The sequence below is a fragment of the Xanthomarina gelatinilytica genome (assembly GCF_000348685.1).
In the GTDB taxonomy this organism is placed as follows: Bacteria; Bacteroidota; Bacteroidia; order Flavobacteriales; family Flavobacteriaceae; genus Xanthomarina; species Xanthomarina gelatinilytica.
In genome coordinates this window covers 57,672-115,342 of sequence record NZ_ANLA01000013.1, presented here as the reverse complement: position 1 = coordinate 115,342, position 57,671 = coordinate 57,672, and the positions used below count along the sequence as shown (strand labels likewise).

Sequence of the window (57,671 nt, the reverse complement as noted above, 5' to 3'; positions counted from 1 at the left end):
TGCCTTGGCAGCAGGCTGTCCAGTTTTAGTTAAATCACACCCCATGCATGCTGGAACAGGGGAATTGGTAGCTTCGGCCATCATTAAAGCAGCCGAAAAAACGGGTATGCCAAACGGCGTTTTTTCAAATTTAAACAGTAGTGGCATAGAGGTGGGCATGCAATTGGTGTCCCATCCAGAAGTTAAGGCTGTTGGATTTACAGGCAGTATTCGTGGAGGACGCGCTTTATATGATTTAGCTGCAAAACGTGAAGAACCCATTCCAGTTTTTGCTGAGATGGGAAGCATCAATCCTGTGGTAATGCTTCCAAAAGCTTTAAGACATAGAGGCGAAGCGCTGGCTAAAACTTATGCAGGATCCATTACATTGGGAACGGGTCAGTTTTGTACCAATCCAGGGTTGTTGTTAGGTATTCAAGGCGATGAACTAACACAATTCATCCAGGATTTATCTGATGAAATTGTGAAGATAGAGCCATCTTGCATGTTGCACCCAAACATTATAGGGGCTTATGAAAACAACAGGCAAAAAGCCTTGTCACAACCAGAGTTAACTGTTGTGGCAGAATATGACTCAGAAGTACAATCAAATTATGCCAGACAAACCGTTACCACAGTTGAAGGAGCTACATTTTTAAAAAACACGACCTTGCATCAAGAGGTGTTTGGGCCCTATTCCATGGTGGTTCAATGTGAAAATGCCGAACAATTGGAGCAAATTATTTCGAAATTGGAAGGTCAATTAACAGGAACATTAATTGCAGAAAGCGACGAAGCTTCGCAGTATCCTGACGTCATAGAGGCCCTTAAAAATCGTGTAGGACGCATTATATATAATGGTGTGCCTACAGGAGTAGAGGTTTGTCCGTCCATGGTTCATGGAGGTCCTTATCCAGCATCTACCGATAGCCGTTTTACAGCCGTTGGTATACATTCCATTAAACGATGGGTAAGACCGTTTAGTTATCAAGATTGGCCCAATGATTTGTTGCCAGCTGCTTTAAAGAACGAAAATCCTTTAAAAATTTCCCGTTTGGTCAATAACAAACAAACCACAGACAGCATATAAAATGAGTAGAAGCACTTTTGTTTGCATAGACGCGCATACCTGTGGCAATCCGGTAAGAGTTGTTAAAGAAGGAGGCCCAGACTTGGTTGGAAAGACCATGAGCGAAAAGCGTCAGCATTTTTTAAAAGAATATGATTGGATTAGGAAAGGACTTATGTTTGAGCCTCGTGGTCACGACATGATGAGTGGAAGTATTCTATATCCTCCGCACGATCCAGAAAACGATTTTGCCATTTTGTTTATAGAAACCTCTGGTTGTTTGCCCATGTGTGGTCATGGTACCATAGGTACTATTACCATTGCTATAGAGGAGGGGTTGGTAATCCCAAAAATTCCTGGAAAAATTAGAATGGAAGCTCCAGCTGGTTTGGTTGAAATTGAATATCAGCAAACAGGAACCAAGGTGGATTGGGTAAAGCTAACCAATGTAAAAAGTTATTTGGCAGCCGAAGGCTTGACCATTGATTGTCCGGAATTGGGAGAAATTACTTTTGATGTGGCATATGGTGGAAATTTCTATGCCATAGTAGATCCACAAAAGAATTTTTCGGGAGTGCAGGATTTTTCTGCTTCAAAAATCATACAATACTCACAAGTGGTCAGACAAGGTATCAATGAAAGTTATCCCAACCGTTTTGTTCATCCAGAAAATGAAACCATTAAAGATGTGACGCATATGTTGTGGACAGGTACACCAATTGACCCAAGGTCTTCTGGAAGAAATGCCGTGTTTTATGGAGATAAAGCCATCGATAGGAGTCCGTGTGGCACAGGTACTTCAGCAAGATTGGCCCAATTATATGCTAAAGGACATTTGCAGATTGGAGAAGATTTTGTTCACGAGAGTTTTATAGGAAGCAAGTTTGTTGGACGTGTGGAAAAAGAAACCATTTTAGATGGGACCTTGGCCATTATTCCTAGCATACAGGGTTGGGCTAAGATTTATGGGCATAATACCATTAGCATAGATCCAGAAGATGATCCTTATGCGTATGGTTTTCAGGTGATTTAAAATGTCAATGATTTAATGAATTGTTAAAATCATTTAAAGATGCTTAAGTCAGAATTTGTTGAAAAGTTAAAGTATAGAACAAAAAATAGGCTGTAGATGTTGTGTTATTTATGATAGCATAAAAATTGAGGCAACCAAAGTGATAGCATATCAAATTATTAAATCAATTCCCTTGACAGTATCACATGATAGCGATGCTTGTTTGGTTCGCTTAAAAAAAGCATCTTTTGCTAAAATTTCAATAGTTTTTTAAAGAAGCTGTTAAGCCATTTTCCCCATAGAAATTTTAAACGATACAAAATAGATTTCAGAAGAAGATTTAATACCTTTAATAAGTGAATCTTTGGAATATTTAAAAATAAAAAAAATATTCAATTATTAAACTAAATAAGTAAGAAACGGAATAATTACATAATACATCAAGTCAATAACTCAATGTCAAAACAAGTAATCATTATCGGAGGAGGCATCATCGGGTTGTGTTCTGCCTATTATCTTCAAAAGGAAGGCCATCAGGTGACCATCATCGATCAATCGAATATGGATGCTGGGGCTTCTTATGTAAATGCAGGTTATTTGTCACCTAGTCATTTGGTGCCACTATCTGCTCCAGGAGTCATGAAAAAAGGCTTAAAATGGATGCTTAACCCAGCAAGTCCTTTATATATAAAACCTCGTTTGGACCCAGACTTCATTAAATGGACCCTTGCTTTTAATAAATCTTGTCATATCAATCATGTCAATAAAGCCATTCCGGCCATTAAGGCCATTACTTTGTTAAGTCAGGATTTGTATGATGACATTAAACAAGAGGAACATTTTACGTTTCATTACGAAAAAAAGGGTTTGCTCATGTTGTGTCAAACCGACAAGATGTTGGAGGAAGAAATTGAAACAGCTCATTTGGCTAAGCGCGAAGGTTTGGACGTCCGGGAAATGAGCCAAGAAGATTTAAAAACTATAGAGCCACATGCCAGGTTAAACGTTAAAGGTGCAACCTATTATAAATGTGATTCCCACACGACTCCCCATGAGTTTATGACAGAGATGAAAGGACATTTAAAGGCCGTAGGAGTCACTTTCTTTTCAAATGAAAAGGTTGAGGACCTTGTTATCAAGAACGGAAAAATTGAAGCTGTTCAAACTCAGAATCAAAGCTTAAAAGCTGATGAATTTGTTTTGTCTGCAGGTTCTTGGAGTGCCACATTAAGCAAAAAATTAGGATTAAAATTATTGCTTCAAGCAGGAAAGGGCTATCGCATCAATACCCATCAAGATACAGGTATTAGCATTCCTTCCATTTTAGCGGAAGCCAAAGTGGCTGTAACACCCATGAATGGGTTTACACGTTTTGCAGGCACTATGGAGATAGCTGGAATAAACGACAGTATCAATCAGGTGAGGGTGGAAGCCATAGCCAAGGCAGCCCATTCCTATTATCCAGAAGTCACTTTGTCCCAGGCAGAAAAAAAGGATGCCGCTTCAGGCTTACGTCCAGTTAGCCCTGATGGTTTGCCATATATAGGTAAATCTTCAAAATGCCATAACTTAACCATAGCCACAGGGCATGCCATGATGGGTTGGAGTATGGGAACAGCCACCGGGAAGTTGGTTTCTGAGGTTATTTCAGATAAAAAAACCATTTTAGATTTAAATCCGTTTCATCCAGATAGAACTTTTTAAACATGAGATATCATCCTATTTCAAATAGCTTATTCATAACCAATAGAAAGCGCTTTGTTTCCAAAATGAAGTCAAACACCTTAGCAATTTTAACTTCCAATGATGTGAAGCACAACAATGCAGACGATGTGATGGGTTTTACCCAAAACAACGATTTGTTTTATTTGTGTGGTATTGACCAGGAGGAAACCATTTTGCTTATGTATCCAGATGCGTATAAAAAGGAGCATCGTGAAATTTTGTTTATAAAGGAGACCAATGAGCACATTAAGATTTGGGATGGCGATAAATTAACCAAGGAGCAAGCCACAGATATTTCAGGAATCAACCGTGTGGAATGGTTACAGGATTTCGAGAAAATCCTTCAGCTTATGGCTTTTGAAGCCGATGGGATTTATTTGGGGCATAACGAGCACATTAAGCGTGTGACATACAACCAGCAAACCCAGCAAGACCGAATGATTGCTTGGTGCAAGGAAAAATACCCTTTACATGAGTACCATCGGGCAGCCAAAATTACACGAGAGTTAAGGCTTATAAAATCGGAAGAGGAAATCGCTTTAATGCAAGAAGCTGCCAACATTAGTGTGGCATCTTTTAAACGTGTGTTGAAAGCATGCAAGCCCCTTATGAAAGAATACGAGTTGGAAGCCGAATTAGCATACAATTTAATTAAATCTGGTGCCACGCGTCATGCTTTTAAGCCCATAGTGGCTTCTGGTAAAAATGCATGTGCCTTACATTACAACACCAACGATGCTGTTTGTAAAGATGGTGAGATGATTCTTTTGGATTTTGGTGTTTGCTATGCCAATTACAACAGCGATACCACCAGATGTTTTCCAGTAAATGGGAGCTTTTCCAAAAGGCAAAAAGAGGTTTACAGTTCTGTTTTGCATTGTTTAAAAGAGGGCAGTAAATTATTGAAACCTGGCGTTTTACCTTCTGATTATGAAACACAGATGGCAACATTGGTTGAAACCGAACTCATAAAATTGGGATTGTTAGACGCCAAGGATGTTGCTAATCAGAATCCTGAAAAACCTTTATATAAAAAATATTTTATGCATGGAACAGCACATCATATAGGCTTGGATGTGCATGATGTGGGATTGTATTCCAAACCCTTGGAGCCTGGCATGGTTTTAACCTGCGAACCAGGGATTTATATTCCTGAAGAAGGGCTTGGTTGCCGTTTGGAAAACGATTATTTAATCACCAAAGAAGGAAACATCAACTTAACAGAAGCCATGCCGATAGAAATTGATGAGATTGAAACCCTTATGACTTCTTTATCTTAATATAAAGCCATTTTTCATTGGGTCGTTTGGGTCTATAACAAAGGTGTGTATGCCTGTTATGTGGGCTGTCCCTTCAACTTGAGGGATAACGGCTTTAAACGGGCCATAATTTTCTTCAGATATTATGGAGCCTTTAAATACAGAGTCCGTTATGCTTTCAATGGTCATGACTTCACCATAGGTGATTTCATTTCTGGCTTTGTGAATAGCCATTCTTCCTGACACACCGGAGCCTGTTGGACATCTGTCTACCTCACCTTCGGCAAAAATACAGACATTACGGCTATCAGCACCAGATGCTTGTTGGTTGTTGTCTATAAAAATTGTACCATAAAGAAAGCTTAAATCTTCCTCAAAGGGATGTGCAATTCTTTTGTTGTTTTCCATGACTGCCTGTTTAATATCCATGCCTTTTGAAATCAAGGAACGATAGGATTCAGGTTTTAAATTAAAATCGAAATTATTTTTAGCCATATCCACATAGGCATAAAAAGCACCTCCATACGCTAGGTCGTAAGTCACTTCGCCCAGCCCATTAACCTGTACTTTATTATCTAAGCCAACCACAAAGCTTGGTACACAATGAAACCTGACACCAGTTACTTTTCCCTCTTTAACATGTGCATAGGAAGTGATCCGACCACAAGGTGCATCAATTTTTAAGATATTATCACCTTCTTTAACGTCTATCCAATTCATTTCAACAGCTAACGTTGAAATGGCAATAATGGCATGGCCACACATGGTAGAATAGCCTTCGTTGTGTAAAAAGATGATTCCAAAATCGCCATCATCATCGTTTGGGGGTGTTAAAATACAGCCGTACATATCTGCATGTCCACGAGGTTCAAACATTAAGCCTGTACGTAGGTGGTCGAAATTTTGTTGACAGTACCTGCGATACTCCAATACGGAATTGCCTTTTAATTCGGGAAACCCATCGATAATAACCCGAAGGGGTTCACCACCCGTATGCATGTCTATGGTTTTTATTTCAAGCCAATTAGGATGAGGCTTAAATTGGGTTTTGTTGCGCATGTTTAAATAAGTATCACTCATTTTTAAATTTATTATAATAATAGGTTGCGGCTGTTAAATCTTCCAGGGAATGACCCACAGACTTAAATAGAGTTATTTCTTCAATATTCTTTCTTCCCGATTTTTGATTTGAGCAAAGCTCAAACAAATCTGCTTTAATGTCTTTTTCTTTTAGAACACCACTTTGTAATGGAATAAAAATATCACCACTTTCTTTTAATCCACCTTGATAGGTATCGATGAATACAGATGCTTTTTTTATGGTGTCATCGTCTGCTTCCCTCATATCTGGTTTATAGGCACCAACCAAATCTATATGTTGTCCCGGTTTTAAATATTTGCCTAAAACCAGAGGGGTTTTAGATAGGGTGGCGGAGGATATTATATCAACCTTTGAAATTTTCTCTTCAAGGGTTGGAATGGGATGCACAGCGAATGTTTCATTTTTAAGTTGGGAGGCTATGGCTTGTGCTTTTTTAAACTGTCTTCCCCAGATGTAAACAGTCTCAATGGGTCTTACAGCAGCATGGGCCTTTATGAGGTTTATGGATAAAGCACCAGTGCCTATCATCAGTAATGCGTTAGAGTCTTCTCTGGAGAGAAAGGACGATGCCAAAGCGGAGGCTGCAGCCGTACGTTTTACAGTTAAAGCCTTGGCTTCAATGATGGCTTTAATGGTTCCTTTTAAAGCATCAAAATAAATATAGGTTCCTTGAATGGCAGGTAGGTGATACCTGCTGTTTTCCGGACTTACCGTTACTATTTTAACACCTGCAATATCACTGGGTTTCCATGCAGGCATCAATAACAGTGTGGAGTCTGAATTCACTTCCGGATTGGGAAAATCGTGATGATGACGTAAAGGTACCAAAACCTCATTGTTGGAAAAGCTTTGTTTCAATTCTGAAATCAATTCAGGGAACAGGGTGTTTTCCTCAATAAATGTATCTGTAATCTGTAATATGTTATCCATACTTTAAAAGTAGCCAAAATTTAAATTATATATACATTTTTACTTTAAACTGATGAAAATACTATCAGTATTGGATAATATACTACCTATTTAACAAGAATTACAAAAGCGGTTACTCTTTTAACCAACCATCGATAATGTTATAAATTTCTTTTTGTTTTTCTGGACTGAAACTTTTAATCCTGGTTGTATGACTGCCTTGAGGCAATACAAATTTATAAACCTCACGTTTGGCTGCATCCTTGTCCAATTCAACAGCAGTAGCACTCCAAGCATCATATTCGCCATAAATAAAGAGCATGTCTTCTGCTGAATTATCTAGAAAGGTTTGAATATCTTTCATTGGGATGGGGTCAAAATCTTTAGTGATTCCATCAGGAAAAGCCCAATCGAATTTATAAATGTCTTCGGTGTTTAAATATTGTTTAAAAGGTGCTGTTTCATAACCATATATACCTTGTTGCGTTAAAGCAGCCCAAAAGTACGGTTGCAAAGCTTCAACGGATTTCTCTTCAAAAAACCCATAACCAACCACATCAATCAGGTGTTTGTAAATAGCTTCTGGAGAAGCGTTTTTATTAGGGATGCTTTCAATAGGTGTTCCCCATTGCCAGAAAGCAAACGCGTATTCCAAAATGGTATAATCCAAGGCATTTTCCACGCCAAATTCCCAGGACATTTCTTTTTCCTTGGCTTCTTGTTTCATTATTTCCAAAAGAGCAGCTCTATTTTCAAAACACAATTCTTGAAACTCCCTTACCTTGTCCCTGTTTTCTTGGGTACTTACTGTATTTAGGAACTCATAAACCCTTGGGTCTTCACGTTCAAAGTTCAATGGGCCTACATAACAAACGCAGGCATCGACATTGTCTGGGAAATATCTGCGATGCGCCATGGTTGTTTGGCAGCCTTTAGAAATGCCAGTAGAAATAAATTTCGCGTCAGGATAGAGGGTTTTTCTAATGGCATCGATAATTCTTTTTTGGTCTTTAGCAGCATTTTCAATGGTCAAGGTGTTCCAATCTATGGTTTCTGGTCGTGACTTGTTAAAATAGCGATGTTCTATGTTTAATTGGTTTGCTTGATAATGACTGGCCAGTTCGCCAGCTTTTTCAGAGCCTATGCCGTAACCTTGAAGCTCCACGATAACTGGTTTTGATGGATTTTCGAACCCTAAAAACACACGCTGTTTGAATGTGCCTTTGGAAAGGTTGTTGTGATCTATGGGTTGTTCGAACCAGATTTCATAATTCTCATCGAAATGACTGACAGGCTCTCTTTTTTCAATGCTAACCACATGTTCCATAGAGGCCAGTTTTTCAAAAGTAGATAGGTTGCCTGTGGTGGCAACAGGAGTTTGTGTTGTTTTGCAACTTATAAATAATACAACAAATAGGGTTAGTGAAAACGAGCGAAATAGTTTCATTTTATTTTGGTTTTAATTTATAATAATTCTAAGATACGTTCCAAAGCCATGCCTCTGGAACCTTTAATCAATACTGTGGCATTTTCCAAGGTTTTTAAATGATATGCAGTTTTAAAATCGTCAAAGGTTTTATAGGTTAGGTTAGAGCCTGAAAGGGCTTTGTGGAAATTTTCGCCAATAAAAACCACTTGCGATAATTTTAAGGAATTTGCCAATGCTGCCAGGTCTGTATGTTCTTTATTGGCATCTTGTCCTAACTCGAACATATCTCCAAGAATGGCTATTTTGTTTGTAGCTTCCAATTTCCCAAAATTTTGTAAAGCCACTGTCATGCTTGAGGGATTGGCATTGTAGGCGTCCAGGATTATTTTGGTTGTCCCTTTTTCGATAATTTGAGATCGGTTGTTGTTTGGCACATAATTCTCAATCGCTTCTTTAATTTGTTTTTCATCTACATTAAAATAAGCACCTATAGCAATGGCCACAGCGATATTGTTGAAATTGTATTCGCCAATAAGCTGACTGTTAATTTCAACATTATTAAAAGTAACAGTTACATTTGGTTGGGCACTTTTAAAATAAATTTCATAATCATCTGTTTTTCTGGACCCGAACCTGATGGTTTTGGCTTCTTTGCTTTTTTCCAATTGAATGGGGTCATTGGAGTTTACAAAAATGGTTTTGTTATGGGCAATTAAATGTTTGTAGAGTTCCGATTTTCCTTCAATGACACCTTCTATGCTTCCAAAGCCTTCCAGGTGTGCCTTTCCAAAATTGGTGATCAACCCATAATCGGGATGTGCAATGTTGGAAAGAAACGCTATTTCCTTTTTGTGGTTGGCTCCCATTTCAACAATTCCAATATCTGTGTTTTTGGTCATTTTTAAAAGGGTTAAAGGCACGCCAATATGGTTGTTAAGATTGCCAACAGTTGCTGAGGTTTTATATTTTTGGGAGAGTACAGCGTGTATTAATTCTTTGGTGGTTGTTTTGCCATTGCTTCCGGTTAGGGCAATAATTGGCAAGTTTAGATATTTTCTGTGAACATGTGCCAATTCCTGAAGTGTCTTTAGAACATCGGTCACCAAAATACATTGTTTGTTTATGGCATAGGTTTTGTCGTCTATGATGCAATAGGAAGCGCCTTTGTCCAAGGCTTGCTGGGTAAAGGCATTGCCATTAAAGTTGTCGCCTTTAAGGGCAAAATACAAATCGTTTTTGACAATTTTTCTGGTGTCTGTGGAAACAGATGGATGCTTTAAAAAAAGCGTATGGAGTTGTTCTATGTTCATGAAATAAAAGTATAAAAAAAAGCCCTAACAATTTGTTAGGACTTTTTTAAAAGTTATGAAAATTCTTAGTTTTTAGTTTTGTTCTTGTTTTTGGATTTAGAACCTACACGAGACATGGCACATCTAAAGCCAATGTAATCTGTAGCCATAGTTTGTGGGAAGTAACGTCTTTGCGCTGGATCTAACCAGTATTCCCTGTCTTTCCAAGAACCACCTTTGTACACACGAACTTCGTCGTTGATTAATGAGGTTCTTTTGTTTGATTTATCATATTCCCTGATTAAGGCACCTGTAGAATCATCTACATCAATATTGTGTTTCGGGGAGTTGTACATTTTACTTGTCATGGAAGTTTCGGTAGTAACCCCATCTTCTTCACTAAAGCTTTCTCTGTATTGACGTGATGATTGTTTGTCTCCATCCCTAAAGTTTCTGTTATCGCTTCTGTCGAAGTTTTGTCTTAAATAGGTTTCATCTTCATCCACAGGAACTTGAGCAATTTCTCCAGGTAAATCCCTTGCAATTACTTTTCCGTTAGGTAAGGTATCGAATACAATTTCATCTGTTGTTACAATTTTAACCGTTCCATCTTCGCTAATGGCATTTTTGGTATATACGTTACCACGATAGTAGTTAAAGTCGTTGAATTCATCGTCCACAATAGGTCTGTAAACATCAGCAACCCATTCGGCCACGTTTCCAGCCATATCGTAAAGTCCAAAATCGTTTGGTTCGTATTGTTTTACTTCGTTGGTGATATCTGCACCATCATCAGACCAGCCAGCAATTCCACCGTAATCACCTTTACCTTGTTTGAAGTTGGCCAATTGATCGCCTCTTACCTTACGTTTTCCAGAACGTGTGTATTGTCCATCCCAAGGGTATTTTTTTCTACCTCTGTAAATGTTGTAACTACGTAACTCTGTTAAGCCTAAGGCTGCATATTCCCATTCGGCTTCAGTAGGAAGTCTGTAATCAGGAGGTATAATACCAGTCTCTCTTCCTGCATGTACATTTATAGGTTCTCCATCAGCTGTGGTTTGAACTCTTCTTCTAGTATTGTCAGGATTTGTATACTCACTGTTTCCACCATACACTTGAGAAGGTGCATTGATATATGTGTCTGTATTGAAAGTTTCACCTTCACCAGCAGTTATTTTTGTATCTCTTACAATATAGCCTGCATCTTCTAAATACATTTCTGTAACTCTATCGGTTCTCCAGTTAGCAAATTCAACAGCTTGAATCCAGCTTACTCCAACTACAGGATATTCGCCATAGCCTGGATGACGTAAATAATTTTCTGTCATGACTTCGTTATAGCCCAAACGGTTTCTCCAAACCAAGGTATCTGGTAAGGCACCTGTATAAATTGCTCTATAATTATCTTCAGAAGGTGGATATGTTCTTTTTAACCAATCTAAGTATTCCAAATACATTTTATTGGTCACCTCCGTTTCGTCCATATAAAACGATTGAACGTGTTGTTGTGTAGGTGTGTTGTTCCAGTCGTGCATTACATCGTCCTGAACGCGACCCATGGTAAAGGTACCACCTTCCACAAACACCAATCCAGGAGCTGTTTCTTGTTCTTTAAATTGTGTGTTGTATTGGAATCCACCATCTCTGGAGTTTATGTCCCAACCAGTAGCTCTGGAGCTGTTAGAGCTCGATGATCTTTTACAACCAATCGTAGTTAAAGATATTGTTACTAACAACAAAATCTTGAATGCCATTACTTTTTTCATATCCATACTTTTAAGTAAGCTTATAATATTTTTGGTGACGCAATATAAGAAATATCGGTAATAATACAAGATAAAATGTAAAATTTGATTAAAAATTTATGTATTTCATCCTATTTATTGAGCGTTATAACGATGTTTTTTGCGTTTTATACCGTTAATTTGTGTTTAAATAACGTGTATTTTTATAAATTATTATTGTAATTTTGAAACGTTTGTTAAAATTGTTTGCTTTGTCATACTAACAATCAATTATTCACGTTATTTAATCAATGAAAAAGAAATTTTTATTCCTAACCTTTTTTGCAACCATAGCTATCCATTCCCAACAAAAGCAATTTCAGATTGTTTGGAAAGGAGATAAGATTTTGACTGCAGACACTTATTCTGTAACAGTGCCTTCTTTTAATGAGGCCAATTTTAATTATAGTGATTCCGATGGGTTACAGTTTGTATCGCAGTGGCAGGTTAGCCAAGCCGTAGATCCTTCTTCGGTACGTGTTGAAAATGTTACTTATGCTACCATGTCAAGAAGGGATTTGAAGCAGTTGGCTATTGAAACCATTCCTTCCAGATTGACCTACAGTTTGAAAACCTCTATGGCCAGGGACGATATGTACGCTTATTTTGTGATGTCCCCAATAATTAAGGAAGCCAATGGGAGTTTTAAAAAAGTAACCTCTTTTACGGTGAGCTATTCCAATGGTAGATTGATTACAAATAGACGCGGACAACAACGAGCCATCACAAATTCTGTTTTGAGTAGTGGGCAATGGTACAAGTTTTATGTGGACAAAACAGGAGTACATAAAATAAGTAAAAATTTCTTATCTCAAATGGGGATCCCTGTAGATAATATCGATCCAAGGACTTTAAAGCTTTATGGTAATGGTGGGAATATGATCCCTTATGCCAACTCGGAGCCCTATCCTATGGATATCAATGAAAATGCCATAAGAATTATAGGAGAAAGCGATGGCGTGTTTCATGACAGCGATTATATCCTGTTTTATGCACAAGGCCCTCATGAATTCAATGAGGAAAGCAATACACATATTAATTGTTATACAGATAAAACCTATTATTATATAAATGTAAGTCCCGGAAACGGCAAACGCATCCAGCCTTTTATGCAGCCAACGGGACCAATAGATTTGGATATTAATACGTTTCAGGATTATAGATACCATGAATTGGACGAATACAACTTAGTGAGCGTTGGAAGACGTTGGTTTGGAGATAAATTTGATGTGGAGGATGTTAAAACCTTCGATTTTAGTTTTCCGGATTTGGTAACCACAGAGCCAGTGAATTTAAAAGTTTTTGTTGCTGGTACATCAGAAACCCCAACTTCCATGACTGTTAAGGTGAACAATGATAATATTACCACTTTACCCTTGTTGGCAATTACAGACTCCAACCTGGCAACGGAAGCTAGTTTTAATAATAACATTTCTGTTAATTCATCAAACATCTCTGTGTCTTTAATATACGATAGAGGCTCAAACCCTTCGGCCTTGGCATATGTGGATTACGTATCGCTTGAAGCAACCAGGGCTTTGAAATTTTCAGGGCAACAATTTACCTTTAAAAACAAGGCAGTAACCCAAATGTCTGGAATAGGGCAGTATACTGTTACCAATACATCTCAAGTTCATGAGATTTGGAATGTTACGGACATTTATAATGTTACAAATTTGGTAAATACGGACAACAGTCCAAGTTTAAGTTTTACCTCTTCTTTAGGGACTTTAAAATCTTATGCTTTAGTAACCCCTTTAAATTATTATGAACCCATTTTAGCAGCTAACTCTACGGTGTACAATCAAAATATCAAAGGTAACATCTTTAAAAATGCACAAGGGGAAACCATAGATATCGATTATATCATTGTTACACCAACAAGTTTGAAAGGGCAAGCAGAAAGACTGGCACAAATTAATAGGGTTAACAACAATTTGAATGTAAAAGTGCTTACCTTAAATGAAATTTATGCAGAGTTTAGTACCAGCAATCCAGATATTGGAGCCATAAGGAATTTGGTAAAATATGTGTATGACAATGCCAGCTCCCCGGATAAACGTTTAAAATACCTGTGTTTGTTTGGTGATGGCTCCTTCGATTATAAAGACCGAATTCCCAACAACACCAATTTAGTACCTTCTTGGCATGCATATAACAGTTTCAATTTAACCAATTCGTTTATTTCTGACGATTTTTACGGTATGATGGATTTTAATGAAGGAGACATGTCCATTTCAGATAAATTGGATATAGCAGTGGGTAGGATCTTGGCAGAAAACTATCAAAGTGCCACTGAATTGGTTGATAAAATTGAAAGGTATTACATAGAGGCCTCTTTTGGAAGTTGGAGAAATAATTTTGTGGTTATTTCAGATGATGTCAATGAAGCATGGGAAGAGATACTTGAAGAAACCACTGATGAAATTGGGGATGAGGTAACTGCTGAAAAACCCTTCATTAATGTTACCAAAATACATTTAGATGCTTTTCAGCAAGAATCGTCTGCTGGAGGCGATAGGTATCCTGCAGTTAACGTGGCCATTAAGAATGCTCTCGAGACAGGTGCTTTGGTTGTAAATTATTTTGGTCATGGAGGGGAAGATGGTTTGGCTCACGAGCGTGTTTTTACCAAACCTGATGCACAAGAACTAAATAATGTGTGCAAACTTAATTGCTTTGTAACAGTAACCTGTGAGTTTACCAAATTTGACAACCCCTTACGTCCCACAGCAGGAGAGTATACCTATTGGAATAAAGATGGGGGAGCCATTGGCTTAATTACAACAACCAGACAAATATTTGTACAGGTTGGTGTGGCATTCAATACAGTTTTGGAAGAGTATTTGTTTTCTTATAGCGATAATGATAGCTATCCGGATCATGAGTACCCAAGTATGGCAGAATCTTTAAGACTTACCAAAATAGATCCTGCTATTTCCAGCACCTTGCAAAGGCGCTTGGTGTTTTTTATAGGAGATCCAGCCATGAAACTGGCTTTTCCACAACCCAATATTGTATTAACAAAAATAAACGATGCCCCAATTTCAGGAACTACAGATGTTTTACAGGCTTTAAGTCGGGTGAAGTTATCCGGTGAAGTTGTGGACTTGTCTGGAAACACCCTTACAAATTATAATGGGGTGTTATCAACCACGATATACGATAAAAACATTCAAAGACAGACTTTGGGGAATGATGGTGTTAGGGACGGGGGACAATTGATTATTATGGATTTTGAAACCTTAGGGCCTATTATTTTTAGAGGGCAATCAACTGTAACAAACGGTCAATTCGACATTGAATTTGTTGTTCCAAGGGATATAGGTATTCCTGTGGGTTATGGCAAGGTGAGTTTTTATGCAAAAAAAGATGGCGCATTGGAAGACCAAGCTGGGGCAAGTGTCAATCAAGTGCAAATAGGAGGGCTTAACCCAAACGCACCAGAAGACAATATAGGACCTGTTATTACTGCCTATATGAATGACGAAAGTTTTGTGTCTGGAGGAATTACAAACAGTTCCCCTAATTTATTGGTTAAATTGGAAGATGAAAATGGGATCAATACCGCTAGTGGCATAGGACATGATATTGTTGGGATTTTAGATGGAGATGAAGCAAATCCTTTTATCTTAAACGATTATTACCAAACAGAACTGGACGATTACCAACGAGGCGTTGTAAATTATCCTTTAAGGGATTTAGAGCCAGGATTGCATAGCATGATCATTAAAGCATGGGATGTTTACAATAATTCTTCCACCACAGAAATTCAATTTGTGGTTTATGACGAGAATCAGCAGTTGATCATCGAAAATGTTTTAAATTATCCAAATCCCTTTGTTAATTACACCGAATTTTGGTTTAATCACAATAGTTCGGAGTCTTTAGACGTTTTAGTGCAGGTATTTACCGTTACAGGAAAACTGGTTAGAACTTTAAGTGGGCAAACCAATACGGGTGAATGCTGTGATAATGGAGCTTCTTCGCTGTCCCGTGAGATTATTTGGGATGGAAGGGACGATTTTGGAGATAAAATAGGTAAAGGCGTATATATTTACAAACTTACAGTACATTCGGCAGCCTTGAACAAAACCGTAGAAAAAATAGAGAAACTTGTTATACTATAATAAAAATTTATATTTGCTAAATAAACAACATTCATGAAGAAATCTTTTTTAATCCTATCAGCATTCTTTTTTGCTACTCAAATACAAGCCCAGAATATTGTTGAAGAAATAACCCCAGATCCTTATGATTCCAGAGTCATTACCACAGGTGTTCCTTTTTTATTGATTGCTCCAGATGCGCGTTCGGCATCTTTGGGAGACATGGGAGTCGCCACCTCTGTGGATGGGTTTTCACAGCAATGGAATGCCTCTAAATATGCCTTCTCTGAAACCAAGCAAGGTGTTGCTATTAGTTACACGCCCTATTTAAGTAAATTGGTAAACGATATTTTTTTAGGAAACCTTACATATTTCAATAGATTGAACGAAAGAAGTGCTTTTGGAGCCAGTTTTAAATATTTTTCTTTGGGTGAGATTGAATTTGTTGAAGATGAATTTTCAGAAGAATTAATTAAAAAACCAAATGAATTTACTTTGGATGTCTCTTATGCGCTAAGGTTGAGCGACCAATTTGCCATGGCAGTAAACATGCGTTATTTAAATTCCGATTTAAAAATAGATGACACACAAGATGCCAAGGCAGCAAGTACCTTTGGTGTGGACATTTCTGGGTACTACCAAAGTGAAGAGGAGGCTTACAATAGTTTTAATGGCCGTACCAGGCTAGGTTTTGCCATTCAAAACATAGGACCTAAATTTAAGTATGATGCAGGAGGTCAGGAAAACTTTCAACCTACGACTCTGCGTTTAGGAGGAGGTTTCGACTTTATTTTGGACGATTTCAACAAAATATCCCTAACGGGAGAGGTAACAAAACTATTGGTACCTACACCACCAATTAGAGGGGAAAGACGTGTATATGAAGATGTAGATGATAATGGAGAATATGATCCATCCATAGATAATGTAATCAGTTACGAGCCAGATTATATTATAGAAGGGAAAGATGACGATGTAAGCTTTTTAAAGGGTATGTTTCAATCCTTTGGTGATGCACCAGGAGGTTTCAGCGAAGAAATGCAGGAATGGACTTGGGCCTTAGGAGCCGAATATTACTACCAAGACTCCTTTGCTTTTAGAGCAGGATATTTTCATGAGAGTCCAGATAAAGGGGCCAGACAGTTTTTTGCCATTGGAGCTGGATTTAAATACAATGTGATAGGAATTGATTTGTCCTATTTATTTTCAGCATCCAAAGTACCTAGCCCATTGGAAAACACCTTGCGTTTTTCCTTAACCTTTAATATTGATAGAGAAGCTTATTCAGAATATTAATAGGAATATTTACAAAAACCTGCAAATGAATATTTTACCTATAATTAATGATAATCAGATTCTTCGCTTTGCTCAGAATGACAAAAAAAACTATTGCCAAAAGCAATAGTTTTTTTGTCTGAAATAGGATTGTTATCTTTAAGTATATTTCAAACACCATGAAAGACATAAAAATTGAATCGACGTTAACCGTTTACGATCACATAGACGAATTGCCAACAGATATCATAGAACTAATGGATCAAGCTGCCATAGCGAGAAAAAATTCGTATTCCCCATATTCCAAATTTAGTGTAGGAGCAGCCATTTTATTGGAAAACAAGCAAATTGTTTTAGGTTCCAATCAAGAAAACGCATCTTATCCTTCTGGCCTGTGTGCCGAACGTACAGCCATATTTTATGCAGGTTCCCAATATCCAGAGGTTAAAATTTTAAAAATGGCCATTATAGCAGGTTCCAGAATCCATCAAACCATTACGCCAATCCCTCCCTGTGGATCTTGTAGACAAGCCATTGCAGAATATGAAGTAAAACAGGATGCACCCATAGAAATTTATTTTATGGGAGAAACCGGAAAGGTGGTCAAGTCGCATTCCTTAGCTAATTTACTGCCTTTGGTTTTTGATAAATCGGTGTTGTAAACAGCCCAATACCTATTTATTGAACACTTCTAAAAAAATTTTACGATTTACAGTTTTTTCATTAGTGACTAAAGTGTTACTTTTGTTAATTGTTTAACTCTTTTTTTCAAAAGAGGTATTTTTATTCTTTAGCCTTGCAAAAGGCTTTACAGAAATTATTTTTTTAATATTTACTTAAATGCAAAAAATAACCAAAGAAGTGTACCTTAAATGGTATGAAGACATGTTGTTTTGGAGAAAGTTTGAAGACAAACTTGCTGCTGTTTACATTCAACAAAAAGTAAGAGGATTTCTTCACTTATATAATGGTCAAGAAGCTGTATTGGCTGGAGCATTACATGCCATGGATTTAACCAAGGACAAAATGATCACGGCTTACCGTAACCACGTGCAACCTATAGGGATGGGAGAAGACCCAAAGCGTGTTATGGCAGAATTGTATGGAAAAGCCACAGGAACATCCCAAGGACTTGGAGGATCCATGCACATATTCTCAAAAGAGCACCGTTTTTATGGAGGACATGGTATTGTTGGAGGTCAAATTCCATTAGGGGCAGGTATTGCATTTGGAGATAAATACCACAATATAGATGCCGTAACCCTTTGCTGCTTTGGTGATGGAGCAGCCAGACAAGGTTCGCTTCATGAAACATTTAACATGGCCATGCTATGGAAACTTCCTGTTGTTTTTGTTTGTGAAAACAATGGATACGCCATGGGAACATCGGTAGAACGTACAGCCAACCATACAGATATTTGGAAGTTAGGTTTGGGCTACGATATGCCTTGTGGACCTGTTGATGGTATGAATCCTGTGAAAGTGGCCGAAGCGTTTGATGAAGCCATACAAAGAGCCAGAAGAGGTGACGGTCCAACATTCCTGGAACTAAAAACATACAGATATAGAGGTCACTCAATGAGTGATGCACAGCATTACAGAACAAAGGAAGAAGTAGAGGAGTACAAGAAAATAGACCCAATTACCCAAGTAAAGGATGTTATTCTTGAAAAGAAATATGCTACGGAAGCCGAACTAAAGAAAATTGATAAGCGAGTGAAGGATTTGGTAAACGAATGTGAAAAGTTTGCCGAAGAATCGCCTTATCCAGAAATAAATGTGATGTACGATGCTGTTTACGAACAAAAAGATTATCCATTTATACAACACAAATTATAAGCTATGGCAGAAATTATAAACATGCCTCGTTTAAGCGATACCATGGAAGAGGGCACTGTGGCTACTTGGTTGAAAAAGGTTGGAGATAAAGTAGAGGAAGGTGATATCCTTGCCGAAATTGAAACAGATAAAGCCACCATGGAGTTTGAGTCCTTTCATCAAGGGACCTTGTTACACATAGGTGTTCAAGAAGGGGAAACCACAAAAGTTGACGAATTGTTGGCCATTATTGGCGAGGAAGGAGAAGATATCTCAGATTTAATTTCAAATTCCAAAACGCAAGCTTCAAATTCCAAAGAGGATAAAACATCGGACCGATCAAAGGAAGATGAAAAATCCAAAGATGATAAAGTTGCACAGAGCGAAGACGAAGCATCCCATAACGATTCCAATAACACAACCGAACTCCCAGAAGGGGTTACTGTAGTGACCATGCCGCGATTAAGTGATACCATGGAAGAAGGAACCGTTGCAACTTGGCTAAAAAAAGTAGGCGATCAGGTATCTGAAGGCGATATTTTAGCCGAAATTGAAACAGATAAGGCAACCATGGAATTTGAAAGTTTCCAAGCAGGAACCTTATTGCATGTTGGTTTAGAGGAAGGTGAATCTGCCAAAGTTGATGCACTTTTGGCCATTATAGGTCCAGAAGGCACAGATGTTTCTGCCATTGCCAAAAACTTTAAAGCCGAAGGAGCTTCCACCAAAAGCGAAACAACAGGAGCAGGTACAGCTTCCAAGAAAAAAGAAAATGCACCTCAGGAGGCACCTAAGCAAACAAGTGCCACTTCAGGTTCCGGATCAAGTTCTTCATCAACGTCAAGTTCAGATTCAAGTAGAATTTTTATTTCACCTTTGGCCAAAAAAATGGCAGATGAAAAAGGGATAAATATTCAACAAGTAAAAGGGTCTGGCGAAAATGGCAGAATCATTAAACGAGATATCGAGAACTTTACACCTGCTGCTTCAGCTTCGGTTGGGAAATTTGTACCAACAGGACAGGAAGATTTTGATGAGGTTAAACACTCGCAAATGCGTAAAGTGATTGCCAAACGATTGGCTGAATCCAAATTTACGGCACCACATTATTACTTAAATGTGGAGTTTAATATGGAACATGCCATAGCGTTCCGTGAGCAATACAATTCGTTACCAGACACCAAAATATCCTATAACGACATGATAGTTAAGGCCTGTGCCTTGGCTTTGAAAAAGCATCCACAAGTAAATTCACAATGGTTTGATGATAAAATGCAATTAAACAACCATGTACATATAGGTGTGGCAGTTGCTGTTCCAGATGGTTTGGTGGTACCAGTAGTGAAATTTGCCAATGAACAAAGTCTGACACAGATTGGAGCAGCCGTTAAGGATTTTGCTGTAAAAGCCAGAAACAAAAAGTTGACACCACAAGAGATGGAAGGCAGTACGTTTACCATTTCCAATTTGGGAATGTTTGGGATAGAGAGTTTTACGTCTATCATCAACCAGCCAAATTCGGCCATACTATCCGTTGGAGCCATTATAGAAAAACCTGTGGTTAAAAACGGACAAATAGTTGTTGGGCACACCATGAAACTTACCATGGCTTGTGACCATAGAACTGTTGATGGTGCTACGGGATCGGAGTTTTTGCTCACTCTTAAAGGATATATTGAAAATCCTGTGACCATGCTGGTATAAATATTTTCAGCAGGAATACCCTAATAAAAAAAACCTGTTTCATTTTAATTGGAACAGGTTTTTTTATCTTTAAACAAAATACGCTAAACCTATGAAACATTTTTTATTTCTTATCAGTATCACATTGCTGTTGCTTGGTTGTAAATCCACGACTGTGGTTATGAACAACGACAATCCCAAGGAGAACATTATTCCAGAACCTTCAAAAAACGATGTGATCATGACATCGTCTGCCGAAACAGTAGACATCCCTTTAATTTCAAGTTCAGAACTTAAAGAAACGGTTGGTTTTTTGGCTTCCGATGAATTGAAAGGAAGGGGAACGGGAACTGAAGGAATTGAACAGGCTGCTGCTTTTATTGAAAATACATTTAAGGCCAACCAGTTGAAGCCATATTTTGAAACCTATAGGGATTCGTTTTTGGTAGGCGATAAGCATGCCTATAATATTATAGGTTTTTTGGAAGGTCAGGATGCCTTGCTTAAAGAGGAAGTTATCATCATAGGTGCACATTACGATCATATTGGGTATGGAAAAGTAGTTGAAAACGATTCCATAGCCAATGGAGCAAACGACAATGCTTCCGGAACCAGTGCTGTTTTGGCAATGGCAACATATTTTTCAAAGAAAAAATCCCATGGAAGAAGCTTGATGTTTGTGCTTTTTTCTGCTGAAGAAATGGGTTTGTTGGGTTCTAAACATTTGGCAGGGAAATTAAAAACCGAAGGTATTGATTTGTACACCATGTTAAACTTTGAAATGATTGGTGTTCCTTTTACCGATAGGGATTATGTGGCTTTTGTAACGGGTTACGATTTATCCAATATGGCAGCAAAAATCAATGAATACGCAGGAAGCAACTTGGTGGGATTATCGGAAATAGCTAAGCAATATCAGTTGTTTAAAGCTTCCGACAATCACCCATTTTACGAGGCCTTTAAATTGCCATGTCAGACCATTGCCTCTTGTGATTTGTCCAATTATGATTATTATCACCATGTGGATGATGAAGCCGATCAACTGGACTATCAGCATATGTCATCATTAATAAACAGCATGATTCCTGTTATTGAAAAAATGAGTCTAACTCCAACCAAAGAAATTGTATTATATGAAGAGTAAACATATTATTGTTACAGGCACAAGCAGAGGGATTGGTTACGAATTGGTACAGCTATTTGCAGCCCAAGGACATCGTGTTTTGGCTTTGTCCAGGAATCATCAACCCATATCAAAACTTCAATTACAAAACGTTACCACGTTTTCTTTCGATTTATCTGATCCTGAATCTTATAGTGAAGTGGATGCATTTATTCGTAAAGAATGGAAGCAGCAGGTAGATGTGTTAATAAACAATGCTGGTGCTTTACTGAATAAACCTTTTAAAGAAACCACATATCAGGAATTTCAGCAAGTATATCAAACAAACGTGTTTGGGGTTTCTGAAATGATCAGGACCATCTTGCCATTTACCAACAAAGAAAGTCATGTGGTAAGCATAAGTTCCATGGGAGGTGTACAGGGAAGTATGAAATTTCCGGGACTTTCGGCCTATTCTTCCAGTAAAGGGGCTGTTATAACCTTAACCGAATTATTGGCCGAAGAATACAAAGAAACAGGACCCCGTTTTAACGTGTTGGCCTTGGGAGCAGTACAAACAGAAATGTTGGAAGAAGCCTTTCCAGGATATCAAGCTCCAATAACAGCTCTGGATATGGCCAAATATATTTTTGATTTCTCATTGAACGGACAAAAATATTATAATGGAAAGCTGCTTCAAGTTTCAAATTCCACTCCTTGAACTCTTTAAAAACGAAGTGATTATAAGCAGTTTTGTTTAAGGAAATACAATGTTAAAATACAGTTAAAAGATTATATTTCGCATTTGATAGATTATATTTTTTAGAGTAAGTAATTATGTATTCATTTATGTTAAAATAATACAAGATGAAAACAAAATTACATTTAAAACTAATTAATAGCATTCTTATTTTTACATGTTTTTCGTTTCAATTAACTGCCCAGGTTTTTGAAAGGGCAGAGGCAATTTCCGGTCTTGGAATTTTGGAGCAGAACAATGGCGTTGCTGTTGCAGATTATAATGGCGATAATGTCATGGATTTATTTGTTGTTGCCAAGTCCATAGACAGGAATGGGATAGAAAGAACCCATAGTAGGCTTTTCCGGAACAATGACGACGGTTCTTTTACAGATGTAACTGTAGCCTCTGGATTGACAAACTTGTTGATTCAGGATTATAGCCTGGATGGCGAGTTTTATGTTTTCGATGGTTTTAAAATTGGTGCTTATTGGGGAGATTATGACAATGATGGCTTTCCTGATTTGTTTTTTACCAATACCTTCAATGTACTACTATACAGAAATCAAGGTGATGGCACGTTTCAAAATGTAACGGCAACAGCTGGATTCAATGTTGCAAATTCATGCCAATTTTCTGGTGCTACCTGGTTTGATTACAATAACGATGGATTTTTAGATATATATATCTGTGATTGGGGCGCATGTGCTTCAAACTTATTGTATCAAAACAACGGAGACGGTACCTTTACCGATGTTACCGTAAGTATGGGAATGGATGAATCTTGGCCTCATAACAGTTTTACAGCAACTCCATTCGACTTCAACAGTGATGGGTTTATGGACCTTTATGTTGCCAATGATTTTGCCCAAAGAAACTATTTGTACATCAATCAAGGAGGAACAGGTTTTTCTGAGCAAGCTATGGCTTATGGTTTTACAACGCATATAGATGATATGGGTATCACTATTGCAGACTATAATAACGATGGCGCTTTTGATATTTATAACACAGGAGTGGATGAACAAGTATTGTATACCAATAATGGCGACAATACTTTTTTTGAAAACTCAGTGGTTAATAATCTTGTTGGAGCTGGTTGGGCTTGGGGAGCCAAGTTTGCCGATTTGGATTTGGATGGCGATGATGATTTGTTTATAGCAAATGGTTACCTGTTTGAAAATAGAGGCGCAGAATACAATAAGTATTTTAAAAATAATTATGTTGAAGGATTGAACAATTTTTCAGATGAAACCATTGCTGCCAATTTATATGATTTAACCATAAGTCATGAAGCTTTGGATTTTGATTATGATAATGATGGCGATTTGGATTTGTTTTTAACAAATACAGATGCCCATTCCTATTTATATGAAAACAAGACCCTTAGTTTTGATCAGCCCAATGCCATCCATTATTTAAAAGTGTCTTTAGAAGGGGTTACTTCAAACAGAAGTGCCATTGGTACCGAGTTGACCATTGTAACCAATAGTGGAACTTTCAAGAAATATTTTAATGGTGTCGGGTTTTTGGGACAAAGTATCAAACCCGTTGTGTTTGGCTTAAATGCTGAAACCACTGTAACAGATTTAACCATAAAATGGCCATCGGGCTTGGTGGAGACCTATCACAACATTACAGCCGATACCCACGTAAAGGCAACAGAAGGTGTTGGTTTGGCCACACTTTCAGTATCACCTAGTGTTAAAATATATGGTTGTACAGATCCACAATCCTGTTCTTATAACCCATCGGCAACCGTGAATGATAATTCCTGTACCTATTTACCGTCTGGCGTGATCTCTGGTCCAACGTTTTCAGGATTTTTAAGGGAAGCCATTTACAGTTATCCAACCACATCTGGTTCATCAACTTTTTGGGAGGTCTCTGGTGGCGAGTTGGTTTCTGGTCAGGGAACTGGACAGATTACCGTAAGATGGGGTGTAAATACTGCTGGAACGGTTTCGGTTATAGAGAACGATGGCACTTGTTATAGTCCTTTGGTAACCTTAGCTGTAGATCTGGATTTGAATCAAACCGAAGACCATATATCTGTTGCAAGATTATGGAATGAAGCACTCTTGGACGCAATTAGAAATGATTTTGCCAGACCAACAGTACATGCTAGGAATTTGTTTCATTCCAGTGTGGCCATGTATGATATTTGGGCTATTTACGATCCTACTGCAGTACCTTATTTAATGGGGAACCAGGTTCATGGTTTTGTAAGTGTTTTGGATAACTTTACTCCAAGCGAAGGAAATCAGGCATCTAACAACAAGGCAATTAGTTATGCCATGTACAGACTGTTAAGCGAAAGGTTTGCCAATTCGCCTGGAGCCCAAGAATCTCAAGAACGTTTCGATTATTTAATGGATGAATTAAATTATCCTATCAATTATACTTCTACCAATTATCAATCTGGAAATGCAGCCGATTTAGGGAATTATGTGGCGCAGACGATAATCAGTTATGGCTTGACGGATGGTTCCAGGGAAGCTTCCGGTTATGATAATGCTTATTACGAACCCGTTAACCCTCCATTGGCTCCAGCTTACGAAGATAATACCATTATTTTTCCAAACAGATGGCAATCGTTAAGTTTGGATACCTATATCGATCAAAGTGGAAATCTTATTGATGGTGCCATGATTCCTTTTTTGGGACCAGAATGGGGAAATGTAAATACATTTGCTTTATCTTCAACAGATATGACTACCCATCAAAGAGATGGTCATAACTATCTGGTTTATAAAGATCCAGGAGATCCTCCTTATTTAGACAATACAGGTACCAGTCAATCGAGCAACGCTTATAAATGGAATTTCTCGTTGGTATCTATTTGGGGCTCTCATTTAGACCCTTCCGATGGTGTGATGTGGGATATTTCCCCTAATTCCATTGGTAATATTTCAGCCTCTTCCTTACCAACAAGTTATTTACAATACCCTAGTTTTTACGATGTTTTAAATGGAGGCGATATCAGTACAGGAAGAAGCGTGAATCCGGTTACAGGGCAGCCTTATGCCCAGCAGATGGTTCCTAGGGGAGATTATACAAGGGTTCTAGCAGAGTTTTGGGCAGATGGTCCAGACTCTGAAACACCACCAGGACACTGGTTTACACTTTTGAATTATGTGTCTGATCATCCACTGTTTGAAAAAAGGTTCAATGGTCAGGGCCCAGAACTGGATCCTTTGGAGTGGGATGTGAAAAGTTACTTTGTACTTGGTGGCGCCATGCACGATTCGGCTATCACTGCTTGGGGAATTAAGGGTTGGTATGATTATATCCGACCAATTTCGGCCATTCGTTATATGGCATCCAAAGGGCAGAGCACCAATCAGTCTTTAAGCAATTACGATCCAGAAGGGATTCCTTTACAGCCAGGATACATTGAGGTCGTTGAGTCTGGAGATCCATTGGCAGGTGCTTTAGATCAACATGTAGGCAAAATTAAATTGTATACTTGGAGAGGTCATGACTATGTAAACAATACAGACACAGACACAGCAGGTGTAGGTTGGGTGTTGTCTGAAGATTGGTGGCCTTACCAAAGACCTTCATTTGTAACACCTCCATTTGCAGGTTATGTATCTGGTCACTCCACCTATTCCAGAGCTGCTGCTGAAGTCATGACATTAATTACAGGCGACGAGTATTTTCCAGGAGGTATGGGAGAATTTCATGCCAGACAAAATGAATTTTTAGTGTTTGAAGAGGGCCCTTCTGTAGATGTAGTATTACAATGGGCGACTTATAGAGATGCTTCAGACCAATGTAGTTTGTCCAGAATCTGGGGAGGTATCCATCCGCCAGCCGATGACATTCCAGGACGTTTAGCTGGTGAAGAAATTGGCGTGGAGGCGTATGATTTTGCCTTGCCATACTTTTATCCGAATACCATTGGGATAAAAGACTATGAATTGTCCAATGTTTATCCGAACCCTGTAAATTCTGGAGAATATATTAATGTTACGAATGTAAAACCATCTGATACATTTGAGATGTTTGATATAAGTGGAAGACTTATTAAAATCAACCAAGTGGATTTTAATTACCAAAATAATTCAAGTAGAGTCACCATCCCTTCAGGTACTTCATCTGGTATTTACTTTTTAAGATGGAATGGTTATACTAAAAAAATCATGGTTAAAAAAGGCAGTTAAGCCTTTCCATGCTTTAAATAAAACAGGCTTTAAGCAAGTTGCTTAAAGCCTGTTTCTTTTTTAGGTTTGGATACTCTTACAATTTAACACCTTGGGTGGTAAAAGAAATCCCTTGTTGTCCAGAGGTAGAAATCATTACAGCTTCGAACAAAGGTTCATGCTCGTTGTGCTTTAAGGCCCAATCAAAAACAAAATTTGCCCCAGAACCACCATGAGTGTCTTTTTCATCAATTATAATTTCTATGGTTTCCAAGGGTTTTAGGGAAATTGGATCATTAAAATAAGTACGTATCAAATCGCCTTTGGTGTTGTAATAATTGGCTTTAAGCAAATAAATTTCATGTGTGGTGCTTACATTTCTCAAACTTACGGTTACAGTTAAATTTATGGTTCTGTGTTCTGTAATGCTATAGATTTCTGAATAAACCGATAGATAGCTTTGACCTGTTTTTAAACTGTCGGACTCCTTAAGTTTTACAGCGCGATTTTTCCAATTTATGGGATTGATGTCTGTTGTTTCTTTTGGTTTTTCACAAGAAAAAAACACCTGACAACAAATAAAAATAATTAAAATACGTTTCATAAGTATTTACAATTTAATGACTCTCTAATTAGTTTATCAAAGTAACAATTTTTATTGCCTTACACAATTGCTTTTCACTATTAATAAAGTAATTTTGCAGATCTAAAAAGTAAAGATATGAATCAAACCACAAATACCATCTTAATGATTCGTCCTGTTCAATTTAGGATGAATGAGCAAACAGCAGTTAACAATTATTTTCAGGAAGACTTAGATTTAAAAAATGCTGTTATTAATACCAAGGCTCAAGAGGAATTTGATGCGTTTGTAGAGAAGCTTCAAGCAGTGGGTGTTCATGTTATTGTGGTAAGCGACAACAAGGAATTGGACACTCCAGATTCTGTATTTCCCAACAATTGGGTAAGTTTCCATGAAAATGGCGATGTGGCTTTATACCCTATGTTTGCCGAGAACCGTAGAAAAGAACGTAGAGAGGATATTTTAGAGCATATTGAAGCGCAAGGTTTTACTATTGAAAACATTGTGGATTACACAAGCGCAGAAAAAGAAGGTATTTTTCTTGAAGGTACAGGAAGTTTGTTGTTGGATCGAGTAAACAAAAAAGCCTATTGTGCGTTATCGGCTCGAGCAGATGAGGACTTGTTTATAGAGTTTTGTGAAGATTTTGAATATACTCCGGTTATCTTCACGGCCTACCAAACGGTAGAAGGGGAACGTAAACCTATTTACCATACCAATGTGATGATGTGTTTGGCAGAAACCTTTGCTGTAATTTGTCTGGATAGTATAGACGATAAAAAAGAGCGCAAAAATGTTTTGAAACATTTAAAAGAAGATGGCAAAGAAGTGATTGTAATTACAGAAGATCAGGTGGCCAACTTTGCAGGAAACATGTTGCAGGTTAGAGGGTTGGACAATAAACGTTTTTTGGTAATGAGCCAAGCTGCTCACGATTCTTTAACGACTGCTCAAATAAAAACCATTGAAAAGCATTGTGACATCCTTTCAAGTTCTTTGGAAACCATTGAGACCTGTGGTGGAGGTAGTGCACGTTGTATGATGGCTGAAATATTTTTGCCTAAAAACTAAGATTGATTTTGAGGATTGGATTTTGGCAATTCCACATAAAACGTTGTTCCAACATTTAAATCGCTTTCCACCCAAATTTTTCCATGGTTTAAGTCTACCAGTTCTTTGCAGATGGTCAATCCTAAACCAGTCCCTTTTTCGTTTTGGGTGCCAACAGTTGTAAACGATGAATTTTTGAATAATTTTTGCTGGTTTTCCTTAGAGATGCCAACACCAGTATCGGAAATGCTGATGATGGATTTTCCATTACTAATTTGGTTGGCAATGGTAATGGTATCCCCTTTTTTACTGAATTTTATTGCATTTGTAAGTAGGTTTTGAATAATAATCTCTACCATACTTTTATCAGCATAAACAAAATCCCTTAAGGTTTTATCCCTTAAAATAATGCCTTTCTTTTCCAGTTTTTGTTCCAGTAGATTTATTTTGTCTGCAAAGACTTCCTGTAAATCGAATAAACTTGGACTTGGCTCTAAGGATTGCATTTGAGATTTGGACCAATTTAATAGGTTGAACAGCAATAAAGAGGCATTGTTGGCATTTTCACTTAATTCCGGGATTAAGGTTTTAAATTCCTCTTGGGTTAAAGAGCCGTCTTTTAACAAGTCTATAAAACCTTTAATGGAGGTTAAGGAATCTTTTAAATCGTGAGATACTATGGAAAACAATTTGTCCTTCACCTTGTTTATATCTTCAAGGTGTTTGGTTTGTTCCAAAATAGCTTCGTTTTGAATCTCAATACGTTTATTTTTTTCTTCCAGTTCCCTGGTGTATTGCAATCTGCTATTTCTTTTAAGATAGATTAAAATTAAAAAGGTTGAAAGGATGGCCACAGCTCCTAACAACCCATAGAATATAAGTCTTAACCTATCAAATTCTTTTTGTGTTTTAGCAGCATCGGGATCCATGTTAACAGTTTCAGTATCTTCATTACGATTGTTAATGCTTAAGTTGTCAATTAATATGGGTTCCTCTGGTTCTATGAGTGTTAAAGCTTCTTTTTTAGTGAGTTCGTTTTGCAACTGGTAGTATTCCCTTTGCCAAACAAAAGCACGATCAAATCTTTTATTGGTGGAATCCAATGATTTTAAAAGCCTATAATTTTTTAACTGTTCATTCTTGGCGTCTATGTCGCTGGCTATGTCTTTAGCTTCCAAAAGCTGTATTTCGGCATATTTAAGAAAATTTCTTTGTAGGTTTAAATTTCCAAGGTTGTTAAGCGAGACCAAAATGCCATGACGATTGTCAAGGCTTCTATTCAATTTTAACCCTTCAACCAAATACTCCAGTGCTTTGTCATAATCATTAAACTGTAAATATTCTCCTCCCAACTTGGGCAGGATTTCGCTTCTTAAGGAATCATTTTCAACCGAGGTCATCTTTAATACCTTTTCGTAATAGTCTATGGATTTTCTATATTCTTTTTGTAAGGAGTATAGTTCAGCTAATTTTTTTAAGACTTCTATGGAACCTTCATTGTTGTTTATTTGTCTTTCCATATCCAAAGTCTTTACATAGTATTCGGTAGCTTTTTGGATATTGTTAATGCTGTAATATGCGTTGGCCAGACATTCGTAGGCAGAGCGCAACTCTTTTTTCAAGTTTCGTTTTTCAAACTCTTTTAACGCTAAAAGCGAATATTGCAAACCTACGTTGTAATTGCCTCTTTTAATTTCGTTTAAGCCTATGCTGTTGTTGACTTTTGCAATGTTTAAGGTGTCTTGAAGTTGAATAAATAGTTCCTTGGCTTTCAAATAATTGTCCCTGGCATTGATGTAATCGTCTTTAAGGGCATAAATCAATGCTTTGTAATAGGTCATTTCTGCAATGCCATCCTGATAATTTAGTTTTTGGGACAGTTTTTCGGTTTGCGAAATGTATTTTAATGCTTTGTCGTACTCTTGATCCCTGTAAAGGACTTTTACCAGTAATAAAGAGGTTTTGATTTTTGTGGTATCGGAATTTTGAAAGGCTAATTGAATGGTAAGACTATCTTGTTCCTTGGTTTGTGAAAAACCAATGAAAAAAACGAGACAAGCGACTAAAGAAAATAACTTCTTCATACATTAGCCTTACAACAAAAAATAAGAGCTTTGTAACTTGTTGAGATTAAGTCTAATAGCTGGTATTTAGAGCTGTAATTGTTAGTTAGTTCAAGAATGCCCATAGTTTTGGGGCGATTAATAGCATTACCTAACAAAAATTGTAAAAAGAGTTTTAATACACTAATTTCTGCGTTTTAATACCAATAAATTAGTTGAAATGGCAGTTCAAAAAAAAGCAAAAAAAGACGCTATCGATGAAAGGTAAAAAAGTAGGAAAAAATACACTTTTGTCGATGAAATGCACTTCCTGGTTTAGGGGAAAACAAAAGACGGAATCTAAGCCAAGGCCTAATTTAAATTTAAAGATAGATAAGCTGCCACATAAGCTATAAACCTTTAATAAAAGTTTTATCTTTGCATCCTTAAAAAGATTAGGTTATGGGTCTTCAAGACATCTTGTCAAAACATGTTGTTCAAGCAGTAAAAGTTATTTATAATCAGGAATTGCCCACAGTGGAGTTTCAAGCAACCAGAAAGGAATTTGCCGGAGATATAACTGTGGTTATTTTTCCTATGTTACGTGTAATTAAAGGAAATCCTGTGCAGATAGGAGCACAAATTGGTCAATATTTGGTGGAGCATGTGGCAGAAGTGGAAGGATACAATGTTATTAAAGGTTTTTTAAATGTTGAAATTAAAGCTGCTTATTTTATTCAGTTTTTCAATAGCATTAAAGCAGATGCCACATATGGATTTACAAGTCCTGATCCTGAAGACAAAGCCATTATGGTGGAGTATTCTTCGCCAAACACCAATAAACCCTTGCATTTGGGACACATAAGAAACAATTTGTTGGGTTATAGTGTTTCTGAAATTTTAAAAGCATCTGGAAAGAAAGTTTACAAAACACAGATAATTAACGACAGAGGCATTCATATTTGTAAAAGTATGATTGCCTGGAAACAGTTTGGTCAAGGAGAAACCCCTGAATCTACAGGCTTGAAAGGCGATAAGTTGGTAGGGAATTATTATGTGAAGTTCGACCAGGAATACAAGCAGGAAATAAAACAAATGATTGGGGATGGCTACCCAGAAGAAGAGGCCAAAAAGCAAGCGCCAATATTTAAAGCAGCCCAAGACATGCTTTTAAAATGGGAAGCTGGTGATCCAGAAACCGTTGCCTTATGGGAAAAAATGAATCAATGGGTATATGATGGTTTTGATGTGACTTACAAAAACCTTGGAGTTGATTTTGATAAACTTTACTATGAAAGTGAGACCTATTTATTGGGTAAGGAGTTTGTGTCTGAAGGTTTAAAGACAGGTGTCTTTTTTAAAAAAGAAGATGGTTCTGTTTGGTGTGACCTAACCGATGAGGGATTGGATGAAAAACTTGTGTTGCGTAGTGACGGAACAGCTGTTTACATGACTCAGGATATTGGAACGGCCATTCAGCGTGTTAAAGATTATCCAGATGTTGGAGGTATGGTTTATACAGTTGGGAACGAGCAGGAATATCACTTTAAGGTCTTATTTTTGATAATTAAAAAATTAGGCTTTGAATGGGCAGAAAACCTGTATCATTTAAGTTATGGCATGGTAGATTTGCCTTCCGGAAAAATGAAAAGTCGCGAAGGAACCGTTGTGGATGCAGACGATTTAATAGATGAAATGGCTGCAACAGCTGGAGAGATTTCTGAAGAATTAGGGAAGTTGGATGGTTATACCGAAACCGAAAAACAAGACTTGTACAAAGTGATTGGCTTAGGTGCTTTAAAATATTATATTTTAAAAGTGGATCCAAAAAAACGAATTTTGTTCGACCCAAAAGAATCCATAGACTTTCAAGGGAATACAGGACCATTTATTCAATATACCTACGCTAGGATTCAATCTATTTTAAGAAAGGCAGATATAGATGTTGCTATGGAGTTAGATCCAGAGAATGTGTTCCTATCAGACAAAGAAAAGGCCTTAATAAAACAAATACAACTTTTTGAAGATGTGGTACAGCAAGCTGCCACAAATCACAGTCCAGCATTAATTGCCAACTACACATATGATTTGGTGAAAGAATTTAATTCCTTTTACCAAAATATGTCTATCTTAGGAGCAGATACAAACACAGAAAAGGTGTTTAGGGTCCAACTCTCACAAACAGTTGCAAACATTATTAAAAATGCATTCAGCTTATTGGGAATAGATGTGCCTAAACGTATGTAAACTTAGAAATACGGTTTAATTTATAATTGTAATGCAGTAATGAAAATTATACAATTATCTTATGGTACCATCATCCTATTGGAAGAGAACATAGCCGAAGTGATCATCAATGAGGGAGTGGTGATGGACATAGCTATGATTGATCATTATCATGACGTTTTAAAATCAAATTTAAAGGCACCTTTCTCCTTGCTTATAAATAAAAAATTCTCTTATACTTATGATTTTTATGCCCAAAGAAATTTAGCAACTTTAAAAGAAATTGTTGCTATGGCTGTTGTGGCTTATAATAAAATGGCAAGTATGAGTACTGAGGTCCTGGAGAAATTACCAAGACCAACCGAATGGCATTTAAAGATTTTTTCAGATAGGGAAGAAGCCTTAAAATGGTTGCGACATGAGCAAGAAGCACATGATAATAAAAAAGATTAATGGTTTACATGTTTTAAACCTTCATATATCACAATACTTACTGCGTTTGCTAAATTCAAACTCCTAACATGTTCACTGAACAAAGGGATTTTAAACAATTTATCGGGATGTTTTTCGGTCAAGTTTTTAGGTAGGCCAACAGATTCTTTTCCAAAAACCAGAAATAGGTTATCTTGAAAGGGAATGTCCCAATGGTCTTTTGTTCCATGACTGGATAAAAATACCATATTGGCAGTTTTATGGATTTTAAAAAACGCCTCAGTATTTTCGTAATAACTAATATTTAAATGTTTCCAATAATCCAAACCAGCACGTTTTAAGCGAGAATTATCTATTTTAAACCCAAAAGGTTTTACAAGGTGTAAGTTAGCGCCTGAGGCTAAGGCCAATCGTCCAATATTTCCAGTGTTGTTTGGGATTTCAGGTTCAATTAAAACAATGTTCAATGGCATGTATAAGATTTAAAAAAGGATTATAAAAATTGAGCAGGTAATATAAAACAAAAACCTATTCTTTTAAGGAATAGGTTTCACTTTAAAGTTTATTGAACAATTATTTTTTGTTCTGTTGTTTTTTTATGGTCTCCTTATCAATATCAAACTGGTTTGTATCTTTTTTTGTTTTCCCAGTAGGATTTGTAGGGTTGCTTTGCTCTTTTGTTGGTTTAAATTTCTTTTTATCTTTTATTGTTCCCATGTTTTTTATTTTTTTAGTTCACTAATAATATAGAAAATAAGGATTAAAAAAGTATTAAAACGGTCTTAAAATCAGTTGGTTAAATGTTAAATAAAATAAAAAACCAAGGTTGTGATGTTGTTTTTTCAGAAATCATCAAAAATATGGTTCTTTATCAATTAAACTCCCAACCAAAGGACGATTGAAACACATAATCAGAACTGGAAGCTCCTTCCACAGGTTTACTATCATAATTGTAAGATAAGCCTAGTTTTAAAAAGAAATCCAAGGGTAAATCGTATTTAAAATTAAGGTTGTAATCCAACCTGTATCTACCACCTTCGGTTAAGCTGGGATATAATGTTGCATCTGTGCTTAGGCTTAAATCGTTTAGGTCGAAAATGTTCAACATTAAAGTGCCATAAGCTTCCAGGGAGTTTCGGTTGGTGCTGGACTCGTCTGTATATTTTTCATTGTTGAACGCCAAACCAAACCCTCCACCAAAGTACAATCTGTTGGTATGGGTAAAGTATTTTCCAAGACCACCTTTTATTGTGGAACGCAGTTCCAATTTTTGTTCATCGTTGGATAAAAAATCTGCTGAAGTGGAGTAAAACCAATCATTCTTCATAAAATATTTAATACCTATATTGGCATCTGTACGTTGGGTTTCCTCTACATCGTCCTGGTTGCTTCTTACAGAATTAAAGCCAGCAGTAAAGAGCCATTTATAAGCCGTGTAACTTAAATTACTGCTAACGGAAAATTGATGGAGGTTGTTGCTTTTTGTAAGGTTGTAACCTAAGGAAATGGAAGCTACAAACCTTGACAGGAAATCGTTTTTAACAGGTTTTATATAGACAATGTTTTTAATATCGGTTGTAAGTTCAAACTCGTCTTTTAAAGTCACTTTTGTTGTGTCTCCAGGTTTGGTATAGAGCGTACTATTGATTCTGCTGCCATCAGACAAGGTAAGTAAATAGGTTTGTTCACTTCTTACACTTATAACTTCCAGCCAAGTTATTTTAAAGTCCGAATCGCTATAATCGGTTTTAACTGTGAGTACGCCTTTGTCCAAAGATTTTATTTCCCCAACAATTTTATCTTTATTTTTTAATACAATACTATCATTTTGGGACCAGGAAAACACATTAAAAAGCAAGAACAATACGCATGATAGTTTTATTCTATTTGAAACAAAAGGTATCATACAACTCATTTTTAATTATTTTTTATAAACGGTCACTCCTTCTTTAATAGTTTCCAATACCACAATATCTTTGATATCTGACAGGTCTACTTTTAAAGGGTTTTTGTCCAAAATAACCAAATCTGCAAGTTTGCCAGCTTTAAGGGAGCCTTTGGAATTTTCTTCAAAATGTTGGTGAGCAGACCAAATGGTAATGGCTTTTAAGGCTTGGTATGGTGTGAGTCTTTCTTCTATGCCAATTATTTCCCCAGAACGCGATTCCCTTTTGGAAGCAGTCCATAGAACACGCATTAAATTGGGTAAAGCCACGGGAGCATCAGTATGTATGGTTAGTTTTAAGCCTTTATCGAGAGCTGTTTTTGTTGGGCTTATTTTGTTCCCTAAACTATCCCCAATTATTTCTTTATGCCAATCTCCCCAATAAAAGGTATGTAAAGGAAACAGAGAGGCAATAATATCCATTTCCTTTAAAGAATCCAGTTGGTCTTCTCTTACATATTGTCCATGAATCAATACGTTACGTCTATCTTGGTTGTTGTATTTTTCTGTTAGGGGTTTCATGGTCCGAATCATCTGATCTATGGCAGCATCTCCATTGGCATGAGTTAAAATTTGCCAATTGTTTTTAAAGCCTTTTTCATAAATACTGGAAACGATGCTGTCTTGAGGGATAGCAGGATATCCAGAATATCCTTTTTTAGCGCCATCTGGGAGTAGGAGATAAGGTTGTGTTCTCCAGGCAGTCCTGCCTTGAGGCGAACCATCAAGAGTTACTTTCATGCCACCTATTCTATAATGATTGTTGTAGGTGTTACTATACCATTTGGAAGACATATAGTCATCCACAAACAGGTAATCAATATAACTTACAACATCAATTTTTAACTGGTTGGATTCTGCTTTGGCCACCAAATCTTCATGGTTTTGCATGGTTCTTCCATCTTGGGCAGTCGTGTAGCCATAAGACATGGCCATGTTTATACCAGCTTCAAAAAATTTGTCTGCCACCTCTTTTGAGGAAGGCATTAGCACCTTTGCCATATATGGTACGGCAGCCAATTCTTCCAAAACACCATTTGGTTCCCCGTTTTTTTCACGTCTAATAAGGCCTCCTTCAGGATCTTTGGTTTCGGAAGTAATATTCAGTAACTCCAAGCCTTTGGAATTAACAACGGCAAAATGTAAAGAAATATGGGTAATCATAACAGGATATTCTGTAGATACCTTATCCAAGTCGTGTTTGGTTGGAAACCGTTTTTCTTCAAGAACAGAATCGTTGAAACCCATGCCAAAAATCCATCCTGTTAGGCTTCTGTTTTCAGGTGTGTTCCATTCCTGTAAAATATTGATCAATGTAGGAATGTCTTTTGCTCCAGCATCTGGAGGAGGCAATATTTGAGCGCCAATGGCTTGAGGGCCAAAATTTGAAACATGCACATGACCATCTATGAGTCCAGGAATAAGCGTATGGCCTTGCAGGTTTTTCATAACATGTCCTTTTCCTGCAATTTCCATGGCTTTTGAGGAGGTGCCAACATATTCTATCTTACCATCCCTAACAACCAATGCTTCGGCATATTCAGGTTCTTCACCTTCCATGGTTAGGATGTCTCCACCATAATATACAGTTGCTGTACTGGCAGTGTTAGTAATTTCTTTAGATTCGTTTTTACAAGAAAAAGAAATAGTTAAAATAGATAGAATGAGAAACGTGGTAATTTTTTTCATTTATTTTTTTTAAGGTGTTTATATAGAAGTTATAAAGATATTAAAATTGTAAGAATCTATAACTTTGTGATTTGCTTGATGTATTCGGGTATCTTATTGGTTCCAAATTTTGATAGGTGTTTAATAAACGCACTTCCTATTATGGCACCTTTGGCATCTTGTGTAGCTTGTAAAAACGTTTTGTTGTCTGAAATCCCAAAGCCAACAATTTGAGGGTTTTTAAGTTTCATGTTGGCAATGCGCTTAAAATATTGTGTTTGTTCTTCACCAAAACCAGAACTATTTCCTGTAACACTGGCACTACTTACCATGTAGATAAATCCGTTGGAAACAGAATCGATAAAACGGATACGTTCCCCTGAAGTTTGTGGAGTGATTAGGAATATATTTAAAAGCTTGTATTTTTCAAAAACAGTCTTGTAGGCTTCATTGTAAACCTCTATAGGTAAATCTGGAATAATGAGTCCGTCGATACCAATTTCTGCACATTTTTTACTGAAAGCTTCAACGCCATATTGCAATATTGGATTAAAATATCCCATGATGATTAATGGAATGTTAACAGACTTTCTAATGTCTTTTAATTGCTTGAATAAAACATCAGTAGTCATGCCATTTTTAAGCGCTTGTGTGGAACTTGCCTGAATGGTTGGGCCATCAGCAAGAGGATCGCTAAAGGGTAGGCCTATTTCAATCATATCAACACCACTTTTTTCTAAATTTTGAATGATGGTAACTGTGTTATCAAGCTCAGGATAACCAGCTGTAAAATAAATGGATAAAAGCTTTTTGTCTTCTTGTAATTTCTGATTGATTCTGTTCACAATTTATAAGTTGAAATAGTTTATATATGTTTCCAAATCTTTATCGCCACGACCAGATAAACTCAAGACCACCACATCATTTGGTTTAAATGTTTTCTGTTCGAAAATTGCTAAGGCATGAGAACTTTCAATAGCAGGAATAATGCCTTCTAGTTTACATAATTCCAATCCAGCTTTCATAGCTTCATCATCTGTTATAGAGATAAATTCTGCGCGACCAGTTTTGTATAAATGTGCATGCATGGGGCCAATACCAGGATAATCTAATCCAGCAGAAATGGAATAGGGTTCTGTAATTTGTCCATCTTTGGTTTGCATCAACAAGGATTTGCTGCCATGGATAATGCCTTCATTTCCCAACACGGAAGTGGCAGCACTTTCACCAGATTGAATGCCTTTTCCAGCAGCTTCCGCAGCAATAAGTTTTACATTTGTGTCTTCTAAAAAATGATAATAGGCACCGGCAGCATTACTGCCTCCACCAACACAGGCAATAACATAGTCTGGTTTTGTTTTTCCTTCTTGCTCCTTTAATTGCCATTGTATTTCTTTAGAAACCACAGCTTGAAAACGCGCGACCATATCTGGATAGGGATGAGGTCCAACCACAGAACCAATAATGTAATGAGTATCTACAGGATTATTGATCCAATCCCTAATGGCTTCGTTGGTAGCGTCTTTAAGGGTTTTGCTTCCAGATACTGCAGGAATAACAGTAGCGCCAAGCATTTTCATTCGTGCCACATTTGGTGCTTGTCTGGCAATATCAATTTCTCCCATATATACTATACATTCCAAACCCATTAAAGCACAAACCGTTGCTGTTGCCACACCATGTTGTCCAGCTCCAGTTTCGGCAATAATGCGCTGTTTGCCCAAACGTTTTGCCATGAGAATTTGCCCTATGGTGTTATTTATTTTATGAGCTCCTGTATGGTTGAGGTCTTCGCGTTTTAAGTAAATTTTGGTATTGTATTTTGCAGAAAGCCGCTTTGCAAAATAAAGAGGTGAAGGACGACCCACATAATCTTTTAAAAGCTTATCAAACTCTTTTTGAAATTCTGGCTCAGCCATCACTTTTAAATAATTTTGACGTAGTTCTTCCACATTTGGATAGAGCATTTCTGGAATGAAAGCACCACCAAACTCTCCATAATAACCTTTATTGTTTATGTTGTAACTCATAATTGAGATTTTAATTCTTGTAATAATTGAATGTCTTTAAATCCTGGTTCAATTTCAAATTGACTATTAACATCAATGGCATGGCAGAATTTTGATGCTTTGCTATTTTGAAAATGCTTTAAATTATCTACTTGATCCAATCCAATGCCACCACTTAAAAAATAAGGTTTGGTTGATGGATACTGTTCCAAAACCGACCAATCGAACCTATAACCATTTCCTCCTGGTAATTTTCCTTTGGTATCAAATAAAAAGTAATCGCAAACGTCTTCATAAGGTGTTAAAACCGAAAAATCAAATTCATTTTTTATGGAAAAGACTTTAAGCACTTTGGCACCAGATGATTTTAAAAGACGACAAGTTTCAGGGGATTCATGACCATGTAATTGGATAGCAGATAATTTGTGTTTATCAATTTGGCCAGAAATAAATTCTACCTTTTCATCCACAAAAACACCTACTTTTTGAATTTGATCGGACAATGCTGGAATTTTTTCTTCAAAGTGTCTTGGCGATCTTTCATGAAAAATAAACCCGAGATAATCTGGTTGAAGTCGCGCCACTTGAGAGATGTTATCCGGATATTTCATGCCACAGATTTTTAGTTTCATAATTTTAAATCTTTTATAAATTTTGCTGCACTTTTCCCAGCGTCATCTGTTTTCATAAAATTCTCCCCAATCAAAAACCCTTTATATCCAAATGGTTGTAATTCTTTAATAGCATCAACACTGCTAATGCCACTTTCAGATACTTTTACAAATTCATTTGGCATTATTTGGCTTAGGGTTTTACTTGTATCTAAACTAACATCGAATGTTTTTAAGTTTCTATTGTTTACACCAAACATATCTAAACTTGGCATGATTGATTTATGCAATTCTTCTTCGTTATGAACCTCTAGGAGCACATCTAAATTCAGGCTTTTTGCGAATTCAGAAAACTGCTTTATTTCTTCTTTGGTTAATATTGCTGCAATTAGTAAAATAACATCTGCACCATAAGCTTTAGCTTCTAATATCTGATATTCGTCAATAATAAATTCTTTACGTAATAATGGTAGATTGCAACTTGCTCTGGCTATAAGTAAATCGTCTAAAGAGCCACCAAAATATTTTGAATCTGTAAGTACAGACATACCACAAACACCTGCATTTTCATATCCTTTTGCAACATCGAAAACATTTAAGTTTTGATTGATTACAGATTTTGAAGGAGAACGACGTTTGTGTTCTGCAATAATACCTGTAGTACTATTTTTAAGCTTTGAAGCAAGCGAAATTGTAGGTCTTTCAAACAATACAGATTGCTCCAATTGTGAAACAGGAATGAGTTGTTTTCTAAGAGTGACTTCAATGCGTTTGTCTGCTACTATTTTATCTAAAATATTCATTTTTTATTACTTAGTTTCACCAATGTTTTAAAGCTGTTTAAAGCGCGACCACTCATTAAGGATTCTTTGGCCATTACAAAACCATCAGCTACTGTTTTATTTGTAACGGTAGCGATGGCCAAGGCAGCATTGGCACAAACAACATTATTTTGGGAGTCTGTACCTTGACCTTTTAATATGTGTGTGAATATTTTAGCTGAAGTTGCTACAGTATTCCCACCATGTATTTCGTTTTGATTTAAAGTTTCCAGTCCAAAATCTTCTGGGGTTAAAATATATTCTGAATTTTTTTGTACCACTTTTGCAGGACTTGTTAGTGAGATTTCGTCAAACCCATCCAAAGCATGAATGATGGTATAATTTTTATTGGTATTTTGATAAAGATACCCATACATGCGAAGTAATTCCAAATTAAAAACACCAACCATTTGATGTTTGGGAAAGGAAGGGTTGACCATAGGCCCCAACATGTTAAAAAAGGTTTTTATCCCAAGTTCCCTTCTTATTGGAGCCACATGTTTCATGGCAGGATGAAACAAAGGCGCGTGTAGCACACAAATCCCAGCTTCATCTAAACTTCGTTTTAAAAAATCTTTATCTGAAGTGAATTTTACACCTAAATGTTCCATTACGTTTGAAGAACCACAAGCAGAGGAAACACCATAATTTCCATGTTTTGCAACAGGAATACCTGCTCCAGCTGTAACAAAGGAGGCCAAAGTGGAAATATTAAAAGTATCTTTTCCATCGCCACCTGTACCACATAAATCTATGGCATTATATGCTTCTAAATCTATATGAACGCATAATTCTAAAAGCGCATCCCTAAAACCGAATAATTCTTCAATAGTTATACTACGCATCATAAAAACAGTTAAGAAAGACGCAATTTGGCTTTGATTATAATCGCCTTTGGAAATGTTCACCAAAACTTGTTTGGCTTCTTCACTGGAGATACTTTCCTGGTTGATTAATCTGTTTAGTATTTGTTTCATATTCATTTCCTTCCAGAAGGAATTTTTTAATTTTGTTTTTAAAAATCGAAAAACTAGAAGCACTTGTTAAAAGATGCTTCTGTAAATTCAGCATGCCATTATTCATTGATTCACCCAATTTTCCAAGATCCTTTTCCCATTGGGAGTCAATACGGATTCTGGATGGTATTGCACACCTTTAACATCAAAAAACCTATGTCTTAAAGACATGATTTGACCATGTTCATCGAAAGAAGTGGCTTCCAGGACCTCAGGTAAATGAACATCGACCACCCAAGAATGATATCTTCCAACTTCAAAAGTTTGATCTAAGTTTTTAAATAATATCTCATCGGTTACACAGGTTGTTACTTTGGTTGCCACACCATGAAAAACAGTGTCCAAGTTAATGAGTTTGCCACCAAAGACTTCGGCTATAGCCTGTTGCCCCAAACAAACACCCAAGATGCTTTTTGTTGCCGCGTATTTAGAAATTATGGGTTTAAGCAAACCTGCTTTATCAGGAATTCCAGGTCCAGGAGATAAAACAATTTTGTTGAAAGCTTCAACTTCATCCAAATGTAATTGATCGTTTCGTTTTACGGTTACCTGGCATCCTAACTCTTCCAAATAATGTACTAGGTTGTAGGTAAAACTGTCGTAATTGTCTATGACTAATATGTTTTTCATCTGTAACTGTTTGTTGTATGTTAATGGTCTGATGGTATGTTTAAAGAAACAGGTTTCATGATTTGTAAATGTGTTAACAGACATTTCATGCTTATATGTTTTCAGCTAATTCTATGGCTTTTGTTAAGGCACCCAATTTGTTATATACTTCCTGTAATTCGTTTTCAGGTTCTGATTTTGATACCAAACCAGCTCCGGCTTGCCAATGCAATTGATGGTTTTTACTTAAAAAGGTCCTGATCATAATGGCATGATTGAAATTGCCTTCAAAATCCATAAACCCTATGGCTCCTCCATAGAATTCCCGACTTGTTTTTTCGTATTTTTCTATTAGTTGCATGGCTTTGTGTTTTGGTGCACCACTTAAGGTTCCAGCGGGAAAGGTGTCTGCTACCACTTGCATGGTGGTGGTGTTTTTATGTTTTGTTCCTGTTACCTTACTTACCAAATGGATGACATGTGAAAAGAATTGTACTTCCCGATATTTTTCCACCTTAACGTTGCTTCCATGTCGGCTTAAATCATTTCTGGCCAAATCTACCAGCATGACATGTTCAGAGTTTTCTTTATCGTCCAGAGCGAGTTTTTTTGCCAGCTCAGCATCTTTTTCATCATGTCCTGTGCGTTTAAAAGTACCCGCAATTGGATGGATTTCGGCTTTGTCTTTATTGATTATGAGTTGTGCTTCGGGAGAGCTTCCAAAAATTTTGAAATCGCCATAATCAAAATAAAACAAGTATGGCGATGGATTGACGCTTCTTAAGGCACGATATACATTAAATTCGTCCCCTTTAAAGGATTGAGAGAATTTTTTTGAAAGCACCAACTGAAATACATCACCTCTGGCACAATGCTTTTTGGCTAAATTTACCTGTTGTTTATATTCTTCATCGGTTAAATTGGAAGTGGTTTCCCCTTGTTTGGCAAAAGCAAATGCAGCAAAGTTTTTAGATTTTATAAGTTGTAAAATGTCATCAATGTTGTTTTCAGCATTAAAACAATGTGCAAAAATATAAGCTTCATTTTTAAAGTGATTGATGGCTATGATGTTTTGGTACACGGCATAATACATGTCAGGAATGTTTAAATGGCCCTCTTTTTTTGAAATATCCACATCTTCAAAATACCTAACGGCATCATAGGCCATGTAACCAAAAATCCCGTTGTTGATAAATTTAAAATTTTCTTCAGATTGTACTTTAAAGCGCTTCGAAAATTTATGGATCACCTCGGGAACTTGTGTGTTTTTGTTGATATTGTTTTTAAAAACAGTTCCATCTGGAAACGTTTGTGTGATTTTATTGTCTAGTACCTTAATGGTGGCAATGGGGTTGCAACAGATATAAGAAAAACTGTTGTCGTTAGCGTGATAGTCACTACTTTCCAAGAGAATGCTGTTGGGGAACTTATCACGTATTTTAAGGTAAATACTAACAGGGGTCAAGGTGTCTGCAAGTATTTTTTTATAATGAGTGTAAAGACTGAATGTTTTCATATCTATGTGCTAGTGTCATTTTCCCTAAGGAGGGAAGGGCTTAAATTAATTTACAAAAAAAAGGCTTGTCGTGAATGACAAGCCTTAATATTATGGTTTAAATATACAAAAGGGTTACTTCACGAAGTTCGAGTTTCGAAAGTTCCACCACCAAGTATGATTTAAAATTGTTTTCATGTTTGTTTAATTGTGTGTCAAATATAGTCATGTAATTGATTTTTTCAAATTAATTTGCATAAAATGTTCTGAAGGGTTTTCAAGTTGTTGGTATTTTGTATTTTAGTAACAAACTGCATAATGTTTTGTTAAAGTTTGAAAAACAATAAGTTCCATTATTAATTTTAGGTCATGAGATTTATACTTCCATTATTAATGCTATTGCTGTTTGCCTGTAAAAATGACACCAAGGCAGTTGCCAAAGCAGATTTACAGGCCGAAGTCCAGCAAATGGACTTGGAAATTTATGATTTTGATGGATTGAAAAATTTTTTAAACACAACATCCAACAAAACCTATGTGGTGAATTTTTGGGCCACTTGGTGTGCACCATGTGTTAAGGAGCTGCCATATTTTGAAGATTTGAATACACAATATAAAAATGAGCAAGTGGAAGTTATTCTGGTTAGTCTGGATTTTCCAAAGACTTACGAAACAAGTTTAAAACCCTTTTTAAAAGAGAAGAAATTACAAACTAAAGTTGTAGCTTTGGATGATGCCAATTTTAACTCTTGGATACCACAGGTTCATCCAGATTGGTCTGGAGCGATTCCAGCAACGCTTATTTACAACAGGGAAAAGCGTCATTTTTTTGAAAAATCATTTACTTACAAAGAATTGGAAAACGAAGTAAAACAATTTATAAAATAAACATTATGTATACATTAAAAACATTTACTGCTGTTATGGCAATGATGCTCATTTCAGTTTTTACATCTTTAGAAAACGGTTATAAAGTAGGAGATATTGCCACAGATTTTAAGTTGGAGAATGTAGATGGAAACATGGTTTCCCTTTCAGATTACAGTCAGGCAAAAGGCTTTATTGTTATATTTACCTGCAATACCTGTCCGTTTTCAGTGGCTTATGAAGATAGGATTATTGCTTTAGATAAAAAATACGCTTCTCGAGGTTATCCAGTTATAGCCATTATGCCAAATAATCCAGCAGCCAGCCCTGGAGACAGTATGGAGGCCATGAAAGCCAGAGCCAAAGCAAAAGGTTTTACATTTCCATATTTAATGGATACAAACCAAGAAGTTTATCCAAAATATGGCGCGGTAAAAACACCACATGTATATGTTTTGCAAAAGACTAAAAAAGGAAACCAGGTAAAATATATTGGTGCTATAGACGATAATTATCAAAACCCAGAATCTGTAAATCAAGCTTATGTTGAGAATGCCGTAGATGCTTTATTGGCTGGAAAACCAATTACAGAAACACATACCAGAGCCATTGGCTGTACCATAAAAGTTTAAATGTTCATAAAAAGTTCAAGGTATCTGTTCAACTTTTTTTAGTCATTTTTTATTTAGAAATAGTATTTTTGTTGAAATTTATATAAAATAGTATTTCATGGCAGACTTAAACCAAGAACAGTGGCAAGAACAATTATCTAAGGATACCAATGCTTTAATTATAGATGTAAGGACTTTAGAGGAAGTAGAGGAAGGCTTTATTAAAAATGCCAAGCATATAGACATCTATCTTCCACAAGAATTTATGGAGCAATTAGAGGCCTTGGATAAGAGCAAAAACTATTATGTATATTGCCGTTCAGGAGGAAGAAGCGCTCAAGCCTGTGCCATTATGAGTCAGTTAGGTTTTGAAAACACCTACAATCTGTTGGGAGGGTTTTGCGAATGGAAAGGTGAGGTTGAAACCTTATAGAGTACATCTTGTTTGCCATTAATTAACATAAAATATACCAACAATGAAACATCTGTTATTTAGTATTTTGTTCGTGGCTGTGGTTTTAGGTTGCAAAGAGACTAAAAACGACCATGTGAAAATTGTAACAGCCGAAGAGATGCAATCCATACTGGAACTGGAAGAAGTTCAATTGATAGATGTTAGGACACCAGAAGAATTTTCAGAGGGCTTCATTAAAGATGCTCAAAACATTAACTTTTATTCAGATACATTTGAAGAGGATATTTTAGAACTGGACAAAACCAAACCTGTAATTTTATATTGTAAATCTGGACGTAGAAGCGCAGCTTGTTCAGAAAAACTTATAGAAGCAGGATTTGTAAAAGTTTACGATCTGGAAGGAGGTATCACTCAATGGAAACACCAAGGTTATGGTGTAGAGCTTTCAAATTAATTTTTTAACAAGGATTTTTTACATACTTCAATTTCCCATATTGAATTTTCAAAAAAGGTTTTTTCTTTATTTTTTATAATAATATTTATAAAAAACTGACGTTCAACTAAAATTTTGGATCTTAATCTGTTCTTTTGTAGTGTTTTAATTTATTTTAATAGATTTAAGTAAGCATGTATGAATAGCATAGTCTTCCCAAATCTTAATTCATATAAACGTCAAATTTTTATTAACTTAAAATTATATTATTATGATGAATGGGTTTGTTATATTGTTAATTCTTGCAGGAATGTTTTTATTTTTTTATTGGTATTCCTATAGAACAGTGGCATTGGAAGATAAAAAACGAGAAGCCATCTGGAAGCGAAAACATGAGAGAGAGGAAGCCTTTAACAAAAGGATGAAGGAACGCGCAGAATTGAGGCGTCAAAAATTTGAAAAATTCATGAATAGAAGTAGGGAGATCCAACAAGAGCTCATGAGGTTACAGAACTCCAAAAGGATACAAGCTAATTAATTAGCCGTTAGTTTACATAAAAATAGCCACTATAGCATGTTGTTATAGTGGCTTTTTTGGTTTTAAAAGTTATATGAAAATCCTTTATACAAAATTCCAATATTTCAGTCCAAGCATTTTTAAACAACAAAGCTCAATCAAGTAGAACTTATTGAGCTTTTATGCTGAAAATCGCAACAGAGTTGCTTTGCTTGTGGAGTCGGAGAGAATCGAACTCTCGTCCAAACAAGTAACCAAAGGGCTTTCTACACGTTTATTCTGTTCTTGTTTTTTCGATTGTAAGCTGGTTACAGACAACCTACTTACAACTTAGCTTTTTAATCTCGAAAGTGCATCAAAGCACTGCACTATCTTGGTTAATTTTTACGATGCCTCTAAATAGAACGCCACTAACCAAGGCTTTCTGGAGACATTTAGCTTGTACACCTTGTGTACCTAGGCCAATCCTACTGTAATTCAGATTAGGCAGCTAAAGCGTAGTTATTCTCGCCGTTTAAATGTTTGACCTAGCCTTTTACGTGTTTCAAAGTCATTACACGACGTGCTTACCATTTCATTAATCTCGCTGTCAAAACCAGTCGACCCCAAGTTTCATTAAAAAGGATGGCGAAGTTAATAAAAAAATGTTGTGCAACTTCATAAATCCATGTATTTTCGTGCAAAATCTATACCAAATGTAAATTTGTCAGTTTAGACTCACTACATGTGGTTGAATCAAAAAATAAAATTTGTTTGCATGAGTATGAAGTTTGCCATCATCAAAGAACGAAAAAATCCACCAGATAGACGTGTGGTATTTTCACCTGAAAAGTTAGCAGAAGCCAGAGCGCAATTTCCTGAAGCAGTTTTTAAAGTGGAATCCAGTGATATTAGGATCTTTCCAGATGAAGCATATAAAGCCTTGGGTTTTGAGGTAAGCAATAATGTGAGTGACTGTGATGTTATGTTGGGAGTTAAGGAAGTTCCCATTGAGGCTTTAATTCCAAATAAAAAGTACTTTTATTTTTCCCATACCATAAAAAAACAGCCTTATAACCGTAAACTGCTTCAAGCCATGCTTGAAAAGAACATTGATATGTACGATCATGAAACCATTGTGAAAAAAAGTGGTTCCAGATTAATAGGTTTTGGTCGCTATGCAGGTTTGGTAGGAGCTTATAATGGTTTTAGGGCTTTGGGATTAAGGGATGGCTTGTTCCATTTGCCAAAGGTGGAAACCTTGGCGGATTTAAATGAAGTAAAAGCAGAACTGGATAAAATTACCATTCCCAATATTAAAATTGTATTAACTGGCACAGGAAAAGTGGCCCAAGGTGCCAAAGAAATTCTGGATCATTTAAAAATAAAACAAGTAAGTGATGCCCTATACCTAACCACTAACTTTTCGGAGCCTGTTTATTGTATGGCAGATGTTATGGAGTACAATAAACGAACAGATGGGAAAGTAGGTTTTAAACAGGAGTTTTATAAAGATCCAAGTGGGTATGAGAGTAATTTTATGCCTTATGCAAAACAAACAGATTACTTTATTGCAGGTCATTTTTATGGCAACAATGCACCCTATTTGTTTACTAGGGAAGATGCCAAACATCCTGACTTTAGAATAAACCTGGTGGCAGATATATCTTGCGATGTGGATGGGCCAGTGGCTTCAACTTTAAGGGCTTCAACCATTGCAGACCCTTTTTATGGGTATGATCCCAAAACTGAAACCGAAGTGGCATTCAACGCCAAAGGCGCCATAACCGTTATGGCAGTAGACAATTTACCTTGCGAACTGCCCAAAGATGCCAGTGAAGGCTTTGGAGACATGTTTTTGGAACACGTTATCCCAGCATTTTTCAATAAAGATGAACGTGGCATTCTAAAACGTGCCAAAATAACCGAAAACGGGAAATTGACTGAGAAGTTTTCGTATTTACAGGATTATGTGGATGGCAAATAATGTCTTTTTATTAAAATGAGTAAAACAGCTTTAATAACAGGAGGAGCTTCAGGCTTGGGGTATGAACTGGCACTTTTGTTGGCTAAAGATGGTTACAATTTGGTATTAATAGATATTGATGCAGAAAAGCTACAAGAAGTCAAACAAGGTATAGAGACTGATTTTGCTGTGAACGTTCAGATCTATGCCAAGGATTTAAGTGTGGTCAATATTTCCGAAGAAATCATGTTAGAACTTAAGGGATTACCCATAGATGTTTTGGTGAACAATGCTGGTTTTGGTTTGTTCGGTTCCTTTTGGGAAACCGATTGGGAACGCGAAAAACAAATGCTGCATTTGCATGTTATCACCACTACCCATTTAACCAAATTGGTTTTAAAAGACATGATTCAAAGAGGTTCTGGAAAAATCCTTAATCTATCGTCTCTTGCAGCTTTCCAGCCAGGACCACTTATGTCCTTGTATTATGCAACCAAGGGCTATATTTTATCCTTTTCTGAGGCTGTTGCGAACGAGCTTAAAGGTACCGGAGTTACGGTAACAGCCCTGTGTCCAGGGCCAACCAAGACATCGTTTCAAAAGGTGGTATCCAATGCTTCATCGGAGAATAAAATAACCTTCAATATGGCCAATGCCAAAGAAGTGGCAGCTTACGGTTATAAAGCCATGAACAAAGGGAAAGTCTATGCCATTCCAGGGAAATTCAATAAATTATTGGCCACCTTGCCACGATTTATTCCAAGAAATACCGCAGCAACCATTGTTAAGAGAATTCAAGAAAAAAACAGGGAAGCTTAAGTTTTATACTTCCAGTTAATAACTTTACCTGCTGTATAGACAGGTTTGGATGTTTTTGTAAAAGCTGATTTTACTGCAAGCGACGAAAGAATTTCAGTATTGTTCCTGGTTGGTTTGTTATAAGGTTACATCGGATTTTAATACTGTAAATTCTTAGCTAGGCAATGTGCTAATTTGTACTTGAAATTTATTTACTCTACTAATTATTTTGTTTGTATTCAACAATTAAAACCAAAAGGATGCCTAAGGTATATGCCAACAAATCTGTTACTTGAAACGTACTTCCTAAAACAAGCTTGGCTAAGGTGTTGTTTTGCAGGTTTAACCATTCCAGCAGGTTGCATAACTGTAAAAATTCTATGCAAAAAGCAATTATCAAAACCAAGATTGAAGCTTTTAGAGGTTTGATAGGGAGAAAGCTTTTTAAGAAGCCATACATAAGGATCACCACCAGGAAATCTCCAAAAGTGTGTCTTATAAAACCACTAACTACATATTTTGCAATTAATATTTCCGCTAGAAACAGTATGGAAAAAAGTACAAAGTATGTTTTGTTAAAGTTTAATTTCATTTAACATTATTCTGTTTGATAGGAAATTGATAAAAATGTTATTGTGTATTAATTAACTTTTCAAGTGCATCTATATGTTTTTTAAAAGCAGCTCTGCCAAGTTTTGTTGTTGCATATCGTGTATTGGGTTTTCTGCCAATAAATTGTTTTTCAACCGAAATGTATGTAGCTTTTTCAAGCGCTTTGGCATGACTTGCCAAATTACCATCTGTAGCACCAAGTAATTCTTTTAGAGTATTAAAATCGGCATACTCATTCACCATGAGGATGGACATGATGCCCAACCTAATTCTATGGTCGAATACTTTGTTTATGTTTGTAATGATGCTCATAATGGTTCCTTTTAAGAGGAAATTTTAAACTATTCTTTAACTTCCAGCCAAGGGAGTTCCAAAAAGACCAACAGCCAGTTCTATCCAAGTCAAAAGAACCAAAGATATAATGATTAAAAGTAGCATCCATCTATTTTGTTTTTTGGTTACTTTTCTTAAAACAAGTTCTATGAGAAACCCTGTTCCAAATAAAAGAATTCCAGCGTTAAAAAAATCGAATGCGCTCCAATTAACTTCAGTTGAAAATTGCATGGCAATAAAAGGGATCAATAGTAAAATAGTGGCAGTAGTTAAGATAATTGGGACTCTTTTGTTTTGTGTCATCATCATGTTTTTAAAAATTATTAATAGTTTGTATCGAATTTAATGTGCATCCAAAGGCCATAAATAATGTGCATAACTCCAAACCCTAGAACCCAAATCCAAAATCCGTAATCTGGAAACAAGGCACAGATCAAGCCTAAAATCGTTTGAATAAAGCCTAAATATCTAATATTGCCAATGCTATATTTTGATGCATTTATTAAAGCAAGACCATAAAAAATGAGCATTAAGGCTGCAGTCAGTCCATATTTTTGTTGGTTTAAAACTATTAAAATATAAATGCCACCTGTTAGCAATGGAATAAGAAAATTAACTACCAAGCGTTTGGAGGTGTTGTCCCAAACTTTTTCGTCTTGTTTTTTGGCTTTTTTAGTAGTTAAAACCACAGCAGTTACAATGCTTAAGAAAGCTATTAATGCCAAATCCAATAACACCAATCCATAGGTTTTTCCTTCCAGTATTAGTGTTCCATCACTATAGCCTTCTACCAACCAATAAGCAACAGTTGCACCAATTATGGCATAAATTCCTGCTAAAACACCAGATAGTCCACTCAAGGAAATAAAACGGGAGGATTTGTTCATGAGTTGTTTTATCTCAGTGATATCTTTCAAATAATCTTTTGGCTCCATATTAAAGTACTTTGAAAAACAAAGTAAATAAATATTTTTGAATCTGACACTATTTAATTTTATTATTTTTGAAATACAGCACTTAAAAAAATGAAACCAGCCGAAGCATATATTTTAAAGCAAAAAGAACCATATCGGTCTATCATGATGCATCTACAGGCTGTGATTGAACATAGCTTATCTGATGCCGAATTGAAGTATAAATGGCGATTGCCTTGTTTTTATATAGGAAAAAAACCCATTTGTTACATAAATCAAAGTAAAGATTATGTGGATGTGGGTTTTTGGCATTCGGCCCATTTTGCGAAAAAATTTGATAGCTATCTGGTAAGTGAAAACCGGAAAATAGTGAAATCGCTTCGCTATAGAACCTTAGAGGAAGTTGCTGATGATGTCCTTATCGCAATTCTTAAAGAAGTTGAATTGCACAAAGAAAAATCTTTCTGGAAATAAAATGACTACAGGCTGTTTACTGTTTTTCTAATGGCAACCAGGTTGGTTAATAGTTTTTCCAAATTGTCCAGACGCAACATATTGGCACCATCGCTTTTGGCATTGGCAGGATCAAAATGGGTTTCTATAAACAGTCCATCAACATTATTGACAACTCCAGCACGAGCTATGGTTTCTATCATATCCGGTCTGCCTCCAGTTACACCTGCACTTTGGTTTGGTTGTTGTAGGGAATGGGTCACATCCAGAACAGTGGGAGCATATTGTCTCATGGTTGGAATGCCACGAAAATCCACAATCATGTCTTGGTATCCAAACATGGTGCCTCTGTCTGTAATCCAAACTTTTTCGTTTCCTGCATCCTTTACTTTTTGAACCGCGTGTTTCATGGATTCCGGACTCATAAATTGTCCTTTTTTTAGGTTTACTACCTTACCGGTTTGAGCAGCAGCCACCACTAAATCTGTTTGACGAACCAAAAAAGCTGGGATTTGCAACACGTCTGCGTATGCTGCAGCCATGGCAGCATCAGAGACTTCATGGATGTCTGTTACGGTTGGTACATCAAAAGTGTTGGATACCTTTTGTAGTATTTTAAGGGCTTTCTCGTCACCTATACCTGTAAAACTATCAATTCTACTTCTGTTGGCTTTTTTAAAGCTACCTTTAAAGACATAAGGAATATGAAGTTTGTTGGTTATGGCTATGATTTTTTCGGCAATGCGTAAAGCCATATCTTCACCTTCTATGGCACAAGGTCCAGCAAGCAGGAAAAAATTATCGGAATTGGTAAATTTTATTTTAGGCACGTCATTTAGAGTCATAATCACTTAAATTTAGGCCACAAAGATACATATTTTTAAAAAGCTTTTTTCATACTATTTCGTATCATCCAAAGCGACATCAAAAAGTTTGTGAAAACAAACATACCTCCCAAAATAATAAAGTTGCTAAGGGTTTCAGGGAAACTGATAATGTTGAAAAAATCTATTAAATAAGCTAAAATCATGTACGATGATACACATACAAAAATAATCCCTAAAGAGAAGTTTAGTTGCTTGCTAGGCCTAATTAGCTGCCACACAAAAGGGATGGCAATCAATAAAATGGGATAGGCCGTAATGCCTTCATTTTTATTAACGTCTGTAAACCAGTAGGCAACAGCTGCTATAAAGTATAAATAAGGAATAAATTTCGAGTATTTACTAATCTGCTTTTTCATATTAAAATAGGGTTTTAATCCGTAATGTTATTACAGATGTAAAAAAGCCTGTTGTGGTTAACAGATTGGTTAGTATGGCTATTTACTATTAATCAATTTTATAAACGAAAGATACAAACAGATAGTATAATTTTTAAGAACTATAACATTTAATTAACTAATAACAAAAATTTAATGATAAAATTACTAAAATATAGTGTACCTTTGCACGCTCAAAATAAAGCACCTATATGGCTAATATTAAAAACATTGCAATTATTGCCCACGTTGATCATGGTAAAACTACTTTGGTTGATAAAATTATGTACCACTGCCAGTTGTTTCGTGAAAACGAAAACACTGGAGATTTGATTCTGGATAATAACGATTTAGAACGTGAAAGAGGGATAACCATTACCTCCAAGAACGTTTCTGTTATTTACAAAGACACAAAAATCAATATAATAGATACGCCTGGTCACGCCGATTTTGGTGGTGAAGTAGAACGTGTCCTAAACATGGCAGATGGTGTGTTGTTGCTGGTAGATGCTTTTGAAGGTCCTATGCCACAAACCCGTTTTGTATTGCAAAAAGCCATCGATTTAGGTTTAAAACCTTGTGTGGTTATCAATAAAGTGGATAAGGAAAACTGCACACCAGACGAAGTTCATGAATCTGTTTTTGATTTAATGTTCGAACTTGGAGCAGAAGAGTGGCAGTTGGATTTCCCAACGGTTTATGGTTCAGCTAAACAAAACTGGATGAGTACCGATTGGAAACAAAAAACAGAAAACATTGAACCTTTATTGGATATGGTTATTGATCATATACCAGCTCCAAAAATTCCTGAAGGGAACACACAAATGTTAATTACTTCTTTGGACTTTTCATCTTTTACAGGACGTATTGCCATTGGACGTTTAACCCGTGGAGCCCTTAGAGCAGGACAAAATATTTCCTTGGTAAAAAGAAATGGTTCCATAGTAAAATCCAAAATCAAAGAACTACATGTTTTTGAAGGTTTGGGCCGTAAAAAAGTAGAGCAGGTTCAAACAGGAGATATTTGTGCCATTGTTGGACTGGAAGGTTTTGAAATTGGAGATACCGTTGCCGATTTTGAAAATCCTGAAGGACTGCAAACCATAGCCATTGATGAGCCTACCATGAGCATGTTGTTTACCATTAACGATTCGCCTTTCTTTGGGAAAGACGGCAAGTTTGTAACTTCAAGACATATAAAAGATAGATTGACCAAAGAGCTGGAGAAAAATTTAGCTTTACGTGTTCAAGAAACAGATAGTGCAGACAAGTTTATGGTTTTTGGACGTGGTGTTTTACACTTATCGGTTTTAATTGAAACCATGCGTCGTGAAGGTTACGAATTACAAATTGGTCAACCACAAGTAATCATAAAAGAAATTGATGGTGTAAAATGTGAACCTATAGAAGAAATGACCATCGATTTACCAGAAGAAGTTTCTGGAAAAGCCATTGAAATGGTTTCTACCAGAAAAGGAGAGATGCTAAGCATGGAAGCTAAAGGCGATAGAATGGTATGTAAATTTATGGTGCCTTCAAGAGGGATTATAGGTTTAAGAAATCAGTTGTTAACGGCTACTGCTGGAGAAGCTATTATGGCTCATAGGTTTAAAGAATACCAGCCTTTGAAAGGAGGTATTCCAGAACGTCAAAATGGCTCTTTGGTATCCATGGAAAAAGGTCAGGCCATCCCTTACTCTATAGATAAATTACAAGATAGAGGTAAGTTTTTTGTAGATCCAGGTGAAGAAATCTATGAAGGTCAAGTAATTGGAGAAAATTCCCGTGGCGATGATATGACTGTAAATGTTACCAAAACCAAAAAGTTAAGTAACGTACGTAGTTCTGGTGCAGACGATAAAGCTAAAATTGTTCCTGCCATTAAATTTTCTTTAGAAGAGGCTTTAGAGTATATTCAAAAAGATGAATATGTTGAAGTAACACCCAATCATTTACGAATCCGTAAAATTTTATTAACTGAAGTGGAACGCAAAAGAAACAAAGCTATTTAATTTAAATAGTTATATAATTATATAAAAAGAGGGGTTCCAGTATGGAATTCCTCTTTTTTCAACTTAAAAAGCATTTAGATTATGGAATTTTTAGGAATTGTTTTAACCGAATGGGTTGGTTATGCTGCCATGGCAGCTTTATTGATTTCGTTTATGATGAAAGATGTCAATAAACTTCGAATTGTAAATACCATTGGTTGTGTTCTTTTTGTTACTTATGGGTTTATGTTGCAAACGTCTTGGCCCATTATCATCTCCAATGGAGCCATAGTTTTTATAAACTTGTATTATTTGGTAATTAAGAAAAGTTAAGTTTGTTATATTTACCAAAAAGTGATTCATTTGTTTTTTTTCACTTTTACACTAAGTAACAACAAACCAGCTAAATATTCCAATTATCTTTAATACCAAGTGATAAACCTTATCAAGAACATAAAAAGCCTTTTTGTTAAAGATAAAAACCTTTTGTATTTATTGCTTATTGGCCTTGCCTTTAGGTTTGTTTTGCTTCTTGTATTTTATCCTCATGCCAGTTGGTTTCCAGATTCTGGAAGTTATCACAATCTAGCCAAAAAAATGGCCACAGGTTCCTTAGAGGGTTATACAGGAGAGAGAAGCCCTGGATATCCATTATTATTGCTCTTTGCTTTTGGAAAGGCAGGAATAGCTGTCATGTACCAATTTTTATTGGGTGTTTTAGGGTCTTTATTTTGGTACAAAACCCTTATAGGTTTTAAGTTTACAAAAAAAGAAAGTTTTTATGTAGTGCTTTTTTTACAATCGTTTTTAAACGTGTTTTTTTATGATACTGCCATCTTGGTGGAAAGTATTTCTTTGTTTTTTGTTTCGGTCCTTGTTTATTTTATCTCCAAACCTGCTTACGCATACAATCAAAATATTAAAAAGGAATTTTTACTTAGTGCCATTTTAGGGATGTTGGTATTGGTTAAACCCTTTTTTGCCTATTTGCCTTTTTTGATTTTTGGTTTGTTTGTTTTAAAAAGGTGCTCTTTCAAAACATATTTAAGCAGGAAATTAATTCTTTTTGTTTTTCCATTACTGGCATATTTTGGTTGGTCTTATGTTAACAAGTTAAATACAGGTTATTTTGTGTCCACTACTTTTTTGGGGTTGAATTTGTCTCAAAACTGTGTGTATTTTGCTGAAGATGCTCCAGAAGCATACCAATGGATTGCCAAGCCTTATGTAAAGCATAGAGAAGAAACCATTCAAGGAAAAAGGGATGTTGCCATGAGTATTTGGATTGCTTATGGTGAAGGCCAGGCTTTTGAAAGTTACGGTTTGAGTTTTATAGACTTATCCCATGAACTAGGAGAGTTTGCCAAAGCTACCATTATGGCTAATCCCAAAGCCTATGCCAAACAAGTGCTTACACGATCTTGGATAGATTTTTGGGAACCCAGTATTTTATGGGTGGACAGCAATTTTAGGTTTCCTTGGGCTCATAAAATGGTTGCAAATATTTGGTCTGTTCAAAAAACCATCTTTTTTTTATTGACCATGCTTTTCTTTTTAATAAGCCTAATTATAATATTAAAATCTATTTACAACAGAAAAGTAGGTGTGGATTTATTGCTTGTTTGCTTAGTTTTTGCACCTTCCTTTCTTCAAGCCATGGTTGTTTATGGCACCAATAGCAGATATAGCTACCCTTTTGATTTTATCATGATTTTTACCATTTTGTTCTTTTTGAAAGAAAGAGGGATTTGGGATAAATTTAGGTTGCTTAAAAAATAATCAAGGTCATTGGTGTTATTTTTTTAATACTATTTTTAATTTGTTTGATGATTAAATCTTTTTAAAAATAATGATGCTTAAATTTTTTTTGAAAGAAAAGAACTTTAATTTTAGATTTTCATAAATACAGACATGAACAACCTTCAAGTTGTAACATATACTTCTAAATACGCTAACGATTGGAACCGTTTTATTATGGCTTCCAAAAATGGTACGTTTTTGTGTCATCGGGATTTTATGGAATACCATCAGGACCGTTTTCAAGACCACTCGTTTCTTATTTATAATGACAAAAAACTCGTGGCTCTCTTTCCTGCCAATATAAAAAATCACATATTATACTCGCATCAAGGATTAACTTATGCAGGTTTGATAATTGGCAAACATGCAAGCCTTGAGCTGGTTTTTCAAATATTCCAAAAGCTATTGGAAACTATAGACACTCTTGGGATAGAAGAAATAATAATTAAGCCATCACCAAAAATTTACCATTTGCATCCAAGTGATGAACTGGATTATTTATTGTTTAAGGTTCAAGCAGAGCTTATAAGAAGGGATTTAACACTTAGCATCGATACAGGTCAAACCATTGATGTATATTCTTCCAATAGAAAAAGAGGACTTAAAAAAGCACAAAAAAATGAGTTGCTAATTAAAGAGGAACAAGATTTTGAGTTGTTTTGGAACCAGATTCTCATACCAAATCTAGAAGAAAAACATGGTGTTGAGCCAGTGCATACCTTAGATGAAATAAGGTATTTAAAATCCAAGTTCCCTAAAAACATCAGGCAGTTTAACGTCTACAAAGATAAGCAACTTGTGGCTGGCACAACCATTTTTGAGACAGTTAAAGTGGCTCACGCCCAATATATTTCTGCCAACAATACCAAGCAGAAATTGGGAAGTTTGGACCTGTTATTTCACCATTTAATTCATGAGGTATTTGCAAGCAAACCGTATTTCGATTTTGGTGTGTGTAGTGTAAACCAAGGAAAACAAATAAATTCGGGTTTGCAAGCTTGGAAAGAGTCTTTTGGAGCAAGTAGTGTTTCGCAAGACTTTTACAGTGTTTTTCCAAAAAACCATCATTTGCTAAACCATACGCTAATATGATAAAATTTCTGGATCTTCAGCAAATAAACAAAAGGTTTGAAACTGAATTTCAACAGAAATTTCAACAGTTTTTAAATTCCGGACATTATATCTTAGGGACTGAAGTAGAAACTTTTGAGACAGATTTTGCTAACTACTGTGGTACCAAATTCTGTTTGGGAACCAGTAATGGCTTGGATGCTTTAACTTTAATTTTTAAAGCTTACTTGGAATTGGGCATTTTAAAACCTGGAGATCAAGTCATGCTTCCAGCCAATACGTTTTTTGCCAGTGTATTGTCTGTTATCCATTCTGGATTGCATCCAATATTTATTGAACCAGAAAGAGACACATTCAATATTTCGGTTAAAGACATTGAAAAACAGCTAACACCACATGTTAAAGCCATTATGGTTGTGCATTTGTATGGACAATTGGCAAATATGGAAGTTATAAACCAATTGGCAGAAAAACATAAACTGTTGGTAATTGAGGATGCAGCACAAGCCCATGGAGCTGTTTTTAATTCTGAATTTAAAATTCAAGATTCAGAATTAATAAATCAAAAAGCTGGAAATTTAGGTCATGCAGCAGCTTTTAGTTTTTATCCCAGTAAGAATTTAGGCGCATTGGGAGATGGAGGTGCCATAACAACCAACGATATTGTTTTGTTTGAGACCATTAAAAAATTACGTAACTATGGTTCAGA

General features: G+C 36.3%; 52 protein-coding genes and 1 other RNA gene (2 of these 53 cut by a window edge). 28 read left to right on the top strand and 25 right to left on the bottom strand.

All coding sequences use genetic code 11. The features are described 5' to 3' along the window. From D778_RS08500 to D778_RS08485, 4 genes are all read left to right on the top strand, one after another. Positions 1-1,069: the 3' portion of an aldehyde dehydrogenase (NADP(+)) gene (locus D778_RS08500; protein ID WP_007649690.1), read on the top strand. 515 nt of this gene lie to the left of the window's left edge; only the last 1,069 of its 1,584 coding nucleotides appear in the window; its start codon lies off the left edge, out of view; it ends in the stop codon at positions 1,067-1,069. A 1-nt stretch (position 1,070) separates the two neighbouring features. Beyond that, on the top strand, positions 1,071-2,081 hold the full coding sequence (locus tag D778_RS08495) for a 4-hydroxyproline epimerase (RefSeq protein ID WP_007649689.1): 1,011 nt from the start codon (positions 1,071-1,073) through the stop codon (positions 2,079-2,081). 435 nt (positions 2,082-2,516) lie between these two features. Beyond that, positions 2,517-3,764, top strand: coding sequence for an NAD(P)/FAD-dependent oxidoreductase (locus tag D778_RS08490; protein WP_007649687.1), 1,248 nt, complete (start codon positions 2,517-2,519; stop codon positions 3,762-3,764). A 2-nt stretch (positions 3,765-3,766) separates the two neighbouring features. After that, positions 3,767-5,065 carry an aminopeptidase P N-terminal domain-containing protein gene (locus tag D778_RS08485; RefSeq protein WP_007649686.1) on the top strand — a complete coding sequence of 433 codons (1,299 nt, stop codon included), beginning with the start codon at positions 3,767-3,769 and terminating at the stop codon, positions 5,063-5,065. On the opposite strand, the gene D778_RS08480 is transcribed toward D778_RS08485, so the two are convergent. The 5 genes from D778_RS08480 to gldJ form a co-directional block, all read right to left on the bottom strand. Then, on the bottom strand, positions 5,057-6,124 hold the full coding sequence (locus tag D778_RS08480; RefSeq protein WP_007649685.1) for a proline racemase family protein: 1,068 nt from the start codon (positions 6,122-6,124) through the stop codon (positions 5,057-5,059). The two genes, D778_RS08485 and D778_RS08480, sit on opposite strands and share 9 nt — an antisense overlap. Next, on the bottom strand, positions 6,117-7,076 hold the full coding sequence (gene lhpI, locus D778_RS08475) for a bifunctional Delta(1)-pyrroline-2-carboxylate/Delta(1)-piperideine-2-carboxylate reductase (RefSeq protein WP_007649683.1): 960 nt from the start codon (positions 7,074-7,076) through the stop codon (positions 6,117-6,119). The genes D778_RS08480 and lhpI overlap by 8 nt, the downstream gene beginning before the upstream one ends. A gap of 112 nt (positions 7,077-7,188) precedes the next feature. Further along, positions 7,189-8,502 (bottom strand): S28 family serine protease, encoded by a 1,314-nt coding sequence (locus D778_RS08470; protein ID WP_007649681.1) that lies wholly within the window; start codon positions 8,500-8,502, stop codon positions 7,189-7,191. A gap of 17 nt (positions 8,503-8,519) precedes the next feature. Then, positions 8,520-9,794 (bottom strand): UDP-N-acetylmuramoyl-tripeptide--D-alanyl-D-alanine ligase, encoded by a 1,275-nt coding sequence (locus D778_RS08465; protein WP_007649675.1) that lies wholly within the window; start codon positions 9,792-9,794, stop codon positions 8,520-8,522. A 65-nt stretch (positions 9,795-9,859) separates the two neighbouring features. Further along, entirely contained in the window at positions 9,860-11,548 is a 1,689-nt protein-coding gene (gene gldJ, locus D778_RS08460) for a gliding motility lipoprotein GldJ (protein ID WP_007649672.1), read from the bottom strand. A gap of 263 nt (positions 11,549-11,811) precedes the next feature. On the opposite strand from gldJ, the gene porU reads away from it, so the two are divergent. The 8 genes from porU to D778_RS08420 all read left to right on the top strand — a co-directional run bounded on the left by porU (position 11,812) and on the right by D778_RS08420 (position 26,455). Then, positions 11,812-15,690, top strand: coding sequence for a type IX secretion system sortase PorU (gene porU, locus D778_RS08455; protein WP_007649670.1), 3,879 nt, complete (start codon positions 11,812-11,814; stop codon positions 15,688-15,690). Between the two features lie 33 nt (positions 15,691-15,723). Further along, on the top strand, positions 15,724-16,965 hold the full coding sequence (porV, locus tag D778_RS08450) for a type IX secretion system outer membrane channel protein PorV (RefSeq protein WP_007649668.1): 1,242 nt from the start codon (positions 15,724-15,726) through the stop codon (positions 16,963-16,965). A gap of 158 nt (positions 16,966-17,123) precedes the next feature. Then, positions 17,124-17,606: a cytidine deaminase gene (cdd, locus tag D778_RS08445; protein ID WP_007649666.1), complete on the top strand. Its 483-nt coding sequence runs from the start codon at positions 17,124-17,126 to the stop codon at positions 17,604-17,606. Between the two features lie 178 nt (positions 17,607-17,784). Further along, a complete protein-coding gene (gene pdhA / locus D778_RS08440; protein WP_007649665.1) occupies positions 17,785-18,783 on the top strand; it encodes a pyruvate dehydrogenase (acetyl-transferring) E1 component subunit alpha in 999 nt (332 codons plus the stop codon). Between the two features lie 3 nt (positions 18,784-18,786). After that, complete coding sequence (locus tag D778_RS08435) at positions 18,787-20,466, top strand: pyruvate dehydrogenase complex dihydrolipoamide acetyltransferase (RefSeq protein ID WP_007649664.1); 1,680 nt, start codon at positions 18,787-18,789, stop codon at positions 20,464-20,466. A gap of 91 nt (positions 20,467-20,557) precedes the next feature. After that, complete coding sequence (locus D778_RS08430) at positions 20,558-21,589, top strand: M28 family peptidase (RefSeq protein WP_040491914.1); 1,032 nt, start codon at positions 20,558-20,560, stop codon at positions 21,587-21,589. Beyond that, positions 21,579-22,268: an SDR family NAD(P)-dependent oxidoreductase gene (locus tag D778_RS08425; protein ID WP_007649662.1), complete on the top strand. Its 690-nt coding sequence runs from the start codon at positions 21,579-21,581 to the stop codon at positions 22,266-22,268. The genes D778_RS08430 and D778_RS08425 overlap by 11 nt, the downstream gene beginning before the upstream one ends. A gap of 146 nt (positions 22,269-22,414) precedes the next feature. Beyond that, complete coding sequence (locus tag D778_RS08420; RefSeq protein WP_007649661.1) at positions 22,415-26,455, top strand: FG-GAP-like repeat-containing protein; 4,041 nt, start codon at positions 22,415-22,417, stop codon at positions 26,453-26,455. A gap of 76 nt (positions 26,456-26,531) precedes the next feature. Here the strand turns inward: D778_RS08420 and D778_RS08415 are convergent, their stop codons facing one another. Continuing rightward, positions 26,532-27,038, bottom strand: coding sequence for a DUF3124 domain-containing protein (locus tag D778_RS08415; protein ID WP_007649660.1), 507 nt, complete (start codon positions 27,036-27,038; stop codon positions 26,532-26,534). Positions 27,039-27,155: 117 nt separating this feature from the next. On the opposite strand from D778_RS08415, the gene ctlX reads away from it, so the two are divergent. Further along, positions 27,156-28,088: a citrulline utilization hydrolase CtlX gene (gene ctlX / locus D778_RS08410; RefSeq protein WP_007649659.1), complete on the top strand. Its 933-nt coding sequence runs from the start codon at positions 27,156-27,158 to the stop codon at positions 28,086-28,088. On the opposite strand, the gene D778_RS08405 is transcribed toward ctlX, so the two are convergent. Then, on the bottom strand, positions 28,085-30,151 hold the full coding sequence (locus D778_RS08405) for a tetratricopeptide repeat-containing sensor histidine kinase (protein ID WP_007649658.1): 2,067 nt from the start codon (positions 30,149-30,151) through the stop codon (positions 28,085-28,087). The genes ctlX and D778_RS08405 overlap by 4 nt on opposite strands. Positions 30,152-30,571: 420 nt before the next feature. Here D778_RS08405 and argS point away from each other — a divergent pair, with 420 nt between their 5' ends. After that, entirely contained in the window at positions 30,572-32,356 is a 1,785-nt protein-coding gene (argS, locus tag D778_RS08395) for an arginine--tRNA ligase (RefSeq protein WP_007649655.1), read from the top strand. A gap of 39 nt (positions 32,357-32,395) precedes the next feature. Continuing rightward, positions 32,396-32,788 carry an STAS/SEC14 domain-containing protein gene (locus D778_RS08390; protein ID WP_007649654.1) on the top strand — a complete coding sequence of 131 codons (393 nt, stop codon included), beginning with the start codon at positions 32,396-32,398 and terminating at the stop codon, positions 32,786-32,788. Here the strand turns inward: D778_RS08390 and D778_RS08385 are convergent. From D778_RS08385 to D778_RS08340, 11 genes are all read right to left on the bottom strand, one after another. Then, a complete protein-coding gene (locus D778_RS08385; RefSeq protein ID WP_007649653.1) occupies positions 32,785-33,240 on the bottom strand; it encodes a tRNA (cytidine(34)-2'-O)-methyltransferase in 456 nt (151 codons plus the stop codon). The two genes, D778_RS08390 and D778_RS08385, sit on opposite strands and share 4 nt — an antisense overlap. A 100-nt stretch (positions 33,241-33,340) precedes the next feature. Next, positions 33,341-33,484 carry a hypothetical protein gene (locus D778_RS14690; protein ID WP_007649651.1) on the bottom strand — a complete coding sequence of 48 codons (144 nt, stop codon included), beginning with the start codon at positions 33,482-33,484 and terminating at the stop codon, positions 33,341-33,343. 154 nt (positions 33,485-33,638) lie between these two features. After that, positions 33,639-34,673, bottom strand: coding sequence for a DUF481 domain-containing protein (locus D778_RS08380; protein WP_007649649.1), 1,035 nt, complete (start codon positions 34,671-34,673; stop codon positions 33,639-33,641). A gap of 15 nt (positions 34,674-34,688) precedes the next feature. After that, on the bottom strand, positions 34,689-36,401 hold the full coding sequence (locus D778_RS08375; RefSeq protein WP_007649647.1) for an amidohydrolase: 1,713 nt from the start codon (positions 36,399-36,401) through the stop codon (positions 34,689-34,691). A gap of 56 nt (positions 36,402-36,457) precedes the next feature. Continuing rightward, the gene (gene trpA / locus D778_RS08370) at positions 36,458-37,225 is read right to left on the bottom strand and encodes a tryptophan synthase subunit alpha (RefSeq protein WP_007649645.1); all 768 of its coding nucleotides are present in this window, start codon (positions 37,223-37,225) and stop codon (positions 36,458-36,460) included. 3 nt (positions 37,226-37,228) lie between these two features. Next, positions 37,229-38,410 carry a tryptophan synthase subunit beta gene (trpB, locus tag D778_RS08365; protein ID WP_007649638.1) on the bottom strand — a complete coding sequence of 394 codons (1,182 nt, stop codon included), beginning with the start codon at positions 38,408-38,410 and terminating at the stop codon, positions 37,229-37,231. Further along, positions 38,407-39,021: a phosphoribosylanthranilate isomerase gene (locus D778_RS08360; protein ID WP_007649635.1), complete on the bottom strand. Its 615-nt coding sequence runs from the start codon at positions 39,019-39,021 to the stop codon at positions 38,407-38,409. The genes trpB and D778_RS08360 overlap by 4 nt, the downstream gene beginning before the upstream one ends. After that, positions 39,018-39,803, bottom strand: coding sequence for an indole-3-glycerol phosphate synthase TrpC (gene trpC / locus D778_RS08355; RefSeq protein WP_007649634.1), 786 nt, complete (start codon positions 39,801-39,803; stop codon positions 39,018-39,020). The genes D778_RS08360 and trpC overlap by 4 nt, the downstream gene beginning before the upstream one ends. Next, positions 39,800-40,798 (bottom strand): anthranilate phosphoribosyltransferase, encoded by a 999-nt coding sequence (trpD, locus tag D778_RS08350; protein WP_040491941.1) that lies wholly within the window; start codon positions 40,796-40,798, stop codon positions 39,800-39,802. Before trpD ends, trpC begins: the two co-directional genes overlap by 4 nt. 102 nt (positions 40,799-40,900) lie before the next feature. After that, positions 40,901-41,467 (bottom strand): anthranilate synthase component II, encoded by a 567-nt coding sequence (locus tag D778_RS08345; RefSeq protein WP_040491939.1) that lies wholly within the window; start codon positions 41,465-41,467, stop codon positions 40,901-40,903. A 91-nt stretch (positions 41,468-41,558) separates the two neighbouring features. Continuing rightward, positions 41,559-42,962: an anthranilate synthase component I family protein gene (locus tag D778_RS08340; RefSeq protein WP_007649631.1), complete on the bottom strand. Its 1,404-nt coding sequence runs from the start codon at positions 42,960-42,962 to the stop codon at positions 41,559-41,561. Between the two features lie 348 nt (positions 42,963-43,310). On the opposite strand from D778_RS08340, the gene D778_RS08335 reads away from it, so the two are divergent. From D778_RS08335 to D778_RS08315, 5 genes are all read left to right on the top strand, one after another. Then, positions 43,311-43,829: a TlpA family protein disulfide reductase gene (locus D778_RS08335; protein ID WP_007649630.1), complete on the top strand. Its 519-nt coding sequence runs from the start codon at positions 43,311-43,313 to the stop codon at positions 43,827-43,829. A gap of 5 nt (positions 43,830-43,834) precedes the next feature. Beyond that, positions 43,835-44,440: a thioredoxin family protein gene (locus D778_RS08330; RefSeq protein ID WP_007649629.1), complete on the top strand. Its 606-nt coding sequence runs from the start codon at positions 43,835-43,837 to the stop codon at positions 44,438-44,440. A gap of 97 nt (positions 44,441-44,537) precedes the next feature. Then, the gene (locus D778_RS08325; RefSeq protein WP_007649628.1) at positions 44,538-44,852 is read left to right on the top strand and encodes a rhodanese-like domain-containing protein; all 315 of its coding nucleotides are present in this window, start codon (positions 44,538-44,540) and stop codon (positions 44,850-44,852) included. 43 nt (positions 44,853-44,895) lie between these two features. After that, positions 44,896-45,288 (top strand): rhodanese-like domain-containing protein, encoded by a 393-nt coding sequence (locus tag D778_RS08320; protein WP_040491908.1) that lies wholly within the window; start codon positions 44,896-44,898, stop codon positions 45,286-45,288. 289 nt (positions 45,289-45,577) lie between these two features. Next, on the top strand, positions 45,578-45,805 hold the full coding sequence (locus tag D778_RS08315; protein WP_155949924.1) for a hypothetical protein: 228 nt from the start codon (positions 45,578-45,580) through the stop codon (positions 45,803-45,805). A 191-nt stretch (positions 45,806-45,996) separates the two neighbouring features. Here the strand turns inward: D778_RS08315 and ssrA are convergent. Continuing rightward, positions 45,997-46,391, bottom strand: a transfer-messenger RNA (tmRNA) gene (gene ssrA / locus D778_RS14315). Between the two features lie 156 nt (positions 46,392-46,547). Between ssrA and D778_RS08310 the strand changes: the two genes are divergently transcribed. Continuing rightward, complete coding sequence (locus D778_RS08310) at positions 46,548-47,750, top strand: NAD(P)-dependent oxidoreductase (protein WP_040491938.1); 1,203 nt, start codon at positions 46,548-46,550, stop codon at positions 47,748-47,750. Between the two features lie 15 nt (positions 47,751-47,765). Next, complete coding sequence (locus tag D778_RS08305; protein WP_007649622.1) at positions 47,766-48,548, top strand: SDR family NAD(P)-dependent oxidoreductase; 783 nt, start codon at positions 47,766-47,768, stop codon at positions 48,546-48,548. Positions 48,549-48,747: 199 nt separating this feature from the next. Here the strand turns inward: D778_RS08305 and D778_RS08300 are convergent, their stop codons facing one another. From D778_RS08300 to D778_RS08285, 4 genes are read right to left on the bottom strand one after another with little or no spacing between them, the layout of a single operon-like run. Beyond that, on the bottom strand, positions 48,748-49,119 hold the full coding sequence (locus D778_RS08300; RefSeq protein WP_040491904.1) for a ribosomal maturation YjgA family protein: 372 nt from the start codon (positions 49,117-49,119) through the stop codon (positions 48,748-48,750). A 38-nt stretch (positions 49,120-49,157) separates the two neighbouring features. After that, the gene (locus D778_RS08295; protein ID WP_007649617.1) at positions 49,158-49,451 is read right to left on the bottom strand and encodes a winged helix-turn-helix domain-containing protein; all 294 of its coding nucleotides are present in this window, start codon (positions 49,449-49,451) and stop codon (positions 49,158-49,160) included. A 36-nt stretch (positions 49,452-49,487) separates the two neighbouring features. Then, a complete protein-coding gene (locus D778_RS08290; protein ID WP_238307630.1) occupies positions 49,488-49,781 on the bottom strand; it encodes a hypothetical protein in 294 nt (97 codons plus the stop codon). Between the two features lie 14 nt (positions 49,782-49,795). Then, complete coding sequence (locus D778_RS08285) at positions 49,796-50,407, bottom strand: hypothetical protein (protein WP_040491902.1); 612 nt, start codon at positions 50,405-50,407, stop codon at positions 49,796-49,798. A gap of 90 nt (positions 50,408-50,497) precedes the next feature. Between D778_RS08285 and D778_RS08280 the strand changes: the two genes are divergently transcribed. Next, a complete protein-coding gene (locus tag D778_RS08280) occupies positions 50,498-50,860 on the top strand; it encodes a DUF1801 domain-containing protein (protein WP_007649613.1) in 363 nt (120 codons plus the stop codon). Between the two features lie 5 nt (positions 50,861-50,865). On the opposite strand, the gene kdsA is transcribed toward D778_RS08280, so the two are convergent. Both kdsA and D778_RS08270 read right to left on the bottom strand, forming a co-directional pair. Then, positions 50,866-51,684, bottom strand: a complete 819-nt coding sequence (gene kdsA / locus D778_RS08275; protein ID WP_040491900.1) for a 3-deoxy-8-phosphooctulonate synthase — start codon at positions 51,682-51,684, stop codon at positions 50,866-50,868. 35 nt (positions 51,685-51,719) lie between these two features. Further along, entirely contained in the window at positions 51,720-52,082 is a 363-nt protein-coding gene (locus D778_RS08270) for a hypothetical protein (RefSeq protein WP_007649609.1), read from the bottom strand. A gap of 230 nt (positions 52,083-52,312) precedes the next feature. Here D778_RS08270 and typA point away from each other — a divergent pair, with 230 nt between their 5' ends. The 5 genes from typA to D778_RS08245 form a co-directional block, all read left to right on the top strand. Continuing rightward, entirely contained in the window at positions 52,313-54,112 is a 1,800-nt protein-coding gene (gene typA, locus D778_RS08265) for a translational GTPase TypA (RefSeq protein WP_007649604.1), read from the top strand. Between the two features lie 81 nt (positions 54,113-54,193). Beyond that, positions 54,194-54,424, top strand: coding sequence for a hypothetical protein (locus tag D778_RS08260; RefSeq protein ID WP_007649602.1), 231 nt, complete (start codon positions 54,194-54,196; stop codon positions 54,422-54,424). A gap of 153 nt (positions 54,425-54,577) precedes the next feature. Next, positions 54,578-55,870 carry a hypothetical protein gene (locus tag D778_RS08255; protein ID WP_155949923.1) on the top strand — a complete coding sequence of 431 codons (1,293 nt, stop codon included), beginning with the start codon at positions 54,578-54,580 and terminating at the stop codon, positions 55,868-55,870. Positions 55,871-56,002: 132 nt separating this feature from the next. Continuing rightward, entirely contained in the window at positions 56,003-56,983 is a 981-nt protein-coding gene (locus D778_RS08250; RefSeq protein WP_007649595.1) for a GNAT family N-acetyltransferase, read from the top strand. After that, on the top strand, positions 56,980-57,671 hold the 5' portion of the coding sequence (locus tag D778_RS08245) for a DegT/DnrJ/EryC1/StrS family aminotransferase (RefSeq protein ID WP_007649593.1). The gene runs 439 nt beyond the window's last position; only the first 692 of its 1,131 coding nucleotides appear in the window; its start codon is at positions 56,980-56,982; its stop codon lies beyond the right edge, outside the window. Before D778_RS08250 ends, D778_RS08245 begins: the two co-directional genes overlap by 4 nt.

What these genes read in the sequence shown, in the direction of transcription:
- D778_RS08495 (WP_007649689.1), top strand. Translation starts at nt 1,071, where the DNA reads ATGAGTAGAAGCACTTTTGTTTGCATAGACGCGCATACCTGTGGCAAT.
- D778_RS08490 (WP_007649687.1), top strand. Translation starts at nt 2,517, where the DNA reads ATGTCAAAACAAGTAATCATTATCGGAGGAGGCATCATCGGGTTGTGT.
- D778_RS08485 (WP_007649686.1), top strand. Translation starts at nt 3,767, where the DNA reads ATGAGATATCATCCTATTTCAAATAGCTTATTCATAACCAATAGAAAG.
- D778_RS08480 (WP_007649685.1), bottom strand. Translation starts at nt 6,124, where the DNA reads ATGAGTGATACTTATTTAAACATGCGCAACAAAACCCAATTTAAGCCT.
- lhpI (WP_007649683.1), bottom strand. Translation starts at nt 7,076, where the DNA reads ATGGATAACATATTACAGATTACAGATACATTTATTGAGGAAAACACC.
- D778_RS08470 (WP_007649681.1), bottom strand. Translation starts at nt 8,502, where the DNA reads ATGAAACTATTTCGCTCGTTTTCACTAACCCTATTTGTTGTATTATTT.
- D778_RS08465 (WP_007649675.1), bottom strand. Translation starts at nt 9,794, where the DNA reads ATGAACATAGAACAACTCCATACGCTTTTTTTAAAGCATCCATCTGTT.
- gldJ (WP_007649672.1), bottom strand. Translation starts at nt 11,548, where the DNA reads ATGGATATGAAAAAAGTAATGGCATTCAAGATTTTGTTGTTAGTAACA.
- porU (WP_007649670.1), top strand. Translation starts at nt 11,812, where the DNA reads ATGAAAAAGAAATTTTTATTCCTAACCTTTTTTGCAACCATAGCTATC.
- porV (WP_007649668.1), top strand. Translation starts at nt 15,724, where the DNA reads ATGAAGAAATCTTTTTTAATCCTATCAGCATTCTTTTTTGCTACTCAA.
- cdd (WP_007649666.1), top strand. Translation starts at nt 17,124, where the DNA reads ATGAAAGACATAAAAATTGAATCGACGTTAACCGTTTACGATCACATA.
- pdhA (WP_007649665.1), top strand. Translation starts at nt 17,785, where the DNA reads ATGCAAAAAATAACCAAAGAAGTGTACCTTAAATGGTATGAAGACATG.
- D778_RS08435 (WP_007649664.1), top strand. Translation starts at nt 18,787, where the DNA reads ATGGCAGAAATTATAAACATGCCTCGTTTAAGCGATACCATGGAAGAG.
- D778_RS08430 (WP_040491914.1), top strand. Translation starts at nt 20,558, where the DNA reads ATGAAACATTTTTTATTTCTTATCAGTATCACATTGCTGTTGCTTGGT.
- D778_RS08425 (WP_007649662.1), top strand. Translation starts at nt 21,579, where the DNA reads ATGAAGAGTAAACATATTATTGTTACAGGCACAAGCAGAGGGATTGGT.
- D778_RS08420 (WP_007649661.1), top strand. Translation starts at nt 22,415, where the DNA reads ATGAAAACAAAATTACATTTAAAACTAATTAATAGCATTCTTATTTTT.
- D778_RS08415 (WP_007649660.1), bottom strand. Translation starts at nt 27,038, where the DNA reads ATGAAACGTATTTTAATTATTTTTATTTGTTGTCAGGTGTTTTTTTCT.
- ctlX (WP_007649659.1), top strand. Translation starts at nt 27,156, where the DNA reads ATGAATCAAACCACAAATACCATCTTAATGATTCGTCCTGTTCAATTT.
- D778_RS08405 (WP_007649658.1), bottom strand. Translation starts at nt 30,151, where the DNA reads ATGAAGAAGTTATTTTCTTTAGTCGCTTGTCTCGTTTTTTTCATTGGT.
- argS (WP_007649655.1), top strand. Translation starts at nt 30,572, where the DNA reads ATGGGTCTTCAAGACATCTTGTCAAAACATGTTGTTCAAGCAGTAAAA.
- D778_RS08390 (WP_007649654.1), top strand. Translation starts at nt 32,396, where the DNA reads ATGAAAATTATACAATTATCTTATGGTACCATCATCCTATTGGAAGAG.
- D778_RS08385 (WP_007649653.1), bottom strand. Translation starts at nt 33,240, where the DNA reads ATGCCATTGAACATTGTTTTAATTGAACCTGAAATCCCAAACAACACT.
- D778_RS14690 (WP_007649651.1), bottom strand. Translation starts at nt 33,484, where the DNA reads ATGGGAACAATAAAAGATAAAAAGAAATTTAAACCAACAAAAGAGCAA.
- D778_RS08380 (WP_007649649.1), bottom strand. Translation starts at nt 34,673, where the DNA reads ATGATACCTTTTGTTTCAAATAGAATAAAACTATCATGCGTATTGTTC.
- D778_RS08375 (WP_007649647.1), bottom strand. Translation starts at nt 36,401, where the DNA reads ATGAAAAAAATTACCACGTTTCTCATTCTATCTATTTTAACTATTTCT.
- trpB (WP_007649638.1), bottom strand. Translation starts at nt 38,410, where the DNA reads ATGAGTTACAACATAAACAATAAAGGTTATTATGGAGAGTTTGGTGGT.
- D778_RS08360 (WP_007649635.1), bottom strand. Translation starts at nt 39,021, where the DNA reads ATGAAACTAAAAATCTGTGGCATGAAATATCCGGATAACATCTCTCAA.
- trpC (WP_007649634.1), bottom strand. Translation starts at nt 39,803, where the DNA reads ATGAATATTTTAGATAAAATAGTAGCAGACAAACGCATTGAAGTCACT.
- trpD (WP_040491941.1), bottom strand. Translation starts at nt 40,798, where the DNA reads ATGAAACAAATACTAAACAGATTAATCAACCAGGAAAGTATCTCCAGT.
- D778_RS08345 (WP_040491939.1), bottom strand. Translation starts at nt 41,467, where the DNA reads ATGAAAAACATATTAGTCATAGACAATTACGACAGTTTTACCTACAAC.
- D778_RS08340 (WP_007649631.1), bottom strand. Translation starts at nt 42,962, where the DNA reads ATGAAAACATTCAGTCTTTACACTCATTATAAAAAAATACTTGCAGAC.
- D778_RS08335 (WP_007649630.1), top strand. Translation starts at nt 43,311, where the DNA reads ATGAGATTTATACTTCCATTATTAATGCTATTGCTGTTTGCCTGTAAA.
- D778_RS08330 (WP_007649629.1), top strand. Translation starts at nt 43,835, where the DNA reads ATGTATACATTAAAAACATTTACTGCTGTTATGGCAATGATGCTCATT.
- D778_RS08325 (WP_007649628.1), top strand. Translation starts at nt 44,538, where the DNA reads ATGGCAGACTTAAACCAAGAACAGTGGCAAGAACAATTATCTAAGGAT.
- D778_RS08320 (WP_040491908.1), top strand. Translation starts at nt 44,896, where the DNA reads ATGAAACATCTGTTATTTAGTATTTTGTTCGTGGCTGTGGTTTTAGGT.
- D778_RS08315 (WP_155949924.1), top strand. Translation starts at nt 45,578, where the DNA reads ATGTTTTTATTTTTTTATTGGTATTCCTATAGAACAGTGGCATTGGAA.
- D778_RS08310 (WP_040491938.1), top strand. Translation starts at nt 46,548, where the DNA reads ATGAAGTTTGCCATCATCAAAGAACGAAAAAATCCACCAGATAGACGT.
- D778_RS08305 (WP_007649622.1), top strand. Translation starts at nt 47,766, where the DNA reads ATGAGTAAAACAGCTTTAATAACAGGAGGAGCTTCAGGCTTGGGGTAT.
- D778_RS08300 (WP_040491904.1), bottom strand. Translation starts at nt 49,119, where the DNA reads ATGAAATTAAACTTTAACAAAACATACTTTGTACTTTTTTCCATACTG.
- D778_RS08295 (WP_007649617.1), bottom strand. Translation starts at nt 49,451, where the DNA reads ATGAGCATCATTACAAACATAAACAAAGTATTCGACCATAGAATTAGG.
- D778_RS08290 (WP_238307630.1), bottom strand. Translation starts at nt 49,781, where the DNA reads ATGATGATGACACAAAACAAAAGAGTCCCAATTATCTTAACTACTGCC.
- D778_RS08285 (WP_040491902.1), bottom strand. Translation starts at nt 50,407, where the DNA reads ATGGAGCCAAAAGATTATTTGAAAGATATCACTGAGATAAAACAACTC.
- D778_RS08280 (WP_007649613.1), top strand. Translation starts at nt 50,498, where the DNA reads ATGAAACCAGCCGAAGCATATATTTTAAAGCAAAAAGAACCATATCGG.
- kdsA (WP_040491900.1), bottom strand. Translation starts at nt 51,684, where the DNA reads ATGACTCTAAATGACGTGCCTAAAATAAAATTTACCAATTCCGATAAT.
- D778_RS08270 (WP_007649609.1), bottom strand. Translation starts at nt 52,082, where the DNA reads ATGAAAAAGCAGATTAGTAAATACTCGAAATTTATTCCTTATTTATAC.
- typA (WP_007649604.1), top strand. Translation starts at nt 52,313, where the DNA reads ATGGCTAATATTAAAAACATTGCAATTATTGCCCACGTTGATCATGGT.
- D778_RS08260 (WP_007649602.1), top strand. Translation starts at nt 54,194, where the DNA reads ATGGAATTTTTAGGAATTGTTTTAACCGAATGGGTTGGTTATGCTGCC.
- D778_RS08250 (WP_007649595.1), top strand. Translation starts at nt 56,003, where the DNA reads ATGAACAACCTTCAAGTTGTAACATATACTTCTAAATACGCTAACGAT.